Raw genomic sequence first — 55,581 nt, 5'->3', positions numbered from 1 at the left:
GAGCAGACGCTCACCGGCGTCTCCATCCAGCGCACCTGGCAGAACAAGCAGACCAAGGTGTTCTACGCGCTCGCCACCATCGACCCGCAGGCCTTCGCCTCCGCGCTCAAGGGCATGAAGGAGGCGAAGGGGCTCTCCGACGCCATGAAGCAGGAGATCGACCGCCGCGCCGAGGGCGTGGTGGCGGACTGGCAGGCGGCCAAGACCGCCAAGGCGCAGTAGCCCCCGAGCCCCGGAGCACGCCCGTGAACCGACTCCTCTGCGCCGCGGCCTGCCTGGCCGCGCTCGCCGGCTGCGCCAGCAGCGCCCCCGCGGTCCGCCGCATGGACGTGAACGAGGTCCGCGACCTCTCCGGCCGCTGGAACGACACCGACTCCCGGCTCGTGGCCGAGGAGATGATCGCCGACAGCCTGTCGCGCCCGTGGCTCCAGAAGGCCGCCGCCGGGGGCCGCCAGCCGGCGGTCATCGTCCAGACGGTCCGCAACCAGAGCATGGAGCACATCAACACCGACACCTTCGTCGAGGACCTCCAGCGGTCGCTCATCAACTCGGGCCGGGTGGCGTTCATCGCCAGCAAGGCCGAGCGGGCGGAGCTGCGCCAGGAGCGGTTCGACCAGGACGCCAACGCCTCCGAGGACACGCGCAAGGCGCACGGCCAGGAGACCGGCGCCGACTACGCGCTCAACGGCGTCATCAACGCCGTGGAGGACCGGGCCGAGGGCGAGGTGGTGGTGCTCTACCAGGTGAACCTCAAGCTCACCGACCTCAAGACCAACCAGATCGTCTGGAACGGGCAGAAGAAGATCAAGAAGAACGTCCAGCGGCCCAGCGCGACCTGGTAGCGAGCCGAGGCGACGATGGGCGGGCGCACGGCCACGAGGCTCCTCCCCGCGGCGCTGCTGCTCGCCGTCGCCGCCGGCTGCGCCGGCCCCTCCACCGCCTACAAGCGCGACCTGCACCAGCAGCTCGCCGCGGGGCGCTACGAGGAGGCGGCGGCGCGCATCGACGCCCTGGAGCACGAGTACGGCGAGCGGAACCAGGTCCTCTTCTGGCTCGACAAGGCGGCGGTGCTGCACGACGCCGGCAAGTACGCCGAGAGCGACGCGCTCCTCGACAGGGCCGAGCTGCGGCTCGACGCGCTCTACACCCAGAGCATCTCGAAGGCGGCCGCGACCTTCCTCTGGAACGACGGCGCCGACGACTACCGCGGCGAGCCGTTCGAGCGCGCGCTCCTCCACGTCCTGCGGGCGCTCAACTACGTCTACCTGCACCAGCAGGACGACGCGCTCGTCGAGGCCCGCAAGGTGTCGGCGTTCCTCACCGGCCTCAACGACAAGCTCGCCGGCAAGCAGGTCTACCGGGACGACGCCTTCGCGCAGTACCTCTCGGCGCTCCTCTACGAGGAGGCCGGGAGGCAGGACGACGCCCGCATCTCGCGCGACAGAGCCCTCAAGGCCTACGAGTGGTACGCGACCGACTACCGCACGCCCGCGCCGAGCTTCGCCGCCGAGCCGCTGGCGCCGGGGCAGGGGGAGCTGGTGCTGCTCCACTACAACGGCATCGCCCCGCGCAAGACGAGCCAGAGCGTGCAGGTGGCCTGGAACGACGCCGTCGCGGTGGTCGGCGCCGACGAGGAGGGGCGCACCAACCAGCAGGTGAACAACGCCCTGCGCGCCGGGATCATGGCCGACGCCATCACGGTCGCCTTCCCGGCCTACGTGCAGGATCCGTATCAGGTGCGCGGCTCGCGGGCCCGCGCCGGCAGGCTCGCGGTCGAGACGCAGCTCGTGGAGGACATCTCGGCCATCGCCCGCAAGGCGCTCGCCGACCGGATCGCCGCCATCCGCGTCCGCGCCATCGCCCGCGCCACCATCAAGTTCGTGCTCGCCAAGGTCGCCGAGAAGCAGGTCGAGGAGCGGGCCGGCAAGGGGTTCGGGATGCTGGCCGGCGTGCTCGCCCGCTCGGTCGCGGCCGGCAGCGAGGTGGCCGACACCCGCGCCTGGACCACCGCGCCGGCCGAGATCCGCATGGCGCGCCTGCCGCTGCCGGCCGGGCACCACCAGCTCGTGGTCGAGTACCTCTCGCAGGCGGGCGCGCCGCTCAAGGTGGAGACCCTCGAGGTCGACGTGGTCGAGGGGAAGCGCAGCTGGGTCCACGTCCGGAGCGCCTTCTAGAGTCCCGCGCGGCCCCCCCGCGCCGCCGTCAGGAGCCACACCATGCGCCGCGAAGCCCTCGTCCTCATGCTCGCCCTCTCGGGCTGCGCCGGCCCCGCCGGCGGGGCCGCGGCCGGCCCGCTCGCCTCGGCGCCCGGCTCCGCCGGCGCGCGCCCGGACTGGGTCGCGGGCGGGGTGGGGCTGTACCCCGCGAGCCGTTACGTGACCGGGGTGGGCGAGGGCGACGACCGGACCCCGGCCGAGGACCGCGCCCGCGCCAAGGTGGCGGCCGTCTTCCGCACCGAGATCGTGGCCCGCACGAGCTCGGTCCAGGAGGAGACCGCCGCCTCGCGGGGGGACGGGCCGGCGCAGGTGACCCGCGCGGAGGGGGCGCGCCAGGAGGTGGAGGCGACCGCGCGCAAGGCGCTCGTGGGCGTGGAGATCGCCGAGGTCTGGCAGGATCCCGACACCCGCCGGGTCTTCGCGCTCGCGGCCCTCGACCGGGCGCGGGCGCGGGAGGCGCTGCTCTCGCGCCTCGCCGCCGCCGACGCGGCCGCGGCGCCCTGGCTCTCCCGGCTCGCCGCGGCCGACGGCCGTCTCGCGCGGGCCTCCGCCGCCGGCCGCCTCGCCGCCCTGGCGCGCGGGCGCGAGCCGGTCCTCGAGGACCTGCGCGTGGTCGCGCCGTCGGAGCGGCCGGGCTCGACCGTGGACTGGCCCGCCGCGTCGGCCGCGGCCGAGCGGGCGCTCTCGGAGCTGGTGGTGACGGTCGCGCTGGCCGGTCCCGCCGGCGAGGCGGCGACCACCGGCGCCGTCAGCGGCCTCGCGGCCCTCCACCTCCAGGCCGCGCCGGCCGGCGCCGCCGACCCCGACCTGGCGGTCACCGGGGAGGCCAGCGTGGCCGAGGGCGAGCCGGACCGGCGGAACGGCCCCTGGAAGGAGGCGCGCGCCACCGCCACCGTCACCCTCGCCGACGCCCGCACCGGCAAGGCGCTGCGGCGGTTCGAGGTGACGGACCGGCAGCTCTCCGGGCAGCAGCCCGAGGCGGCGCGCCGCGCCCTCGCCGAGCTCGGCAAGAAGGTGGCGGCCGGCGTGAAGGCGGCGATCGAGGCGCAGCTCGCGGGGGAGTAGCGCGGCGCCGCTGGCCGCCCCTCCCCAGCCCTCCCCGCCCGAGCGGGGAGGGAGCGCAGCGAGGAGCTGCGGGACTCCCAGGACGAAGCCTGCGGTAGCGGCCCACCCCGCGCCCCTCTTTCCCCTCTCCCGCGGAGCGGGGGAGGGCGAGGGGGGGGGGTGGCGGTCCGCTAGAAGCCGGTCCCGAGCTGCTTCGCGTTCGGCCGCGCCCGGGGCGCCGCGCCGTCGGCCAGGCGGAACGACCCCACCATCGCGGCGAGCTCCTCGGACTGGCCGGAGAGCTCGCTCGCCGCCGAGGACGACTCCTCGGCGCTGGCGGCGTTCTGCTGGGTCACCTTGTCCATCTCGCCGATGGCCCGGTTCACCTGGTCGAGGCCGGCGGCCTGCTCGCGGGCCGCGGCGCTGATCTCGGCGACCACCTCGGTCACCTTGCCGACCGTCCCGAGGATCTCCCCGAGCTTCCCGGCCACCTGCCCGCTCGTCACCTCGCCCTCGCCGGCCTGCTTCACCGACTCGCGGATGAGGACCTCGGTCCGCTGGGCCGCCTCCTTGCTGCGCAGCGCGAGCGAGCGCACCTCCTCGGCGACCACGGCGAAGCCGCGCCCCGCCTCGCCGGCGCGAGCCGCCTCGACGGCGGCGTTGAGGGCGAGCAGGTTGGTCTGGAAGGCGATCTCGTTGATGTCGCGGATGATCTCGGAGGTGCCCTCGGCGGCGGAGCGGATCTTCCGCATCGCCCCCGACATCTCCTCCATGGCGGTCGCGCCCTGGGTGGCGGCCACCTTGGCGGTCTCGGCGAGCCCGGTCGCCTCCTGGGCGTGGCCGGCGCTCTGCTTCGCCATCGCCGCCACCGACTCCAGGCTGGAGGTGGTCTCCTCGAGCGTGGCCGCCTGCTCCGAGGCGCCGCTCGCCACCGCCTGGCTGGAGGCGGCGATCTGGGTGGCCGCCGACGAGACCTGCGAGACCGCGCCCGCCACCTGCGCGAGCGCCTCCTGCAGCGCCTCGGCGGTGCGGTTCAGGGCCTCCTTGGTCCGGGCGTGGCCGCCCAGGTACTGGCCCGTCATGCGGGCGGTGAGGTCGCGGGTGGAGAGCCGCGCCAGCACCTCCGCCGCCTCGCCGGCCGGCGCGCAGAGCGCGTCGAGGGTGGCGTTCATGCCCTCCACCACCTTGGCGAAGTCGCCGAGGTGCCGGGCCGCCTCGGCGCGCGCCTCGAGCCGCCCCTCCACGGACGCCTCGGCGAGCCCGCGGGCGTCCTCCACCAGCGCCTCGATGGCGACGATGCAGCGGTTCAGGTTCTGCTTCACCTTCTCGAACTCGCCCGGCCAGGCGGCCGCGATCGGCTCGGGGACGTCGCCGCGCGAGATCCGGTCGAGGTAGCCGCCGGCGGTGTCGAGCGGGGAGACCACCGCGTCGAGCGTGGCGTTCACGCCGCCCACGAGCCCGGCCCACTCGCCCCGGAACCTCGCCGCGTCGGCCCGGACGTGGAGCTTGCCCTCCACCGCCGCGCGGGCCAGCGCCTGCACCTCGCCCGCGACGCTGCGCAGGTTGCCGCGGATGACGTCGAGCCGCTCGTTCACCCGCGCCTGCTTCCCGGGGAGCTTCTCCAGCTCCGGCGCGAAGTCGCCCTCGGCGTACGCGGTCAGCACCTCGAGCATCTTGCGGACGATCTCCACGTGCGTCTGCACGCCCGCGTTCACGCCGGCCGCGAGCTCGCGGTAGACGCCCTGGAACCGGCCGGCCTCGATGGCCGCTTCCACGTCGCCGGCGAGCTGCGCCCGCGTCATCTCCTGCATCCGCTCCGCCAGCTCCCGCAGCGTGCCGACGGTGAGGTTCAGGCTCTGCTTGATGCCGTCGAGGTCGCCCGGCCACGCGCCCTCCACCGGCGGCGGCAGGTCGCCGTGGGCGATCCGGTTCAGGTACCCGGCGCTCGCCTCGAGCGGCTTCACCACCGCCTCGAGGAGCGCGTTCACCCCCGCGACCGCCTCCCGGAACTCCCCGCCGTGCCGCCCGGCGTCGGCGCGGACCGAGAGCCGCCCCTCCGCGCCCGCCCGCGCGAGCGTGCGCACGTCCGCGACCAGCGCCTCGATGGCGAGGATGCAGCGGTTGATCGACGCCTGGGTGGCGCCGAACTCGCCCTTCGCGTCCACCGCCACCGCCTCCGGCACGTCGCCCTTGGAGATGCGCTCGAGGTACCCGGCGATGCTCCGGAAGCGGCTCACGAACTCGTCGAGCGTGCCGTTGAGGCCGCGGATCACCGGCGCGAACTCCGGCGGGACCGACTCGGGATCGCCGCGGACGTCGAGCGTGCCCTGGGCCACCGCCTCGGCCAGCCGGTCGGTCTCGTGGACCAGCGAGCGCAGCGTCCGCGAGATGCTGCGGGCGAAGCAGCAGCCGAGCAGGGCGAGGAGCACCACGCCGGCCGCGTTCCCGCCCAGGTTGGCGAGGGTCACCCAGCGCTCGGTCTGCTCGGCCTTGGCGCGGCTCGCGGCGACCTCCTGCTCCACCGCCGAGATGAGCGCCTGGGTGATCCCGGTGACGCCCTGGTCGAGCGGCTCGAGCTTCATCCACGCCAGCCAGATCCGGTTCTCGAGCTCGCGGGTCTCCGGGCCGCCCGCCTCCACGCCGCCCGCCACCAGCCGATCGCGCTCGTCCACCAGCTTCAGGGTGTCGTTGGCCGCCTCGCGCCAGGTGTAGAGCGGCTCCTCGACCTTGTTCCAGAGCTCCCAGATGGCGGTGTCGTGGGTCGTCTTCTCGAACTGGCTCCGGCCGGCGTCGATCCGCTCGAACGCGCGGGCGATGAACTCCCGGTGGCGCTTGCGGAGCTCCGGGTCGGTCGCCCGGCGCATCACCAGCAGGTTGACCGAGCGGGTCACCGCGGTGTGCCCCTCGTCGTAGAGGTGGATGGCCCGGACGCTCGGGATGGAGTCGAGGACCAGCCCGTCCACCCGGGCGGTGAGGCTCCGGGTCCCGATGAAGGCCACCACCCCGATCACCAGGGCGATGAGGTTGGCGGCGAAAAAGGCCAGCTGGATCTTCGCGCCGGTCTTCAGGGGTCGGAGCATGGCAACCTCGGGTGCTGCGAGAGCGGTCTCAGAAATCGGACAGATCGTCGCCCTCGAGCGGGATCAGGTCCTCGGGCCGGAGCGCGATGCCGCCGTGCCCGTTGGTCTTGCCGTTCGCCGGCCCGCCGCGGGGCGGGCGCGCCGGCGCGGGGAGGGCGGGGCGGCTCGCCGGAGGCGCGACGGCGCGCGGGGGCGCCGCCCTCGGGGCGGGGGCGCGCGCGGCGGCCGGGCCGGTCCCCGAGAGCCGGAACTCGCCCACCATGGCGGCGAGCTCCTCGGACTGGCCGGAGAGCTCGCTCGCGGCCGAGGACGACTCCTCGGAGCTGGCCGCGTTCTGCTGCGTCACCTTGTCCATCTCGCCGATGGCCCGGTTCACCTGCTGCAGGCCGGCCGCCTGCTCGCGGGCCGCGGCGGTGATCTCGCCGACGATGCCGCTCACCTTGCCGACCGCGCCCACGATCTCGGAGAGGGTGGCGGTCATCTGCGCCGCGGTGGCCTCGCCCTCGCCGGCCTGCTTCACCGAGTCGCGGATGAGGACCTCGGTCTTCTGGGCCGCCTCCTTGCTGCGCAGCGCGAGCGAGCGCACCTCCTCGGCGACCACGGCGAAGCCGCGCCCCGCCTCGCCGGCGCGCGCCGCCTCGACGGCGGCGTTGAGGGCGAGCAGGTTGGTCTGGAAGGCGATCTCGTTGATGTCGCGGATGATCTCGGAGGTGCCCTCGGCGGCGGACCTGATCTTCCGCATCGCCCCGGTCATCTGCTCGACGGCGGCGGCGCCCTGGCCCGCGGCGGCGCTGGCGCCCTCGGCGAGCAGGTTCGCCTGGTGGGCGCTCTCGGCGCTCTGCTTCGCCATCCCGGCGACGGCCTCGAGGGAGGCGGAGGTCTCCTCGAGCGCGGCGGCCTGCTCGGAGGCGCCGCTCGCGACGGCCTGGCTCGACGAGGCGATCTGGGTGGAGGCCGAGGAGACCTGCGCCACGGCCTTGCTCACCTGGGAGAGGGCGGCGTCGAGCGCGCTCGCGGTCTGGTTGAGGGCGTCGCGGAGCCGGCCGTGATCGCCGAGGTAGCTGCCCTCCACCCGCGCGGTGAGGTCGCGCCGGGCGAGCCGCTCGAGCACCTGGGTGGCCTCGGCCACCGGCGCGCCGAGCGCGTCGAGGGTGGCGTTCACGCCCTCCATCACCTTGCGGAAGTCGCCCTGGTGGCGGCTCGCGTCGGCCCGGTCGGAGAGCTTGCCGGCGACGGCGTCGTCGGCGAGCAGGCGGGCGTCGGCCACGAGCGCGTTCACCGCCGCGATGCAGCGGTTGAGGTTCTGCTTCAGCGCCTCGAGCTCGCCCGGCCAGGGCTCGGCGACCGGCGCGGGGACGTCGCCGCGCGAGATCCGCTCCACCAGCCCGGCGGCCGCGTGGAGCGGGCCGACCACCGCGTCGAGGGTGGCGTTCACCCCCTCCACCAGCGCCCGCCAGTCGCCGCGGTAGGCGGCGGCGTCGGCGCGGACGGAGAGCTTCCCCGCCACGGCGGCGGCCGAGAGCGCCCGCACCTCGGCGCTGAAGCGGGTGAGGTTGTCCCGGAGCAGGTCGAGCCGCTCGTTCGCGACCGCCTGCTTCCCGGGCATCCGGCGCAGCACCGGCGCGAAGTCGCCCTCGGCGTACGAGGCCAGCACGCCGAGGATCTCGAGGACCGCGTCCACGTGCATGCGGACGCCGGCGTTCACCCCCTTCATCATCTCGCCGTAGACGCCGTGGAACCGCTCCGCGGCCACGTAGGCCTCGATGTTGCCCGAGAGCTGCTCGCGGGACATCTCGCCCATGGCCGAGACCATCTCCTGGAAGGCGCCGGCGCAGGCGTCGAGGGCGCGCGCCATCTCGCCGTAGCGGCCCTGGAACCCGCCGCCGATCCGCTCGGGGATCCGGCCCTCGGCCATGTCGTGGAGCGCGCGGCTCGTCACCGCGAGCGGCCGCTCCACGCCGTCGAGGAGCGCGTTCACCTGCTCCACGGCGGCGCGGAACTCGCCCTGCAGGCGCGAGGCGTCGGCCCGCGCCTCCAGCCGGCCCTGGACGCCGGCCTGCGCGAGCTGCTCCACCTCGTGCACCAGGGCGCCGACCGCGTCGATGGAGCGGTTCACCGCGTCCTTCGCCACGGCGAACTCGCCGCGGGCCTCCTCCTCGATGTGGGGCGGGAGGTCGCCGCGCGAGATGCGCTCCATCCGCTCGGCGACCACCCGGAACCGGCTCGCGAAGGCCTCCATGGTGGCGTTCATGCCGTGGACGGCCGGCTCGAAGTCGGGGCTCACCCGGGCGGCGTCGGCGCGAACCTGGAGCGTCCCGTCGGCCACCGCCTGCTCGAGCTTGCGGGCCTCCTCGTCCACGGCGCGCACGTCCCTGCCGATGCTGCGGACGAGCTGCCAGGCGAGGGCGATGACGAGGCCGATGCTGGCGAGCACCGCCGCGAGCTGCACGGCGATGGCGAAGCCGGCGATCTCCTCGCCCGCCTTCCGGGCGGCCGTCGCGTCGCCGGACATCTCCTCCTTGAGCCCCGCGATCGCCTTCTGCACCGGGTCGGCGCCGCGCCGCGCCACCTCCCAGGCGGCGAGGGCCCGGGCCTCGGCGGCGCGCACCTCGGGGGCGTCGGCCGGCTTGCCGGCGGCGATGCGGTCCCGCTCGCGCAGGCTGCTGGCGAGCTCCTGGAAGACGCGCTTGAAGTCCTCCCAGGGCGCGTCCATGGCCTGGAAGGCCTTCGTGGAGTCGGGGTCGTGCGGCAGCTTCTGGAAGGCCGCCCGCGCGTCCTCCACCTGCTTCAGCGCCTTGTCGAACCGCTCGTAGATCTTGCCGCGCCGGCTCGGATCGGCCGAGAAGATCATGAGCGCGTTGGCCGAGCGCTGGGCGAGGTCGATGCCGTCGATCATCTCGCCGGCCGCCAGGGAAGACGGGAGGACGTTCTCGGCGAGCTGCTGGATCTGGCCGCTCATGCGCCGCAGCCCCACCGACGCGAGCACGCCCATGACGATGGTGAGCGCCAGCGTCACCCCGTAAGAGAGGACTATCTTCCTGCTGATCCGGGTCTGCTTCTTCGCCATGGTCGCCTCGTGGGCCGGGGCTCTGGGTGGGGGGCAACCCGGTTCCCGCCTCGGCGCTGTGGCCTGAAGCAGTCTCCGTGCCGCGACCACCGGCCGGATCCCGGTGGGTTGGGCCCATCGGTCGCGGGGTGGCGCGCGACCCCGGGGTCCGGGGGGCGCTCGCGCCGGCTGCCGGGCCCGCCGAGCGACGGTCCGGCCGCCTGCCCCGATCCGCGGTACAGGTATGTCCATGACCCCCACCGTCCGACCCTGGTTCACCCCGCACTTCCCGGAGCCGTTGATGCGGGAAGGGCCCCGCGGGCTGCCCTGGTGGCAGTGGCTCGCCATCCCCGTGGTGCTCGTGCTCGCGGCCGCCGCCGGCCGCCTGCTCGGCTTCGCGCTGCGGAAGCTGCTCGAGCGGCTCTCCCGGCGCACCCACACGATCTGGGACGACGTCCTCCTCGAGCGGGTGGCGGGGCCGCTCTCGGCCCTCTGCGCCCTCGTCTCGGCCTACGTGCTCACGCGCGGCCTCGGCCTCGACGACGAGGCGACCGGCGCGATCGACCGGCTGCTCCACGCCGCCACCTTCCTCGTCCTCTTCTGGGGCGCGCTGCGCGCGGTCGAGGTGGGCTTCCAGTTCCTCGGCCAGACGCCCTGGAGCCGGAGCCGCCCGGTCACGAGCTCGCTCCTCCCCATCGGCCGGAAGGTGGCGAAGATCGCGGTGGTCTCGCTCGCGGTCATCAGCTTCCTCACCGAGCTCGGCTATCACGTGGAGAGCCTCATCGCCGGCCTCGGCATCGGCGGCATCGCGCTCGCCCTCGCCGCGCAGAAGACGGTCGAGAACCTCTTCGGCTCGGTCGCCATCAGCCTCGACCAGCCGTTCCGGGTCGGCGACTACGTGACCTTCGAGGGCGGGACGAGCGGGACCGTGGAGTCGGTGGGGCTCCGCTCCACCCGCGTCCGGACCCTCGAGCGCACGGTGGTCACGGTCCCGAACGGCAAGCTCGCCGACCTGCGGATCGAGAGCGTGGCGGCGCGCGACCGGGTGCGCTTCTACGTGAAGGTCCCGCTCGTGCTCGGCACGCGCGCGGCGCAGCTGCGCGAGGTGCTGGGCGGGGTGGAGGCCCTGCTCCGCCGCGAGGAGAAGCTCTGGCCGGAGGGGGTGATGGTCCGGCTCACCGGGCTCTCCTCGTCGTCGCTCGACGTCGAGGTGAACGCCTGGCTCTCGCTCTCCTGGGACGAGTTCCTCCCGGTCCGGGAGCGGCTCCTGGTGGGCATCCTCGAGGTGGTGGAGCGGGCGGGCACCGCGCTCGCCTACCCGACGCAGACCATCCGGCTCGGCGGCGCGGCCGCCGGGGACGGGCGAACCGAAGAGGAGCGGAGCGGCGAGGGCCGGAAATGAGAAGGGCCCGGTCGGAGTGACCGGGCCCTTCCGTTGTGGAGCTGATCGGGATCGAACCGACGACCTCTAGAGTGCGATTCTAGCGCTCTCCCAGCTGAGCTACAGCCCCGTGCAACACGAAACCTCTCGAGGTCGCGAGAGGGCGCTTAGTTAACGGTTTGACCCCCTTGGTGTCAAGCGCCTCCGGCACGAGCCGCGTGGATTCGGCTCCGGGCCGGCGGGGCGGTCACGGTCGCGCCAGCCCGTCCACGTAGTGGACCAGCGCCCAGAGGTCCTCCTCCGGCAGCGCGCCCTTCCAGCTCGGCATGCTGGTGCCCCCCACGCCGGCGGCGATCACCCGGTAGAGGTCCTCCCGCCGGCTCCCCCGGCGGATCGAGCGCAGCTCGTCCCGCCTCAGATCCGGGGCGCGCAGGTCGAGGCCGAAGTCCACCGACCGCTGCACCAGCCCCGTGGAGAGGTCCGGGCGGAGGTCGGAGGGGGCGGCGCCCAGCTCGGCGGCGTCGCGCACCAGCTCCTCCCGGCTCTCGTAGGCCGGGTGGCAGGCCGCGCAGCGGGCGAGGCCGTGGTAGACCTTGCGGCCGCGCTCCCGGGCCTCCGCCTCGCGCCCGGACCAGGGATCGGGCGAGGGGGCCACCGGCTCGCCGGGCTCCTCCTCCCGCCAGCGCGGCGCGTAGGTCTTCACGTACTGCACGAGGTCGGCGAGCTCCCGGTCGGAGACGCCGTACCACGCCAGCATGGCGGTGCCGCGCAGGCCGGAGCGGACGATGCGCGCCAGGTCCTGGTCGGTCGGGAGCGCGCCCGCCGGCACCGAGGCGAACTTCACGATCCCGAGCCGCAGGTCGCGCGGGGGCGGGGAGAGGTGCACGCCCATGGGGCCGCGGCCGTCGCCCTCGAGCCCGTGGCAGTTCCGGCAGTAGCGCAGGTAGGCGCGCTCGCCGGCCTCGAGCCGGCCGGGCGGGACGTTCACCCCGCCGAGCGTCACGGGCGCGCTGAAGCGGCGCGGCAGGTCCCGTTCACAGCCGGTCACGAGGACGGCAGCGAGGGCGGCGAGCGCGCGGCGGAGGTTCACTCGGTGGAGGGAGGGGATCGGCACGACTCGAAAGGGATTCTAGGGCGCCTTGCCGCCCGCGTCCCGGTCCCGTTAAGAGCGCGCCATGACCACCGCCGCCGCCCCGGCGCCTCCGTCCTCCTGGGAAGGGCGACGCGCCGTGAAGCTCACCTTCGCCGCCGTCTGGCTGGGCGTGATCGGGGCCGCGCTGGCCCCGTTCGCCTGGAACCTGCGCCACGAGCCGCCGCCGCGCGAGCTGCCGGTGCTGGCCCAGCTCCCGGCCTTCCAGCTCCTCGACCAGGACGGGAAGCCGTTCGGCACGCGCGAGCTCGACGGGAAGGTCTGGCTCGCGAGCTTCCTCTACACGCGCTGCGAGACCATCTGCCCGGCCATCACCGCCAAGATGCGGCGGGTGCAGGACGAGATCGAGCCGCTCGGCCCGCGGATGCGCCTCGTCTCCATCAGCGTGGATCCGGACTACGACACCCCCGCGCGGCTCGCCGTCTACGCGAAGGAGCACGGCGCCGCGCCCGGCCGGTGGAGCTTCCTCACCGGCCCCGAGCAGACGGTGAAGGACACCGTGGTGAACGGGCTCAAGGTGATGATGGAGAAGCAGCAGAAGGAGGACGGCCGCCTCGAAGGCATCTTCCACGGCAGCCACCTCGTCCTCGTGGACGGGCAGGGCCGGATCCGCGGCTACTACGACACCGACGACGAGTTCGTGGTCGAGCACGCCGTGCGCGACGCGCGGCTGCTGGTGAACCGGGGCTGAGCGTCCCGGGCCGCGCTGCGCCGCGCCCCCTCCCTGGCCCTCCCCCGCTGGCGCGGGAGAGGGGAAGAGCTCGCGGCCCGGTGGCTTCCCGCTGGGACGTGGAGCACGTGCTGACCCCCCGCCGCCCACTCCCTCCCCGCTGGGCGGGGAGGGCAGGGGAGGGGCGGCCAGCAGTGCGGTGCGCTCACCTTCTCACAGCCGGTACAGCATCACGTACACCACCACCCCGGTCACCGAGACGTAGATCCAGACCGGGAAGGCCCAGCGCGCCACCCGCCGGTGCTCCGCGAAGCGCTGGCCGAGCGAGAGGTAGAGGGTGCGGAGCGCGAGCGGCAGCGTCGCCGCCGCGAGCAGGGTGTGGGAGAGGAGCACGGCGAGGTAGACGGCCTTCGCCGCGCCGCTCCCCGGGTAGCGGTGGGTCCCGGTGAGCGCGATGCGGGTGAAGTAGCCGGCGAGGAAGAGCACCGAGCTGCCGCAGGCGGAGAGCATGAGCGCCCGGTGCAGGTCGCGCCGCCCGGCGCGGATGGCCCGCCAGCCGAGGAAGAGGAGCGCGGCGCTCGTGGCGTTGAGCGCGGCGTTCACGGTCGGGAGGAGCGCCCCGAGGGTCACCGCGCGCCCCCCTTCCGCCGGGCGGCCAGGGCGGCCAGGCCGAGCGCCGCGGCGGCGAAGAGGGCGAGCACGCCGAGGTCCACCGCCGCGCCGCCGGGCAGCGCGCCCGGCGCGTCCGGGCCGCCGAGGGCGCGCCGGGTGGCCGACACCGCGTAGGCCACCGGGTTGGCGCGCATCACCGCCGCGAAGACCGGGTGCTCCGGGGAGGCGGGGAACATGGCGCCGGACACCACCCAGAGCGGCACGAGCAGCGTCATCTGGATGGCGTGGTAGCCCTGCACGTTGTCCACCGCCCACGCCACCGCGAAGCCGAGCGCGGCGAGCCCCACCGCGGCGAGGGAGAGGGCGGCGAGGAGCAGCGGCCAGCGCACCGAGAGCGCCGAGAAGCCGGCCGACGGCAGCAGGAGCAGGAAGAGCGCCGCCTGCGAGAGCGCCACCGAGGCCGAGCCGAGCGACTTCCCGGCCACCAGCGCCCCGCGCGACCCCGGCCCGGCCAGCACCGCCTGCAGGAAGCCGGCGTGCCGGTCCTCGATGACGCTCACGGTGGTGAAGATGGCCGCGAAGAGCACCACCATGAGCACCACGCCCGGGTAGAAGAACTGGAGGTAGCCCTGGTCGGAGCCGGGCATCCGGAAGGTGGACGCCATGCCGGAGCCGATGATGAGCCAGAAGAGGACCGGCTGCCCGAGGGCGCCGGCGAGCCGCGAGGGCTGGCGGAAGAAGCGGGCGAGGTCGCGCCGCCAGAGCACGTCCACGGTGGCGAGGTCGTAGCGCAGCCCCGAGGTCACGGCGCCACCTCCGCGTCGAGCCCGCGGCCGGTGATCTCGAGGAAGGCGTCGGCGAGGGTGGGCCGGCGGACCGAGACCGAGCGGAAGCGGCCCGGCGGGAAGGCCTCCACGAGTCGCGGCACGAGCACGTGCCCCTGCTCGCGCTCGACCACGACCGCGCCGTCCACCGCCCGGGCCGGGACCTGGAAGCGGAGCGCGATCTCGCGGGCCAGGGGCTCCGGATCGGCCGCCTCGATCTGCAGCACGTCCCCCGCCACCCGCGACCGGAGCGCCTCGGGCGGCTCGCAGGCCACGATGCGTCCCTCGGCCATCACCGCCAGCCGGTCGCACTGCTCGGCCTCGTCGGGGCGGTGGGTGTTGAGGAGCACGGTCAGCCCCTCCTCGCGCCGGAGCGCCTGGATGGCCTCCCAGGTGGCGCGGAAGGCGGCGGCGTCGAGGCCGCTGGTCGGCTCGTCGAGGACCAGGATGGCGGGGCGGTGGATCACCGCCCGGGCGAGCTCGAGCCTGCGCCGCATGCCGCCGGAGAGGCGCGACACCGGCTCCCTGGCCCGCGCCGCGAGCCCGGCCCGCTCCAGGAGCGCCCGGGCCCGGGCGCGCCCCTCGGCGCGCGGCACCGCGAAGAGGGCCGCCCCGAGGACCAGGTTCTCCTCGCAGGTGAGCTTGGCGTCGAGGCTCGGCTCCTGGAACACCACGCCGAGCCGGGCCCGCAGCGCGCGGTCGCCGAACGGGACCGGCGCGCCGTCGAGGAGCAGCTCCCCCGCGTCGGGCGCGCGCAGGCCGGTGAGGATGGAGAAGAGCGTGCTCTTGCCGGCGCCGTTCGGGCCGAGCACGCCGAAGATCTCGCCCGCCCCCACCTCGAAGGAGAGGCCGCGCAGCACCTCCCGCTCGCGGTAGCGGAAGGCGAGCGCGCGGGCGGCGAGGCGCGGCGGCGCGGCCGGCGCCGGGGGACGGCGGGGGGCGGCGGCGGTCACGGGGCCCGCGAGAAGGCGAAGAGGGCGGCGAAGAGCGCGGTGAGGTACACGAGGGTCCCGAGGAAGAAGGTGCGCGCCCAGCGCGTCAGCGGCCGGGGCTGCGTGAGGCCGTGGAGCGCGTGGCCGGCGAGGAGCGCGCCGCCGACGAGCGCCACCGCCGCGTAACCGGCGCCGGCGAGCCCGAGCGGCAGGAGCCAGAGCGAGACCGGGACGAGCAGGAGCACCGAGGCGAGCGCCCAGCCCTGCGCGGCCCGCTCGCCGTGCACGAGCGAGAACACCCGGAGCCCGCCGCGGCGGTAGTCCTCCTCGAGGTAGATCGACACCGCGAGGAAGTGCGGCAGCTGCCAGCAGAAGAGCAGGGCGAAGAGGGCGAGCCCGCCGGTGTCGAGCCGGCCGGTGACGCTCGTCCAGCCCATGAGCGGGGGGATGGCGCCCGGCACCGCCCCCACGAAGAGCGCCAGCGGGCTCCGCCGCTTGAGGGGCGTGTAGAGGCAGACGTAGGTGAAGAGCGCCAGGGCGGCCAGGAACGCGGTGAGCGACCCGGCGAAGAGCGCCAGGGCCGGGATGGCCACCCCGGGGACGGCGAGCCCGAGCGCCACCGCCACCCAGGGGTCGAGCCGACCGGCCGGGAGCGGCCGGTCGCGGGTGCGGCGCATGAGCGCGTCGGTGTCGCGCTCGAGCCAGCTGTTGAGCGCGTTGGCAGCGCCGACCACGGCGGTGGTGCCGGCGAGGGTGGCGAGGGCGCGCGGCGCCTCGACGTGCCCGGGCGCGAGCCAGATGCCGCCGGCGGTGGTGCAGAGGACGAGGGACGAGAGGCGCGGCTTGGCGAGCAGCGCGAGGTCGCGGGCGAAGGCGAGCGGGGAGGGGCGGGCGGCGACGGTCGTTCCGGTGAGCACGTTCTATCCGTGGGCGGGGGCGAGGGAGCCGGAGCGGGAGGCCTCGCGGGCGCCGGCCGGGCGGCCGCCGAGGGCGAGGAAGAGCGCCACCTGGTCGGCGAGGAGCGCGGCGCCGGCGGCGAGGTGCAGCGTCACCACCGGGATGGCGACGTAGCTCGCCACGGTCCAGAGCCCGAGCGACACCTGGAGGAGGACGAGGACCGGGGCGGCGGCGGCGAGGAGGAGCCGGGCGCGGCCGCCGTCGCGGCCCGCCGCGCGGAGCGGCCGGAGCGACGCGGCGATCACGAGCAGCCCCACGAGCACGCCGGCGATGCGGTGGGCCATGTGGAGCTGCGCCGGCCCCCAGGCCGGCCAGAGCTGCCCGCCGGCGCAGAGCGGGATCTCGACGTTGCAGGCGAGGCCGGCCCCGGTGTGGCGCACGAACGCGCCGAGGACGATCTGCGCGTAGACCGCCAGCGCCGCGATCCCGACGAGCCCGCGGGGCGCGGCCTCGAGCGGCGGCGGGCGCGGGTCGAGCCGCCAGGCCAGGGAGATGACGAGCGAGAAGAAGGCCATCGAGGTGGCGAGGTGGCCCGAGGAGACGAGCAGCGGCAGCCGGAAGAGCACCGTGAGCGCGCCGAGCGAGGCCTGCACCAGCACGAGCGCCATCGCGAGCGCGGTGAGCCGGCGCAGCGCCGGATCGGGGCGGCGGCGCCAGACCGTCGCGGTCAGCGCCGCGGTGAGCGTGAGCACGCAGAGCGCCACGAGGCGGTGGCCGTGCTCGAAGAGGATGCCGCCCCGCATGGGCGGGAAGAACTGGCCGTAGCAGAGCGGCCAGTCCGGGCAGGCGAGGGAGGATCCGGTGGCGTGCACGAGCCCGCCCACCACCAGGAGGGCGAACGTCGCGAGCGCCGTGCCGACGGCGAGCCGGTGTTCACGCATGGCTGACCGTCTGTTTAAGAGTCGCCAGGAGGGGAGGCAGGCCCCGTTTCGGTCCCACGCCGGGCGAGCCCCGCCTGGGACGCTCGCTCGCTCGCCGCCCGGCGTAGAGAGGCGGCATGAACGGATGGAGAACCGCGCTCGCCGCGGCGGCCGCCCTCCTCGCCCTGCCCTCGGCGGGGAGGAGCGGCGAGCTGCGCGGCGTCGTCGAGTACGGCGGCCCGGTGCCGCGCCTCGCCCCGATCCCGGTCACGAAGGACCACGGCACCTGCGGCGAGTCGCAGCCGGACGAGTCGCTCGTCACCGCCGGCGGGCGGCTCGCGAACGTGGTGGTGCAGGTGAAGGGGGCGCCCGGCTCACCGGCCCGGCTGGTGCTCGGGCAGGACCGCTGCCGCTACCGGCCGCACGTGCTGGCGGCGCCGGTGGGGAGCACGCTCGCCTTCGCGAACGGCGATCCGGTGCTCCACAACGTGCACGGCTACCGGGTCAAGGCCACCGCCTTCAACCTGGCGATGCCGCAGCAGGGCCAGCAGAGCGCGCCCCGGAAGCTCGACCGCCCGGGCCCGGTCCGGGTCCGGTGCGACGTGCACGGCTGGATGGGGGCCTGGGTGGTCGCCACCGAGGGGCCGGCGGCGGTCTCGGCGTCAGACGGCACCTTCGCCATCGCGGGGCTGCCGCCCGGCAACTGGACGGTGACCGCCTGGCACGAGACGCTCGGCGAGCGGACCCTCGAGGTGAAGGTCCCGGCCGAGGGGACGGTGACGGCGAGCTTCCGGTTCGAGTGAGCGGCGCGCGAGGCAGCGCGCGGTCGCCTACTCGTCGTCGGACTCTTCGACCGGCTCCTCGTCGTCGAGGTCCTCGAGGTCGCCCTCCTCGACGAGCTCGTCGGTGGCGACGGGCTCCTCGACAGGCGGGCGCGCAGGGGCGCGCCGCCGCTCCGAGGCCGGCTTCGCGACCGGCTGCTCACGCTGGTCCGCGCCGCACTTCGGGCAGATGGGCTCTGGCTTCTTGAGGTCGTAAAACTTGGCGCCGCACTTGAAGCACGTGTGCTTGGTGCCGAGATCCTTGCCGGGCATGCACGCTCCTGGAACGTCCGGAGAGGCGCGTTTATCCCAGGACCGCCGAGCCGGTCAAAGGAAAATGGCCGGCCGGGCGCGAAGGCCCGCCGGGGTGGTATAGAGGGCGCCGAGGAACGGCACATGCTCCAGGAAATCACCAGGCTCGAGCGGCGCTTGCTCAAGGCCGCCTCCCAGGCCATCGCCGACCACCAGCTCGTCGAGAACGGCGACCGGATCCTGGTGGCGGTGTCGGGTGGGAAGGACAGCTACACGCTCCTCCACCTGCTCATGCGGCTGAAGGAGCGGGCGCCGGTCCACTTCGACCTCGTCGCCACCAACCTCGACCAGGGGCAGCCCGGGTTCCCCGCGGACGTGCTGCGGCGCCACTTCGAGTCGGTCGGCGTGCCGCACGTGATGCTCTCCGAGGACACCTACAGCATCGTGAAGCGGCTCGTGCCGGAGGAGAAGACCACCTGTCCCGTCTGCTCGCGGCTCCGGCGCGGCATCCTCTACAACAAGGCCGTCGAGCTCGGCTGCACCAAGATCGCGCTCGGCCACCACCGCGACGACCTCATCGAGACCCTGCTCCTCAGCGCGCTCTACTCGGGCCGGCTCAAGAGCATGCCGGCGAGGCTCCGCTCCGACGACGGCCGGAACGTCGTCATCCGGCCGCTCTGCTACGCCGCGGAGGAGGACATCGCCCGCTTCTCCGAGCTGATGCGCTTCCCGATCGTGCCGTGCGACCTGTGCGGCAGCCAGCCCAACCTGCGCCGCAAGAAGGTGAAGGAGCTCTTGCGCCAGCTCTCGGCGGAGAACCCCAACGTGAAGGGGAACCTCCTCAACGCGCTGCAGACGGTCGTGCCGTCGCACCTGCTCGACCGCGGCCTGCAGGCCCGGCTCGCCGAGGCGGGCGCCGAGGATCCCTGGCTCGACGAGGAGGACGAGGGCTGCGGCGACCTGCCGCCGGAGGCGCAGGCGCTGCTCACCATCGGCCGGCGCTGAAGGCCGGGTCGCCCGGCGCGGGCCGGGCGGGAGGGGGATACCGTGGAAGCGTTCGTGGACCGGATCGAGGGCGAGGTGGCGGTGCTCCTCATCGGCGAGCGGCAGTGGAGCCTGCCCGCCGCGCTCCTCCCGGCGGGCACGCGGGAGGGCGACTCCGTCGAGCTCTCCGCGAAGAAGCTGAAGCGCCGCCCGGCGCCGGCGCCGGACATCGACTGGAAGCGGAGCTGAGCCGCCGGGCTCAGCGCCCGCCCGCGCTCACCTCGACCCGTCGCCCGTCGGTCCGGACCACCACGTCGCCGTCGAGGTCGGTCCGGTACACCCGGGCGCCGGCGCGCTCGAGCCGCCGCAGCGCGGCCGGGTGCGGGTGGCCGTAGTCGTTGTCGCGCCCGCAGCTCACCACCGCCACCTCGGGGCGCACCGCCCGGAGCAGCGCCGCCTTCGAGCCGTAACGGCTCCCGTGGTGCGCCACCTTGAGCACCTGCGCCCGGAGCCTCCTCCGGTCGGCGCGGAGCAGCCGCTCCTCCGTCGCCGGCTCGGCGTCGCCCTCGAACAGGAACGAGACCTCGCCGTAGTCGAGCCGGAAGACGATCGAGTTGGCGTTCACGTCGGACCGGCTCCGCGTGATGAGCGGGTCGGAGGGAGCGAGGAACGTGAGCCGCACCCCGTCGCCGAGGTCGAGCGGGGCGGTCTCGCCGGCGCGGACCCGGTGGGCGGTCATCTCGCCGGCCCGGGTCCGGGCGGCGACGATCCGGTAGACGCGATCGAGGAGCGGGGAGGGGTGGTCGAGGACCGGGTCGTAGAAGTGGCGGGCGCCGAAGATCGAGAGCGCGGCCGGCATCCCGCCGATGTGGTCGGCGTGGGGGTGGGTCGCCACCACGGCGTCGATGGGCCCGCGCAGCCGCGCCCGGAGGTAGCCCTCGAGCCGGCGCGCCGACTCGGGCGGTCCGGCGTCCACGAGCACGGTCCGGCCGGAAGGGGTGACCACGAAAGCCGAGTCCCCCTGGCCTACCGAGAGGAAGGTGACCTCGAGCCGCCCGGCGGCCCTGGCGGGGGTGGCGAGGAGCGCGTACAGGGCCAGGGCCAGGAGGGCGAGCGGTCGGGCGGAGAGGGTCAAGACGGCGATCCTACTGCCTTCCGGGACCGGGCGCGACGCGGCGCTCCCACCTCGGCGCACAGTTGTCTTGCCACCCCGGATGGTTGCTGCGTAGGATCGCAGCCGTGAGATTTTCTTGCGAAAAGTGCGGGCGCGCCTACGTGGCCGACGCCAAGGTGGAGGGGCGCACTTTCAAGATGAGGTGCAAGCAGTGCGGGCACGTCATCCTGGTGCGTGGCAAGTCCTCGAAGGGAACGCCACAGCAGCAACCGGGCCAGCCGGACGGCGGGGACGCCGCCGCCTCGGCCGGGGCGGCCGCGGCCGGGCTCGAACCGGGGCTGGCGTCGGGCGGAGCTCCGGCCGATGGCGAGCCTTCCAGCGGTCCCGAGCCGACCGAGAGCTTCACCGATCTGACGGCCGACCTGGGCAGCGTGGCGGAGGTCCGCACCCCCACGCCGGCGCCGCTCCCGATCGCGGCCGCGCCCGAGCCGGCCGCGCCCGCGAGTGAGCCGGTCGTCCCCGTGAGCGAGCCGGCCGCGCCCGCGAGCGAGCCGCTCGCGCCGCCGCCCTCGGATCCCTTCGCGCCGGGGGCCAACGGCGTCGAGCCCGGGCGCCAGTCCTTCGACCCGTTCGCCGGGCGCGAGACGAGCGGCTACATCGACCTCAAGCTCGACGACGAGAACGAGAAGACGCCGTCGCTCGACCTGCCGCTGCCTCCGCCCTCGCCGAAGGTCCCGGCCACGGCGCCCGCGCAGGTGGCGCGGCCGGCCGAGCGGACCGCGCCGCCGCCCAGGAAGGGCGGCGCGGGCAAGCTCTTCGCCGCGGCCGCCGCCGTCGTGGTGGTCGGAGCGGGGGGCTACCTCGCCTTGAACCGCACCTCCTCTTCGTCCGCTCCCGCCCAGGTGGCCTCCGCGCCGGCGAACCCGGAGCCGGCCCCGGCGGCCGCTCCGCCCCGGGCGACGACGGCCGAGCCCCAGGCGGCCAGGCCCGCGCCCTCGCCCGAGCCGCGCGCCGCGGCGCCGGTCGCGCCGGCCGCCCCGGAGCGGGCGCTGCCGGCCGGCGAGCTCCCGCGCAAGCCGGAGCCGGAGCCCGCCCGGTCGGCCAAGGCAGAGCCGCGCCCGGCAAAGCCGGCGGTCGAGGCCCCCAGGGCGATCGCGCGCGCCGCGGCCACCCCGGCGCCGGCGCCACAGCCGACCGCCCCGAAGAAGCCGGCGGCCCCGCCCGCGAGCGAGGCTGCCGCCGTGGCGGCGCCCGTCCCGACCACCATCGGGCCGCGGCCCGATCAGGCGGCCGTCACGCGCGCGCTCGCCCGGAGCCAGCGCGCCATCGACGCCTGCGTCGCCTCGGGGCTCGCCAAGGACGCGTCGCTCGACGTCCCCGCCACCGCGGTGGTCATCGCCACCGTGAACCCGGCCGGCAAGATCCTGTACCCCACCTTCGAGGACGCGCCGCTCAACGCCTCCGAGCTCGGCGGCTGCCTCAAGGGCGTGGTGGCCCGCACGCCGGTGCAGCCCTTCGAGGGCGACGTGGTCCGGGTGCGGGTGCCGGTGCTGCTCCGCCGTTAGGTGCACCGCGTGACCGCTCCCGTTCCCGGGCTCGCCCGCCTCCCCGCCGGCGCCATCCGCGCGCCCCGGGACCTCGCGCCGCTCATCGACCACACGCTCCTGCGCGAGGACGCCACGCCGGAGGACGTGGCGCGCGCCTGCGCCGAGGCCCGCGCCCACGGCTTCGCCACGGTCTGCGTGCGCGGCGGCCACGTCGCCCGGGCGGCGGAGCTGCTCGAGGGGAGCCCGGTGCTCCCCATCGCCGTGGTGGACTTCCACCGCGGCGAGGCCGCCACCGCCGAGCGCGTCGCCGAGGCCCGCCGGGTGGTGGCCGCCGGCGCGCGCGAGGTGGACCTGGTGCTCGCCCTCGGGCTGCTCCGGGCCCGGGATCACCGGGCGGTCCTCCTCGATCTCGAAGCCGTGGTGAGGGCGGTGCCGGTCCCGGTGAAGGTGATCCTGGAGACCGCCGCGCTCACCCGCGAGGAGAAGGTGGCCGCCGCGGCGCTCTGCGCGGCGGCGGGGGCCGCCTTCGTGAAGACCTCCACCGGGTACGGCCCGGGCGGCGCCACGGCGGAGGACGTGGCGCTCCTGCGGGAGGTGGTGGGGGATCGCCTGGGCGTGAAGGCCTCGGGCGGGATCCGGACCGCCGCGCAGGCCCGGGCCATGGTCGAGGCCGGCGCGAGCCGCGTCGGCGCGAGCGCGTCGGTGGCCATCGTCACCGCCGCCGCGTTCTGAGCCGGAAGCGCGCTTCCGGCGCGCCTCGAGCGCCGGCCCGGCTTATGATCCGCTCATGGACCAGCGCCGCTTCGTCATCCTCGTGGCCGACAGCGCCGGGTGCGGCGCGCTCCCCGACGCCGCCCGCTACGGCGACGAGGGCTCGAACACCCTCGGGCACGTCGCCCGGGCCCTCGGCGGGATCTCGCTCCCGAACCTGGGACGGCTCGGGCTCGGGAACGTGCTCGAGGTGGCGGGCGTCCCGCCCGATCCGTCCCCGGCCGGCTTCCACGGGAAGATGGCGGAGCGATCGCCCGGCAAGGACACCACCACCGGCCACTGGGAGATGATGGGCGTGATCCTCGAGGAGCCGCTGGCGCTCTTCCCGAGGGGCTTCCCCGACGACCTCCTGCGCGCCTGGCTCGCCGAGACCGGCGCGCCCGGGGTGCTCGGCAACGAGGTGGCGAGCGGGACGGAGATCATCCAGCGGCTCGGGGAGGAGCACCAGCGGACCGGCAAGCCCATCGTCTACACCTCGGCCGACTCGGTCTTCCAGGTGGCGGCGCACACCGGCACGGTGCCGCTCGAGACGCTCTACCGCTGGTGCGAGATCGCCCGCCGGCAGCTCGATCCGCTGCGGGTGGCGCGCGTCATCGCCCGGCCGTTCGTGGGGACGCCCGGGAAGTACACCCGCACCTACGACCGCAAGGACTTCTCGCTCCCGGCGCCCGGCCGGACCGTGCTCCAGGACCTGCGCGACGCCGGGGTGCCGGTGGTGGGCGTGGGCAAGATCCCCGACATCTACGACCGGCAGGGGATCTCGGAGGAGGTCCACACGAGCGGCAACGCCGACGGGCTCGCGCGCACCGAGGCGCTCCTCGGGACCCTGGAGCGAGGGCTGCTCTTCGTGAACCTGGTGGACTTCGACATGCTCTACGGCCACCGCCGCGACGTGCGGGGCTACGCGCGGGCGCTCTCGGAGCTCGACGCGGCGCTGCCCCGGCTCCTCGCCCGGCTGCGGCCCGGCGACGTCCTCGCCCTCACCGCGGACCACGGCTGCGATCCCACCCACGCGGGAACCGACCACACCCGCGAGCACGTGCCGCTGCTGGTGCACGCCGGCGGGCGCGGCGGCTCGCTCGGCGTGCGCGCTTCGTTCAGCGATCTCGGCGCCACCTGCGCCGGGTTCTTCGGCGTCCCGGCGCAGGTGGGCACGAGCTTCCTTCCTCAGATCACCGCGGCGACCTGACGCTCCAGGCGAAGCGCTACTTGTGCTTCGCCTTCTCCCGGAGCTCCGCCGCCCCGGCCTTGATCTCGGCGAGGTCGCGCACCATCTCGCTCCACCCGTACCAGAGCGCGTAGTCGGGGTTGTTGTGGAACGACCCCTGGAACGTGCGCATGCGGTGCTCGAGGAACATCACGAAGAGCTTCTGCTCCACCACCGTCGGCGCGTCGTGGAAGGTGAGGAGGTCGGGGAAGGCGTAGGCGTAGTCCTTGGGCTTCGGGAGCACGCCGTCCTTGTAGAGCGCGGCCACCGTGCGGATGCCCTCCGCCATGAGGTGGTCGGCCTCCTTGATCATCTGGTCGCCCTTCTTGAGCTCGGAGTCGGCGAAGTTCCTCGAGTGGCACTGGTTGCAGGTGGCGAGCATCTTGGCGCGCTGGTCGTCGAAGCTCCTGGCGTCGAGCCGCGCCACCTGCGCCGCCTTCACCACCTCGAGCCGGGCGGTCGGCTTGCCCTCGGGGTCGAGCACGCCGAGCCCCTGGAGGATGGTGGCCCGGTCGGCGGCCCACTGCTTGTCCTCCGGCATCGGCAGGCGCACCGCGAGGAAGCCCCAGCCGGTGGTCACGCCGTGGTCGCCGTGCTGCATGTGGCAGGTCTGGCAGGTGGGCGCGCCGGCGTCCTTGGGGAGCACGCCGCGGCTCTTGAGATCCTGCCGCACGCCGTGCTTGGAGGCCGAGTACATCTCCCACTGCGGGTGGTCGAAGCCCATGTGGCAGGTCTGGCAGGCCTGGGGCTGCTGCGCCTCCTTCTTCGAGAAGGTGTGGCGGGTGTGGCAGGCGTCGCAGGAGGCGAGGCCGAAGGCGTTGGCGGCGCCGCCGGCCTTCTTCACGTCCTTCACCTCCTGATCGCTCTTGAGCCCGAGCTTGTGGCAGCCGCCGCAGCCCTTCTGCCCTTCCATGAGCGCCATCGGCTGGTAGTGGAAGGTCGGCATGGCCTTCATCGCCGCCCAGGCGAAGGCGTGCTTCGAGCCCTTGAACTGCTTCACCTGGGCCTCGTGGCACTGCGCGCAGGTGTCGGGGTTCGGGATCTTCACCTTGGCGACGTCGGCGGCGGAGGAGTGGCCGGTCCCGTGGCAGGTGTCGCAGCCGATGCCGAGCTCCGAGTGCCGCGAGAGCTTCCAGTCGGAGACGATGGTGGGGGTGTGCTTCTGGTGGCAATCGACGCAGCCCTTGGCGGCGTCGGCCGCGAGGGCCGGGCCAGCCGAGAGGACGGCGACGGCCGCGATCGCGGCGCGGAACATCGGACTCATGGAGCCTCCGTGTCGTGGTGCGTGGGTGGTGCGGGGGTGCTGCGGACAGCTTCTCGCGCCGGCCGGCGGGCGGCCGCGCTCGCTTGGGGTCGGGCCGGGCCCTCACTCAGGGCTCGGCGTCGCTCCCGACGTAGGTGGGGAACACGCCCAGGATCTCCTCGTCGCGCTCGAGGAGGGCGCGCCCGAGCGCCTCGACGGCCTCGGCGTCCTCGGCGGTGACCACGGCGGCGAGGCGGCGCGCGCCGTCGCCGCCCTGCAGCTCGAGGCCGGGGACCTGGAGGAGGCGGGCCGAGACGCGCGCCGCGGCCCCCTCCACGGTCTCGATGACGACGCCGGCGACGACCACGTCAGGCCTTCCGGGCGGAGACCTTCTCCACCTTGACCGCGCAGATCTTGAACTCCGGCTCCTTCGACACCGGGTCCACCGCGTCCACGGTGATCCGGTTGCAGAGCCGCTGGTCGTCGTGCATGTGCGCGAAGACCGAGCCGGGGCGCTGGCCCTCCACGACGGAGACCTGGAAGGTCTCGGCGCCGCGGCGCGAGGTCACCTTCACCTGATCGCCGGGGCCGACGCCGAGCCGCTTCGCGTCCTCCGGGTGCAGCTCGGCGACCGCCTCGGCCTGGGACTGCCGCAGCTCGGCGCAGTTCCGGGTCATGGTGCCGGTGTGCCAGTGCTCGAGGACGCGGCCGGTGTTGAACCAGAGGGGGTAGTCCGCGTCCACCACCTCGGCCGGCGGCTGGTAGGGGCGGAGCCAGACCACCGCCTTGCCGTCGGGGCGGCCGTAGAACTTGAGCCGCTGCGGGTGGTCGGCCGGGACGAACGGGTCGTCGCCCCTCACGTAGCGCCGCTTCGTGCCGGGGTGGCCGGGGGAGGGGAGGGGCCAGAGCAGGCCGTGCGACTCCTTCAGCGCGGCGCGGGTCATGCCGGTGAAGTCGTAGGGCGTGCCCTTGCAGAGGGTGAGGATCTCGTCCCAGGCCTCGGCAGGGGTCTTGAAGGGGACGAGCCCGGCGTGCCCGAGGCGGCGGGCGAGGTCGCAGAGGATCTGGAAGTCGGGGCGGGCCTCGCCGGCCGGCTTCACCGCCTGCTCGAGCAGGTGGTAGCGCCGCTCGGTGCAGCCGTAGACCCCCTCCTTCTCGGCCCAGAGCGCCGCCGGCAGCACCACGTCGGCGAGCTCGGAGGTGCGGGTCGGGTGGAAGGCCTCCGAGACCACGAGGAACGCGCCCTCCTTCCGCATCGCCTTCCGGTAGCGCTCGAGGCTCGGGAGCGACTGGCCCGGGTTGGTGCACATCACGTAGAGCGCCTTGAGCTTGCCCTCCTCCATGGCCCGGAACAGGTCCACGGTGGCGAGCCCCGGCTTGGGCTGGAGCGTGCCCGCCGGCACGTTCCAGAGCTTCTCCATCTGCGCCCGGTGCTGGTCGTTGGCGACGAGGCGGCCGTAGGGGAGCAGGTGCGAGAGGGCGCCGCCGTCGCGGACGCCGCCGCAGGCGTTCGGCTGGCCGGTGAGCGAGAGCGGCGTCGAGCCGGGCTCGCCGATCTTGCCGGTGACGAGGTGCAGGTTGTGGACGAGCTGGTTGGCCCAGGTGCCGCGGCTGCGCTGGTTCAGCCCCATGGTCCAGAGCGAGGTGGTCTTGCGCCCCCTGGCGCCGAACCACCGGGCCGCGGTGACGATGTCCTCGGCCTTGCAGCCGGCGAGGCGCGCCGCCTCGGCCGGCGTCCAGGACTGGAGGAACTTCTCGTAGTCGGCGAGGGCGCGGTTCACCTCGGTCCCCTCGCCGAAGGCGACGTGGTCCCGGATGAAGTCGCGGTCCACGAGCCCCTCGGCGAAGAGCACGTGCGCCATGGCGTTGAAGATGGCGAGGTCGGTGCCGGGCGTGCAGGAGAGGTGCAGGTCGGCGATGCGCGAGGTGGCGGTGCGGCGCGGGTCGAGGACGATCACCTTCACGTCCTGGCCGCGCTCCTTGCGCCGGACGATGCGGCGGAAGAGCACCGGGTGGCACTCGGCGGTGTTCGACCCGGTGATGAAGAAGACGTCGGCGTGGTCGAGGTCCTCGTAGCACCCCATCGGCTCGTCCTTGCCGTAGGTGCCGACGTAGCCGGCGGTCGCGCTCGCCATGCAGAGGCGCGGGTTGCCGTCCACGTTGTTGGTCCGGATCCCGGCCTTGAACAGCTTGTTGGCGACGTAGGTCTCCTCGGTGAGCCCCTGGCCCGAGCCGTAGAAGCCGACCGCGTCCGGGCCGAACTTCTGGATGGTCTCCTGGAAGCGCGAGGCGACGAGCCCCATCGCCTCCTCCCAGCTGGCGCGCACGAGCTTGTCGCCCCTGCGCACGAGCGGGTGGAGGTGCCGGTCCTTCGCGCCCATGATCTGGGGGAGGGCGGCGCCCTTCACGCAGAGGAAGCCGGCGTTGTGGTCCTGGGCGTCGCCGCGGACGGCGGTCACCTTGCCGCCCTCGACGCCGACGTACAGGCCGCAGCCGGTGCCGCAGTAGCGGCAGACGCTCTTCACCCAGGTGGTGCCCGCCGGGGAGGCGAGGGCGGTCCCCGGCTTGCCGAGGGCGGCCAGCGCGGAGGCGGCGGCGGTGGTCTTGAGGAAGTCTCGCCGGGAGATGGTCACGGGACGCTCCTTCGCTACTTCTTCACGTGAGGGCTCTTGCCCTTGGCGGGCAGGAGCGCGTGCGAGGGGTGGCAGGCGAAGCAGTCGCGGGTCGCCCCGGCCTGCGTCACCGAGTCCACCTCGCGGGCGTGGCAGGCCTGGCAGCGCGCCGGCTCGGGGTGGCGGCGGAAGTCGGCGCCGGTCGAGCCGTGGCAGGCGAAGCACTTCACCTGGTCGAGGCCGTGCCGGCTCTCCCGCCAGGCCCTGGCCGCCGCGGGGGTGACCTCGGCGTGGCAGGAGGCGCAGGTCTCGGCGCCGCCCACCGCCACCTCGGGGTGGCGGGCGGGCGGGGCGGCGGCGGCGGACGCGCCCGGGAGGGCGGGCCCGACGAGGGCGGCTGCGAGCAGGACTGCGAACGCGGAGCGGGTGCGCATCGTCGGGCCCTCCTTCACGCTAGTGGGCGGCCGGGGCGGGGGCGGAGGCCGGGACCACCGCGGGCGCGCCCGGGGCCGGGGCCGGCGGCGTCGCCGGGATGTCCACCACGGCGACCGTCGGCTTGAAGCTCGGATCGCGGAGCGCGATCTGGCCCTGGCGCGAGTAGTTGATCGACTCGCCGAGCACGCGGACCTGCTCGTCCGGCGCGTGGAAGCCGGCCGAGTTCTCGGCCTCGACGAAGTCCAGGTAGAACTGGGCCCGGCGCTGCAGGTAGCGGGCGGTGGCGAGCTCGGCGTCCGACTTGCCGGCCTCCTTGGCCGCCTTCAGGTCGCCGATGAGGGCCACGAGCGAGTCCATCGCCTGGTCGCGCAGCTTCTTGAAGCGGAGCTGGATGGTCTCGACCCGGTCCTTGAGCTCGGCGTCCGACCACTTGTGGCACTGCTGGCAGGCGCGGTTCACGTTGAGCAGCGGGCTGCGGACGTGGTGGTCGGCCATCTTGGTGCCGCCGACGCGCATGTACGGCATGTGGCAGTCGACGCAGGTCACGCCGGAGCGGGCGTGGATGCCCTGGTTCCAGGTCTCGAACTCGGGGTGCTGGGCCTTGAGGACCTGGGCGCCGGTCTCCTTGTGCGTCCAGTCCTTGAACTTGATCTCGTCGTAGTAGCTCATGATGTCGTCGATCTTGAGCCCCTTCGCCCAGGGGTAGACGAGCCGCTTCTCGGGCCCCTTGAAGTAGTACTCGACGTGGCACTGGCCGCAGACGAACGCCCGCATCTCCTGCCGCGTGGCCATGGTGTTCGGGTCGTAGTTGGGCACGCCCTGCGAGGCCTTGAGCGCCTTGATGCCCTCGAGGAAGCCGGGCTTCGTCACGCGCAGCGCCATGGTCTTCGGCTCGTGGCAGTCGATGCAGGCCACCGGGTGCTTGAGGAGGTTCTTCGCCTCGGAGTAGGGCATCTGGTTCATCTTCTCGAAGCCCTTGATGAGGTCGCCGTCGCCGAGCTTGCGGTAGGCGACCCAGGTCGAGGCGTGGCACTGGGCACAGGTGCCGGGCTGCTTCACCACCTGCTGCCGCTTCGTGTAGAGCTGGTCCTCGAGGACGTACATGTGGCCGCGCCGCTCGCGGAAGTCGGCGGCGAAGGCGTAGCCGGCCCACATGGTCTTGAGGCGCGGGTCGGCGTCGATCTTGGAGCGCGACACCTTCTCGCGCGGATCGTCGGAGGTCGGGACGCGCGGGACCGCCTCGCTGCCGCCGAAGCGGGTGGGCGTCATCTCGGCGGTCTTCTTGTACTGGTCGTACTCCTGGGGGAAGTTCTTGCCCCAGAGCGCCGGGTCGTCGGTCTCCTCGGTGAGCTCCACCACGCGGACGGTGGGGACCTTCGCCTCCCGCTTGTGCTCGGCGACGTTGGCGACCAGCGCCACCACCAGCACCGCGATGACGGCGAAGGCTGCGGCGAGCGCGACGAGCAGGGCCGGGCGCGCGGAGGACTTCTTCGGGGTCTCGATCATCTTCGTTCTCCTTCGGGCTACCGGAGGTGGCCCACGGAAGCGTGGCAGCGGACGCAGTCGACGGCCTCGTCCTTGCCGAAGTCGGTCATGTCGTGCGTGATCTCGGCGTGGCAGTGCTGGCACTGCCCGTTCACCACCTCGCGGCTGGAGGGGCGCGCCTTGATCTGGTCGGGGAAGTTCCCGACCGTGAAGGCCAGCGAGTGGTGGAAGCCGTTCTCGGCCTTCACCACGTACTTCGCGACCTTCCCGGCGGGGGTGTGGCAGTCGTTGCAGCCCGCGGCGGCGTGGTGCGGGGACTGCCGCCAGGTGTCGTAGTAGCCCTGCATCACGTGGCAGTTGGCGCAGGCGGCGGGGTCGTTGGTCAGGTACGAGTAGCCCTTCGCGTAGACGAAGGCGTACCCGCCCACGCCCGCCGCGAGGCCGAGCGCCGCGGTGGCGAGCAGGGCGGGGGCGGAGATGGCGGTGAGGCCGGCCGGCATGGTTGAGCTCCTCGAGCGGGGCGCGGTGCGTCGCGCCAGGCAGGCAGGCGAAGAGCAAGAGCGGGGCCAGCGCCGGGCCGGGCGCAAGTGCGCGGAAGTCGGGGCGTGACCCCGGGGAGGTGGGGCGCCTTCGGATGGACGCATCCGGCCGGTTCGGATGCGCGGGTCCGAACCCGGAGGAGGTGGAGCGCCGGTCGGGCTCGCCCGTGCGGAGTGCCTACCGGTAGTCCTCCCGGCTCATCCCGTACTGCTTCATCTTCTCGTACAGGTTGCGCTCGGCGATGCCGGCCGCGCGCGCCACCTCGCCCACCTTCCCGTGGTGCCGCTCGAGCAGCCGCGACAGGTACTCGCGCTCGAACCGCTCGACCAGCCGCTGCCGCGCCTCGAGGAGCGGCAGCCCGAAGTCCACCAGCGCCGCGGCGGAGGGCGGGGGCGGCCGCGCGACGGGGCCGAGCATGGGGGCGACGGCGCTCCAGCCCATCACCACGGCCCGCTCGCAGAGGTTGCGCAGCTCGCGGACGTTGCCGGGCCAGGTGTGCTCCCGCGCCGCGGCGAGCACCTCGGGCGGCGCCGGGGTCGGCTCGCGCCCGTAGCGCCGGGCGAAGTCGCCGAGGAAGTGGGCCATGAGCGCGGGCAGGTCCCCCGGCCGCTCGCGGAGCGCCGGGAGACGGATGGGGATCACGTTGAGCCGGTAGTAGAGGTCCTCGCGGAAGCTCCCCTCGCGCACCATCGCCTCGAGGTCGCGGTTGGTGGCGGCGACGATGCGGACGTCCACCCGCACCGGCGCGGTCGAGCCGACGCGGTGGAGCTCGCGCTCCTGGAGCACGCGCAGGAGCTTGGCCTGCACCGCGAGGTCGAGCTCGCCCACCTCGTCGAGGAAGAGGGTCGAGCCGTCGGCCTGCTCGAAGCGCCCCACCCGCCGGGCCTCGGCGCCGGTGAAGGCCCCCTTCTCGTGCCCGAAGAGCTCGCTCTCCATGAGCGCCTGGGGCACCGCGGAGCAGTTGAGCGCCACGAAGGGCCGGTCGCGCCGGGGGGAGCGGCGGTGGAGGGCGCGGGCCACGAGCTCCTTGCCGGTGCCGGTCTCGCCGCGGAGGAGCACGGTGGCCGAGGCCGGCGCCACCTGCTCGACGAGCGCGAGCACCTGCTGCATCTCCGCCGAGGCGCCGACCATCTCGTCGAAGCCGGCGGCCCGCTCGAGCTCGCCGCGCAGCCGGAGCACGTCGCGCCGCGTCCGCTCCGTGGCCACGGCGTGGCGCAGCACCAGGGCGAGCTCGTCGTAGCGGATCGGCTTCGTGAGGTAGTGGAGCGCGCCCCGCCGCATCGCCTGCACCGCGGTCTCCACGGTGGCGTGGGCGGTGACGAGCACCACCGGCAGCCCGGGCCGGAGCGCGTGGACCCGGTCCATGAGCGCGATGCCGTCCATGTCGGGCATCTTGAGGTCGGAGACCATCGCCAGCGGGTCGGACTCCGCCAGCCGCGAGAGGGCCTCGGCGCCGCAGGAGGCGGGGAGCACCTCGAACCCCTCGAGGGAGAGGTTGGCGCGCGCCACCTTGCGCGTGCCCGGGTCGTCGTCGGCGAGGAGGACCAAGTCGCCCACCTAGGCCACCTCCGCCGCCGCGGCGGCGCGCTCGCGGGCCGTGCGCACCGGGAAGCGGATCCGGGCCACCGTGCCGCCGCCCTCGCGCGCCGCGAGCGCGAAGTGGGCCCGGTGCTGCTCGACGGCGCGGCCGACGATGACGAGCCCGAGGCCGGTGCCGCGGGCCTTGGTGGTGACGAAGGGGCGCGTGACCTCGTCGAGCTGCTCGGGCGGGATGCCGCCGCCGCGATCGAGCACCTCGAGCACCACCTCGCCCTCGCCGCCCGACGCCTCGAAGCGGGTGACGAGCTCCGGCGGCGAGGCGCCGCCGGCCTCGAAGGCGTTCTGGAGCAGGTTCACGATCGCCTCCTGCACCATGGCGCTGTCGAGGTCGAGCGGGGGGAGCCCGCGGGCGAGGTCGAGCCGGACCGCGTCGGCCTCGAGCCCTCGCGCCAGCGCCGCGCTCCGCGCCGCCTCGGTGGCCACCCGGTTGAGCGCCGCCGGGCCGAAGCTCGGGTTGGCCGGGCGGGCCACGTGCAGCAGGTCGCCCACGAACCGGTTCACCCGCTGGACCTCCTCGGCGATGAGCGCGCCGTACTCCTCCACCTCGGGCGAGCCGGCGAGCACGCGCCGGAGGTACTGCGCGGCGCCGTCGATGGCGTTGAGCGGGTTGCGCAGCTCGTGCGCCACCTGGGCCGACATCTGCCCCACCGCCCCGAGCCGCTCGGCGTCGAGCAGCCGCCGCTCGAGGCTGCGCCGGTCGGCGATGTCGCGGATGACCATGACGATGCCGAGGTACTCGCCGTCGGGCGCCCGCACCGGGGCGTAGGTGGTCTCGTACCGCCCCTCCTTCTCCTTGATGATCGAGTGGGCCGGTCCGGTGTCGGTGCCCTCCCGGAACCAGGTGAGGACCCGGTCGAGCATCCCGTAGGTGGCCTGGGGGTGGCAGTCCTTCACCGAGCGCCCCGGGCCGTCCTTCAGGTTCCGCAGGACGCGCCCGGCCTCGTTCACGAGCGCCACCCGGTCCTGGGCGTCCACGAAGATCACGCCGTCGGCCATGGAGTCGATGATGGCCTGCAGGCGGGTGGCGGCGGCGCCGCGATCGGCCTCGGCCGCCTGCGCCCGCTCCAGGGCGGCCGCCACCCGCCGGAGCAGCAGGAGGAGCGCCGCCGCGCAAGCGGCGAAGCCGAGGGCGATGAGGAGGGCGCCGCGGGCGATGAGGTCGTGCGAGTGGAGGAGCCAGAGCCCGGAGACGATGGCGCCCAGCGCGGCGATCAGGATCACCAGCACGGCGTTGCGCAGGGCGGTGCCGGGGGCGCTCGACATGCGCGGAGCCTACCCGGGGCCCGTCCGGCGCGGAAGGGCCGGCGGGCGGGCGGCCGGCCGGGACGGGGCGTCCATCCTTTAAGACGGAAAATAGTCTTGTAAAACGGACGAGGCGGATCCAAGCTCCCCAAAACCGCTGCACGGCAGTGGCCGACGCCACTCCGTCATGACGGATTGCCCGGCTGGCCGGGGGCCGTTAAGGACCCCGGGCCGCCATCGGGCCCCGCCTCCCGCCGGCATCGTGCCGGCGCGCACGACGGGGTCCAACACGGAGCCTGCAGATGCGGATCGCCGACGACGTCACGAAGCTCATCGGAAACACGCCGCTGGTGCGGCTGCCGCGGCTCGGCAAGGGACTGCCGGGCACGGTGGTCGCCAAGCTCGAGTCGTTCAACCCCTGCTCGAGCGTGAAGGACCGCATCGGCGTGGCGATGATCGAGGCGGCGGAGCGCGACGGGAAGATCAAGCCCGACACCATCCTGCTCGAGCCGACCAGCGGCAACACCGGCATCGGCATCGCCTTCGCCGCCGCCTCGCGCGGCTACCCGTTCGTCGTCACCATGCCCGACACCATGAGCATGGAGCGGCGCAAGCTCCTCACCGCGCTCGGCGCCAGGCTCGTGCTCACGCCCGGCGCCGAGGGGATGAAGGGCGCCATCGCCAGGGCCAACCAGATGGCGGCCGAGGACCCGCGCTACCTCGTCCTCCAGCAGTTCGACAACCCGGCCAACCCCGACATCCACCGCCGGACCACCGCCGAGGAGATCTGGCGCGACACCGACGGCAAGATCGACGTCTTCGTCGGCGGCACCGGCACCGGCGGCACCATCACCGGCGTGGCCGAGGTGATCAAGGCGCGCAAGCCGTCGGTGAAGATCATCGCCGCCGAGCCGGCCGACTCCCCCGTCATCTCCGGCGGCAAGCCCGGGCCGCACAAGATCCAGGGCTGGGGCCCGGGGTTCATCCCCAAGGTCCTCCGCACCGACCTCATCGACGAGACCATCGTCGTGAAGAACGAGGACGCCGGCGCGCTGGCCCGCCGCCTCTGCAAGGAGGAGGGGATCCTCTCCGGCATCAGCTGCGGCGGCGCCCTCTGGGCGGCGCTCGAGGTGGCGAAGCGGCCGGAGAGCCAGGGCAAGCTCATCGTGGTGGTGCTGCCCGACACCGGCGAGCGCTACCTCTCGACCTGGCTCTTCGAGGAGGCGCCGGCGGCGCAGCCGACCCAGAAGTAGGCGAGGACGCGGAGCCCGGCGGCGCTCGCGCCCCGGGCTCCGCCCGCTCCCCCGCGACCTCCCCGGGCGAGCGCGGCCGCGGCCGCGATCAGAGCGCGCTCGCGGTGAGGCTGTCCGGGGGCTCCGTGAACAGCCGCAGCCGCCGCGGCGCGGCGTAGACCCGATCGCCCGGCTCGAGCGCCAGCGCCTCGGCGCGCCGCGCGTCCAGCTCCGCCTCGAGCGGGCCCTCCACGGCCGTCGCCGAGAGCTCGACCCGGACCGTGCCGCCGAGCGGCGTCACCCGCAGCACCTCGGCCGGGAAGCTCTCCGGGCCGGGGGTCCGGTACACCTCGAGCTCGTGGGGGCGCACGAAGAGCTGGGCCGGGTGCCGCTCCGGCCAGCCGCCCTCGCGCGGCGGCGCCTCGAACTCGAGCCCGCCCACCCGCGCCCGGCCGCCCACCACCCGTGCCTGGAAGGCGTTCACCGAGCCCAGGAACTGCATCACGAACGGGCTCGCCGGCTCCTCGAAGACCTGGCGCGGCGTGCCCACCTGCTCCACCCGCCCGCGGTTCATCAGCACCACCCGGTCCGAGACCTCGAACGCCTCCTCCTGGTCGTGGGTGACGAAGAGGGTGGTCACGTGGATCTCGTCGTGCAGCCGGCGGAGCCAGCGGCGCAGCTCCTGGCGCACCCGGGCGTCGAGGGCGCCGAAGGGCTCGTCGAGGAGCAGCACCTTGGGCCGCGTCGCGAGCGCCCGCGCCAGCGCCACCCGCTGCCGCTGGCCGCCGGAGAGCTGCGCCGGGCGCCGGTCCTCGAGCCCCGAGAGCTGCACCAGCTCCACGAGCTCCCGCACCCGCGCCTCCACCTCGGCGCGCGGCCGCTTGCGCACCCGGAGCGCGAAGGCGACGTTCTCGAAGACGGTGAGGTGGCGGAAGAGGGCGTAGTGCTGGAAGACCAGCCCCACGTTGCGCTCGCGGGGGCTCGCGTCCTGCACCGGCTCGCCGTGGTGGCGCACCTCGCCCTCGTCGGGCGTCTCGAGCCCGGCCACGATGCGCAAGAGCGTGGTCTTGCCGCAGCCGGAGGGGCCGAGCAGGGCGGTCAGCTCGCCGCTCGCGACGGTGAGGTCCACCCCGCGCAGCGCCTGGAAGGCGCCGAAGGACTTGCTCAGGCCCCGGATCTCGATGCTCACGACCTGCTCCCGTGCCCCGCGCCGCGCAGGCCGGCCTTCCACTCCAGGAGCTGCTTCGCCGCGAGCGTCACCAGGGCGAGCAGGAGGAGCAGCGAGGCGACGGCGAAGGCGGCGGCGAAGTTGTACTCGTCGTAGAGGATCTCGACCTGCAGCGGCACGGTGTTGGTCACCCCGCGGACGTGGCCGGAGACCACCGACACCGCGCCGAACTCGCCCATCGCCCGCGCGTTGCAGAGCACGAGGCCGTAGAGCAGGCTCCACTTCACGTTGGGCAGGGTGACGCGGGTGAGGATCTGCCAGCCGCTCGCCCCCAGCGTCAGCGCGGCCTCCTCCTCCTCGGTGCCCTGCGCCTCCATGAAGGGGATGAGCTCGCGGGCCACGAAGGGGAAGGTGACGAACACCGTCGCGAGCACGATGCCGGGGACGGCGAAGATCACCTGGAGGTCGTGCGCCACGAGCCAGGGGCCGAGGAGGCCGTGCGAGCCGAAGAGCAGCACCATGACCATCCCGGCGATGACCGGCGAGACGCCGAAGGGCAGGTCGATGAGCGAGAGGAGCAGGTCCTTGCCGCGGTACCGGAAGCGGGTGACCGACCAGGCCGCGGCGAGCCCGAAGAGCGCGTTGAGCGGCACGGCGATGGCGGCGGCGAGGAGGGTCAGCTTCACGGCCGCGACCGCGTCGGCGTCGCGCAGCGCCGCGAGGTAGAGCCCCGCGCCCTTGGAGAGGGCCTCCGAGAGCACCGCGGCCACCGGCAGCCCGATGAAGAGGGCCAGGAACGCGAGCGCCAGCGCGGTGAGCCCGTGGCGGACCCAGGCCGGGTCGGTGGTGGGGGTCATCCGCTAGACCATCCCGGCGCGGGCCCGCGTGAGCCGCTGCAGCCGGTTCACCGCGAAGAGGAGGAGGAGCGAGGCGCCGAGCATCACCGACGCCAGGGCGGTCGCGCCGGCGTAGTCGAACTGCTCGAGCCGGGTCATGATGAGGAGCGGCGTGATCTCGGTCCTCATGGGCATGTTGCCGGAGATGAAGACCACCGAGCCGTACTCGCCGAGCGCCCGCGCGAAGGCGAGGGCGAAGCCGGTGAGCGTGGCCGGGAGCGCCGCCGGCAGGAGCACGCGGAGGAACACCTGGCCCCGGCTCGCGCCGAGCAGCGCCGCCGCCTCCTCCACGTCGCGCTCCAGGTCGGCCAGCACCGGCTCCACGGTCCGGATCACGAACGGCAGCCCGATGAAGGTGAGCGCCACCAGCACCCCCAGCCGCGAGAAGGCCACCTTCACCCCCAGGGGCTCGAGGAGCCGCCCCATCCAGCCGTTGCTCGAGTAGACCGCGGTGAGGGCGATGCCGCTCACCGCCGTCGGCAGGGCGAAGGGGAGGTCCACCAGCGCGTCCACGAGCGCCTTGCCCGGGAACCGGTAGCGGACGAGCACCCAGGCCACCAGGAACCCGAAGACCGCGTTGACGGCGGCGGCGCCGAGCGAGGCGAGGAGGGAGAGCCGGTACGACGCGAGCGCGCGCGGGCTCGTGACCACCGCCCAGAGCTGGGCCGGGCCGAGGCGGGCGGTCTCGAGCCCGAGGGTGGAGAGCGGCAGGAGCACCACCAGGCCGAGCCAGAAGAGGGTCACGCCGGTGGAGAGCCCGAACCCGGGCAGGATGCCGCGCCGCGCGTCGCCCACCGGCTAGCTCCCGGGGGCGTAGATCTGGTCGAAGATCCCGCCGTCGTTGAAGTGGGCGGCCTGCGCCTTCTGCCAGCCGCCGAAGGCCTGGTCGATGGTGAAGAGGGTCACCTTGGGGAAGGGGTGGCGCCTCGCCGCCTCGGCGCTGCGGGGCCGGTAATGGTTCCGGGCCGCGATCTCCTGCCCCTCCTCCGTGTAGAGGAACTCGAGGTAGGCCTGGGCCGCGGCGCGCGTGCCGCGCCGGTCCACCACCTTGTCCACCACCGACACCGGCGGCTCGGCCAGGATCGACGCGGACGGCACCACCACCTCGAGCTTGCCCGGCCCGAGCTTCTCGACGGCGAGCAGCGCCTCGTTCTCCCAGGCGATGAGCACGTCGCCGATCCCGCGCTCCACGAAGGTGGTGGTGGCGCCGCGGGCGCCGGAGTCGAGCACCGGCACGTTCTTGTAGAGCCGCTTCACGTAGTCACGGGCGGCGGCGTCGCCCCCGCGCTGCGCGGCCCAGCCCCAGGCGGCGAGGTAGTTCCAGCGGGCGCCGCCCGAGGTCTTGGGCGAGGGGGTGATGACCGAGACGCCCGGCTTCACGAGGTCGGGCCAGTCCTTGATCGCCTTGGGGTTCCCCTGGCGCACCAGGAAGACGATGGTCGAGGTGTAGGGCGCGGCGTTGTGCGGGAGCCGCCGCTGCCAGTCGGCCGGCGCGAGGCCGGCCCTGGCGATGGCGTCCACGTCGTAGGCGAGCGCCAGCGTCACCACGTCGGCCTGCAGCCCGTCGAGCACGGCGCGGGCCTGCTTGCCGGAGCCGCCGTGGGACTGCTTGATCGTGACCTCCTGGCCGGTGCGCTGCTTCCAGCTCCTCGCGAAGGCCGCGTTCACCTGCTCGTAGAGCTCGCGGGTCGGGTCGTAGGAGACGTTGAGGAGCTGCACGGGCGCGGCGGCCGCGTCGGCGCGGCGCGGGAGGGCCCCGCTCCCGACCGCCCCGAGCGCCAGCAGCGCCGACAGGATGAGCAGCTCGCGCGGCCGGGGCCAGCTCCCGGTCCGCCTCTCTCCTCCGAAGATCGTCCTCATCACGTGGTCTCCTCCCCAGGCCGGAACGGCCGGTCGTCTCCCGGATCGACGTAGTCCTCGGGCCGGGCGCTCGCGGCGTCGATCGCTTCCAGGTCCCGCAGCAGCGCCTTCACCCGCGCCACCTCCACCCGCGCCAGGAAGGCGGGCGCGCTCTCCCCGGCCTCGCGCTCGGCCTGGTAGAGCCCGATGAGCCGCTCCACGGCGGCCGGCACCCGGCGCGCAGGGATCTTGGCGGCGAGCCGGCCGAAGCGCGCCTCGCCGCCCACCACCCCGCCGCCCACGAGGAGGAAGTACTGCGGCACCGCCCCGCCCTCGAGCTTGCGCGCGCTCCCCTGCAGGCCGATGCCGGCGACGTGGTGCTGGCTGCAGCCGTTCGGGCAGCCGCTCACGTTCACCTCGAGCCCGGGCGCGGCGGCGGCGAGCGCCGGGCGGGCGCGCAGGTGGTCCTCCACGAGCCGCGCCACGCCGCGCGACTGCGTCACCGCGAGCCGGCAGGTCTCGGCGCCGGGGCAGGCCACCACGTCGGCCGCGGTGCCCGCGCCCGCGAGGCCGAGGCCGGCGGCGGCGAGCCGGAGGTAGAGCCCCACCAGCGCCTCCTCCGGCACCCAGCGCAGCACCGCGTCCTGCGTGCGGGTGAAGCGGACCGTCCCGTCGCCGTAGGCCTCGGCGAGCAGCGCCAGGGCGCGGAGCTGGCCCGAGGTCGCGTCGCCGAGCGGCAGGAGCGCGGTCACCGCCGCGAGCCCCGGCTGCCGCTGCGGCCGGACGTTGCTGGCGCGCCAGGCCTCGAAGGCTGCGGCGCCCGGATCGAGCGTGGGGCTCACGCGCGGGTGCAGGCCCGGGCCGGTGAGCGAGCCGGCGGTCGCGAGCGCGGCCACCTCGGCGGGCGACGGCGCCGGGGCGCGCCCCTCCGGCGCGCGCTCCTCGGGCGCGGCCTCGGCGTCGAAGGGGAGGCGGGCGCCGCCCTCGGCGCGCACCCGCTCCCGCTCGGCCGCGACCTCGGCCTGGAACCGCTCCCAGCCGAGCTGCCGCACGAGGAACTTCATCCGGTTCTTCTTCCGGTTCTGCCGGTCGCCGAGCCGGTGGAAGACGCGCAGCACCGCCTCCACCAGGTCGAGTACCTCGCCCGCCGGCAGGAACGGCGTGAGCGGCTGCCCCGCCGCGCAGAGGGTGGCGGTGCCGCCGGCGGCGGTCACCGCGAACCCGCGCCGGCCGCCCTCCACCCGTGCACGGAAGCCGAGGTCGTGGATGGGGGTGAGCACGTGGTCCTCGCTGCACCCCTCGAAGGCGATCTTGAACTTGCGGGGCAGGGTGGAGCTGAGCGGGTGGCGCAGGAAGTGGCGCGACACCGCCTCGGCGTACGGGGTGGGGTCGAACGGCTCGTCCGCGGCCACGCCGGCGAAGGGGCAGCCGACCACGTTGCGCACCGCGTTCCCGCAGGCCTCGACGGTGGTGAGCCCGGCCTCGGCCAGGCGCGTGAGCGCGGCCGGCAGCTCGGCCGACTGCACGAAGTGGAACTGCACGTTCTCCCGGGTGGTGACGTGGGCGAAGGCGCGCGAGTGGCGCTCGGCCACCTCGGCGAGCGCGCGCAGCTGGCCGGCCGTGGCGATGCCCTGCGGCAGCTTCACCCGCAGCATGTTCTCCTCGCCGCCCTGGCGCTGCGGGTAGTTCCCGCGGAGCAGCCGGAAGGCGCGCCAGGCGTCGGCGCCGATCTCGCCCCGCTCGAACCTCCCGAGCATCTCCAGGAAGGAGGCGAGGTCGGAGGGGTGGGAGAACCCGGGGCGGGGGTGCGAGGCGCTCATGCGACCTTCCCGGCCGCGGCGGCGGCCTGCGATGGGGAGAGCCCGGTGGCGGCGGCGAGCGAGACCACCTCCCCCACCACCAGGGTGGCCGGCGCGCCGTCCGACGCGTCGGCGGGCGCGGACGCCAGCCCGGCCAGGGTGCCGGTCCAGGCGCGGGCGCGGGGGGTGCTGGCCGCGAACAGCAGGGCGGCCGGCGTGCTCGGGCTCCAGCCGCGGCCGAGCAGGGCCGCGGCCAGCTCGGCGCGGGCGCCGAGCCCCATCAGCACCACCAGGCTGAGCGTCCCCGGGGCCAGGCCGTCGAGGATGGGGCGCCAGGCCTCGGGGCCGTGGCCGGAGAGGACCGCGAACCCGGAGGCCAGCCCGCGCTGGGTGAGGGGGATGCCGGCCAGCGCCGGGGCCGCCAGCGCGGAGCTCACGCCGGGCACCACCTCGTGCGGCACGCCGGCCTCCGCGAGGGCGATCGCCTCCTCGCCGCCGCGGCCGAGCACGAAGGGATCGCCGCACTTGAGCCGCACCACCCGCTTCCCGGCCCGGGCCGCGTCCACCATCATCCGGTGGATCGCCTCCTGGCGCACGCCGAGCGCGCCGGCGCGCTTGCCGACGAAGAAGCAGTGCGCGCGCGCCGCGTGCCGCAGCACCTCGCCGCTCACCAGCGCGTCGTAGAGCACGAGGTCGGCCTCGGCGAGGCGGCGGGCCGCCTTGAGGGTCAGGAGCTCGGGGTCGCCGGGGCCGGCGCCCACCAGGGAGACGAAGCCGTTCACGGGTGCACCTCGGGGGCTGCGGGGGGAGCCGCCTCGTCGCGGCGGGGAGCGTAGAGCCGGTTCAGGGCCTCGAGCAGGAGCGGCCGGCGCTCGGCCAGCGGCGGCGCGCCGGGGCGGCGCCACAGGTCGCGCAGCCGGCCCGCCTCGGCGGTCCAGCGGGAGAGATCGGAAGGCAGCAGCGCCTCGAGCGCCTCGCGCAGGAGCCCGGCCAGGGCCGGGGCGCGGCCGCCGGTGGAGACGGCCACGGTCACGCCGTCGCGCCGCACCACGCCGCCCAGGTAGACGCTGGCGTTGGACGGATCGTCCACCGCGTTCACGAACACGCGGCGGGCCTCGGCGCAGCGGGACACCTCGCGGTTCACCTCGGGGGTGGCCGCGGCCACCGCCAGCCAGGCGCCGTCGAGGTCGCGCGGCTCGAAGGGGCGGCGGAGCCGCTCGACGCCGTCGCGCTCGAGCTCGGGCCGGAGCTCCGGGGCGACGAGCCGCACCCGGGCGCCGGCCGCGAGGAGCGCGTCCACCTTGCCGGCGGCGACCTTGCCGCCACCGACCACCAGCACCTCGCGGCCGGCGAGCTTCAGGAAGGCGGGGAAGGGCTCCGGGGCCGGCGCCCCGGCGTCGGTGCGGGCCGCGGCGCTCACGAGGCCCGCGCCTCCGGCCGCGGGCCGAGCAGGCCGCGGGCCCGCAGGTGCGCCAGCACCGCCTCGGCCGACCGCGCCACCTCGTCGGCGTCGGACGAGACCGCCACCTCCGGCGTGAGGGGCGGCTCGTAGGGATCGGACACCCCGGTGAAGTGCGGGAGCTCGCCCGCGAGCGCCCGGGCGTAGAGCCCCTTCACGTCCCGCGCGACCAGCGTCTCCAGCCGGGCCTGCACGTGCACCTCCACGAAGGGGATGCCCTCGGCCTCGCAGGCCTGGCGCACCTCGTCCCGGGTCTCGCGGTAGGGCGAGATGGCGGCGGTGACCGCGGCGGCGCCGGCGCGCGCCAGCAGCCGGGCGACGAAGCCGATGCGCCGCACGTTCACGTCGCGGTCCTCGCGCGAGAAGCCGAGCCCGCGCGAGAGGTGGGTGCGCACCTCGTCGCCGTCGAGGATCTCGACGTGACGGTCGGCGCCGAGCGCGGGCGCGACGGCGCGCGAGAGGGTGCTCTTGCCGGCCCCGGAGAGGCCGGTGAACCAGAGCACGAAGCCGCCGCGGGCGGCGCGGGAGGAAGGAGGGCTCATGGCGTCCTCAGGCGTTCGGGCCGGCGGGGCGGCCACCGGTGAAGCGGCCGTGCAGCCCGCACTCGGTCTTCTCGCGGCCGCGCCAGCGGCCGGCGCGGGGGTCCTCGTCCGGCGCGACCGGGGTGGTGCAGGGGGCGCAGCCGATGGAGGGGTAGCCCTGGGCGTGGAGCGGGTTCACCGGCACGCCGTGGCGCGCCACGTGCGCCCAGACGTCGGCGCTCGTCCAGCGCACGAGGGGGTTCACCTTCACCAGGCCGAACTTCGGATCCGGCTCGGCCACCGCGGCGCTCGCGCGCTCCGGCGTCTGGTCGCGGCGGATGGCGGTCACCCAGGCGTCGAGCCCGGCGAGCGCGCCGCGGAGCGGCAGCACCTTGCGGGCCTGGCAGCAGCGGTCCGGCTCGCGCTCCCAGAGCTGGGCGTACACCGTCCGCGCCTCCTCGAGCGAGAAGGCCGGCCGGACCGCCCGGATGCCGAGGCCGTAGCGCCGCTCCAGGGCGCGCCAGAGCTCGTAGGTCTCGGGGAAGAGCACCCCGGTGTCGAGGGTGAAGATGTCGATCGGCAGCCGGTGGCGGGCGATCACGTCCACCAGCACGCAGCCCTCGGGGCCGAACCCGGTGGCGAAGGCGAGGCGCGGCCAGCGGCGCGCGGCCTCGGCGAGGATCTCCTCGGGGGGCGCGCCTTCGAGAGCGGAGAGGTCGGAGGTCATGGCGGGGCAGATCTCGTAACGGACGAACATCCAATATAACGGACGACGCCTCGGCCGGCAAGCGCCGGGGCGCGAAGGGTCGCTTCAGTCGATCATCCCGGCGCCGACGGTGTCGTTGGTGGCCTCGTCCACCACCACGAAGGCGCCGGTGGCCCGATTGTCGGCGTAGCGGTCGGGGCAGAGCGGGCGGGCGAGCCGCAGCGTGATCCGGCCGATGTCGTTCATGGAGAGCCGCTCGGCCGGGTGCCGGTCCAGGGTGTTGACGTCGAGCCGGTGGTCGATCGCCCCGAGCACCGCCGGGACCTCGCGGGTGGCGTGGCGGATCACGTAGCGGCGCCCGGGGGCGAGCGGCGCCTCCCCCAGCCAGCAGACGGTGGCGGCGAGCTCGCGCACCGGCGCCGGCGCGTCCTCGGCGAGGGCGATGAGGTCGCCGCGCCCCACGTCCACGTCGTCGGCGAGGAGCAGCGTCACCGACTGCCCGCTCACCGCCTCGGGGATGGCCTGGCCGTGCAGCTCGACGCGCGCCACCCGGGTCCGCGAGCCCGACGGGAGGACCACCACCTCGTCGCCGGGGCGGACCCGCCCGGACTCCACCCGCCCCATGTAGCCGCGGTAGTCGTGGTGCTCGGCCGTGTGCGGCCGGCAGACCCACTGCACGGGGAAGCGGAGGCGCTCCGCCGGGGCGGCGCCGGAGGCGGGGGCCTCCTCGAGCAGCTCGAGCAGCGTCGGCCCGTCGTACCAGGGGAGCCGCTCGCCCCGCTCCACCACCATGTCGCCGTCGAGCGCCGACATGGGCACGAAGCGGGTGCGGCCCGCGCCCAGGCGCCCGGCGAAGTCGCGGTACTCGGCGCAGAGCCGGTCGAACACCTCGCGCGAGAAGCCGACCAGGTCCATCTTGTTGATCGCGACCACCACCTCCGGGATCCCGACGAGGTGCGCCACCGTGGCGTGGCGGCGGGTCTGGGTGAGCAGCCCCTTGCGCGCGTCCACCAGGATGATGGCGAGGTCGGCGGTGGAGGCCGCCGTCACCATGTTGCGGGTGTACTGCTCGTGGCCCGGGGCGTCGGCGATGATGTACTTGCGCCGGCCGGTGGAGAAGTAGCGGTAGGCGACGTCGATGGTGATCCCCTGCTCGCGCTCGGCCTGCAGGCCGTCGGTGAGGAGCGAGAGATCGATCCGCTCGAGCCCGCGCCGCCGCGAGGTGCGCTCGATGGCGGAGAGGGCGTCGGCGAGGATGGAGCGGGTGTCGAGCAGGAGCCGCCCGATGAGGGTGCTCTTGCCGTCGTCCACGCTGCCGCAGGTCAGGAACCGCAGGAGGCCGGCGTCCTCCGGGGCGGGGTCGGGGCGCCGTTCGGCGGCGAGCATCTAGAAGTACCCTTCCTTCTTGCGCTGCTCCATGGAGGCGTCGGAGGTCTGGTCGTCGAGGCGGGTGGCGCCGCGCTCGGTCACGGTGGTGGCGGCGGTCTCGGCCACGATCTCCTCCACCGTGCGGGCGGTGGACTCGACCGGCGCGGTGCAGGTGATGTCGCCGACGGTGCGGAAGCGGACCGAGCGCCGCTCGACCCGGTCCCCCGGCCTGGGCGGCGTGAGCGGGGTCACCGGGACCAGCGCCGCGCCGCGCCGCACCACCTCGCGCTGGTGCGCGAAGTAGATCGAGGGCAGCTCCAGCCGCTCGCGGGCGATGTACTGCCAGACGTCGAGCTCGGTCCAGTTGGAGATGGGGAAGGCGCGGATGTGCTCGCCCCGGCGGATGCGCGCGTTGTACAGGCTCCAGAGCTCCGGCCGCTGGCGCTTCGGGTCCCACTGGCCGAACTCGTCGCGGAAGGAGAAGACCCGCTCCTTGGCCCGCGCCTTCTCCTCGTCGCGGCGGGCGCCCCCGATGCAGGCGTCGAGCTCCAGCTCGGCGACGGCGTCGAGCAGGGTCACCGACTGGTGCTTGTTGCGCGACTCGCCCTCGTGGGCGAGCACCACCCGGCCCGCGGCGATCGAGGCCTCCACCGAGCGGACCAGGAGCCGCTCGCCCAGCTCCGCGGCGCGCCGGTCGCGGAAGGCGATCACCTCCGGGTAGTTGTGGCCGGTGTCGATGTGGAGCAGCGGGAAGGGGAAGCGGCCCGGTCGGAACGCCTTCTCCGCCAGCCGGAGCAGGCAGACCGAGTCCTTGCCGCCGGAGAAGAGGAGCGCCGGGCTCTGGCACTGGCCGGCCACCTCGCGCAGCACGTGGATGGCCTCGGCCTCGAGCCAGTCGAGGTGGGAGAGGGCGCGGGCGGCGGTGGAGGCGGACATGGGAGAGGCTCGCTCGGGCAGACGGCGTCCGTCCGCGGCGCCGGTCGGGCCGCGGGGCTGGTGGGGAACGGGGGAGGGCGAGCGCGCCGGACCGGCCGCGCCCGCCGGGCGAGCTACCTCGCGGCCGCGAAGGCCTCGGCGAAGTCCTCGAGGATGTCGTCGATGTGCTCGAGGCCCACCGAGACGCGGATCTGGTCGGGGGTGACGCCGGCCGACTTCTGCTCCTCGGCGCTGAGCTGCTGGTGCGTCGTGGAGGGCGGGTGGATGACCAGGGTCTTCGCGTCGCCCACGTTGGCGAGGTGCGAGGCGAGCTTCACGTTGTCGATGAACTTCCTGCCCGCCTCGTAGCCGCCCTGGATGCCGAAGCAGAGCACGCCGCCGAAGCCGTTCCGCAGGTACTTGCGGGCGCGCTGGTGGTAGGGGTGGCTCTCCAGGCCCGGGTAGCTCACCCAGGAGACCTGCGGGTGGCGCTCCAGCCACTTCGCCAGCGCGAGGGTGTTGTCCACGTGGCGCTGCACGCGCAGGGACAGCGTCTCGAGCCCCTGCAGCAGCAGGAAGGCGTTGAAGGGGGAGAGCGCCGGGCCGAGGTCGCGCAGCCCCTCCACCCGGGCGCGGATGATGAACTGGATGTTGCCGAAGGGGCCCTTGGGCCCGAAGACGTCGTTGAACACCAGCCCGTGGTAGCCGGGCGACGGCTCGGTGAAGACCGGGAACCTGCCGGACGCGGCCCAGTCGAACCGGCCCGAGTCCACGATCACGCCGCCGATGGAGGTGCCGTGGCCGCCGATCCACTTGGTCGCCGACTCGACCACGATGTCCGCGCCGTGCGCGATGGGCTGCACGAGGTAGCCGCCGGCGCCGAAGGTGTTGTCCACGATGAGCGGGAGGCCGTGCTCGTGCGCGAGCGCCGCCAGCCCCTCGAAGTCGGGGATGTTGAAGGACGGGTTGCCGAGGCTCTCGACGTAGATGGCCTTGGTCCGGGCGTCGATGGCCTTGCGGAAGTCGCCGAGGTTGTCGCCGTCCACGAACCTCACGCCGATGCCGAGGCGGGGCAGCGTCACCTTGAACTGGTTGTAGGTGCCGCCGTAGAGGGTGCTGCCCGAGACCACGTTGTCCCCGGCGGCGGCGAGGTTGGCGATGGCGAGGAACTGCGCCGCCTGCCCCGACGCGGTCGCGAGCGCCGCCACGCCGCCCTCGAGCGCGGCGACCCGCTTCTCGAAGACGTCGGTGGTGGGGTTCATGATCCGCGTGTAGATGTTGCCGAACTCCTTGAGCGCGAAGAGGTTCGCGCCGTGCTCCGCCGAGTCGAAGGTGTACGAGGTGGTCTGGTAGATCGGCACCGCCCGGGAGTTCGTGCCGGGCGCGGGCTCCTGGCCGGCGTGGACCTGCAGCGTCTCGAAGCGGGGCTTGCGGTTCGGGGGGAGGGCCATGTCGCGGTCTGCCTTTCGTCTCGGGCGGGGTCGAGAGCGAATCCTAGATGGCGGACATTTGTCCTGTCAAGCGGACGAGCCCTGAAAGACCGATAGAACGGCCCTTCCAGGGGCCCGGAGGCGGGGCATCGCGGGGGCCGGCGGAGCGCAAATGCCGCTATAGCGGACGGGTCGGCCCGTCGCCGCGCCCCGCCGAAAGGCGCTCCGTCGCGCGCCGCCTGAACTAATCTGCGCGCGCCAAGGAGATCCGCCCGCCGTGACCCGCACCGCCCGCTCGCTCTGCCAGCTGTTCCTCGACCGGATCGTCGCCACGCCGGCCGCCGAGGCCTTCCGCGTACCTCACGGCGAGGGCTGGCGCGCCCTGTCCTGGGGCGAGGTGGGCGAGCGCGTCGCCGAGGTGAGCCAGGGGCTCCTCGGCCTCGGCCTGCACCCCGAGGAGCGCTGCGCCGTCTTCTCCGGCACCCGGCTCGAGTGGCTGCTCGCCGACTGGGGCGTGCTCTGCGCCGGCGGCGCCACCACCACCATCTACCCCTCCAGCACCCCCGAGGAGACGGAGTTCATCCTCCGCGACGCCGGCGTGCGGTTCGCCTTCGCCGAGAACCAGGAGCTGGCCGAGCGGATCCTCTCCCGCCGCGACGGGCTGCCCGCGCTGGAGAAGGTCTTCCTCTTCGAGGGGCACGGGAGCGCCGACGGCTTCGTCACCCCGCTGGCGGCGCTCTGCGAGGCCGGGCGGGCCCGCCGCGCCGCGGATCCGGGCGAGTTCGAGCGCGCGGCCCGCGCCGTCCGGCACGAGCAGCTCGCGACGCTCATCTACACGAGCGGCACCACCGGCCGCCCCAAGGGCGTCGAGCTCACGCACGCCGCCTGGGCCTACGAGGCGGAGGCGGTGCTCGAGGTGGCGGAGTCGGCCCGGCTCGACGGCGAGCTCCTGCAGTACTTCTGGCTCCCGCTCGCGCACGCCTTCGGCAAGGCCATCGGCGGCGTGCAGCTCGTGCTCGGCTTTCCCACCGCGCTCGACGGGCGGGTGGACCGGGTGGTGGAGAACCTGGGCGCGGTCCGGCCCACCTTCATGTGCGCCGTGCCGCGCGTCTTCGAGAAGGTGCACAACCGGATCCTGGCCCGGGCGCGCGAGGGCGGCCGGGCGCGGCTCGCCGTGCTCCGGTGGGCGGTGGGGGTGGGCCGCGCCGCCTCGCGGCTCCGCCGCGCCGGGCGCGAGGTGGGCCCCTTGCTGCGGGCCGAGCTCGCCCTGGCCGACCGGCTCGCGCTCCGGAAGATCCGCGCCGCCTTCGGCGGGCGGCTCCAGTTCTTCGTCTCCGGCTCGGCCCCGCTGGCGGTCGAGATCGCCGAGTTCTTCGACGCCTGCGGGATCACCATCCTCGAGGGCTGGGGGCTGACCGAGGCCGCGGCCATCGTGACCGTCAACGTCCCGTGGAAGGTGAAGCTCGGCACGGTGGGCGCGGCGCTGCCCGGGACCGAGCTGCGCATCGCCGAGGACGGCGAGGTGCTGGTGCGCGGCCCCGGGCTGATGCGCGGCTACCACGGCCTCCCCGAGGCGACCGCCGAGGCGCTGCGGGACGGCTGGCTGCACACCGGCGACGTGGGGACCCTCGACGCGGACGGCTACCTCACCATCACCGACCGCAAGAAGGACCTCATCAAGACCTCGGGCGGCAAGTACGTGGCCCCGCAGGAGCTCGAGACGCGGCTCAAGGCGCTCTCGCCCTTCGTGAGCCAGGTGCTGGTCCACGGCGATCGGCGCAAGTACGTGACCGCGCTCCTCACCGCCGAGCCGGTCGCGCTGCGCGCCTGGGCGGAGCGGCACGGCCTCGCGGGCGCCGGGGTCGAGGAGCTGGTCCGGCGGCCCGAGGTGCTCGCCCTCTTCCAGGCCGGCGTGGACCGGCTCAACGCCACGCTCCCGCGCTACGCCACGGTGAAGCGCTTCGCGGTGCTGGCGCACGACTTCAGCGAGGCGGAGGGCGAGGTCACCGCCACCCAGAAGCTGCGGCGCAAGGTGATCGAGGAGCGCCACCGGGCGCTGCTCGACGGGCTCTACGGGGAGGAGTAGCGGCTCACCCCTCGCCGCCGACCGCGGCCCGCATCCGGTCGAGCGCCTGGCGCGTGCGCTCCACCCACTCGTTCTCCACCCCGGTGCGGCGCGCCGCGGCGAGCGTCTGCTCGTAGATCCGGATGGCCTTCGTGACCAGGACCCGGACCTTGCGCGCGAGCTCGGCGCGGTAGGCCCGCGCCTGCTCGGCGTCGAGCCCCGGCGGCAGCGGCGCGCCGGTGAGATCGGCGTGCAGGGCGTCGTAGAGCTCGCCGATGCGCGCCCCGGCGGCCACCGACCACTGCGGGTTGCCGACCTGGATGGCGCGCAGGTAGTGGCCCTGCGCCGTGAGCAGCATCTGCGCCTTCGACTCGAGGTCGCGCCCGAGCCGCGCCTCGTCGCCCGCCTCGGGCCGCAGCCGCACCGCGCGGAAGTGATCGCGGTACACCTCGCCCAGGTAGAACTGCGCCTGGGCCGGGTAGTAGTCGTCGAGCTGCTCGCGGTCCTTCTCCTGCTGCCACGCCGCCGTCGCCTGCTGCAGCGACCGCTCCGCCGCCTCGTGATCGCCCGCCTCGAGCTCCACCACGCCGCGCTGCACGAGGGCGCGCAGCCGCTCCGGCCCCCCGAGGTCGGCGCGGTGGGCGAGCCGGTCGAGGACGGCGCGCGCCTCGCCGAGCTCGCGCAGGTGGTAGAGGCACTCCGCCTCGTGGAAGGCCGCCTCCACGGCGTCCGGGCCGGTGAAGCCGGCCGCGAGGACGCGGAACCGCTCGCGCGCGAGCCGCCACTCCGAGACGCGCTCGTAGGCGAGCCCCGCGTCGAAGAGGGCCGTCGGCGCGTGCCGGGAGGCGGGGTAGAGGTCGGCCAGCCGCGCGAAGGCGGCCGCGGCCCGGCGGTGGTCGCCGGCGGCGTAGGCCGCGGTGCCGATCGCGAAGAGCTCCTCGTCGTTCTTCCCGGCGAGCGCGAGGTCGTCCCGGCCGGCCTCGACCACGAACGGCTCGTCGATGCGAAGCTCGCGCGGGCTCTCGCCCGGGCCGCCCACCGGCTGCCCGGGGGACGCAGCGGTGGCGCCGGGACGCGGGAGCTCTCCGCCCTCTCCCGCGCCAGCGGGGGAGGGCCGGGGAGGGGGCGCGCTGGCGCAGGCCAGCGCCACGCAGGCCACCGCCAGGAGCGCGAGGAGGCCCCCCGCCCTCACTCGGCCGCCCTCAGGAACTGCAGGAAGAGCTTCCGCGGCCGGGGCCCGTCGAACTCGCAGAGGTAGACGGCCTGCCAGGTGCCGAGCACCAGCTTGCCGTTCTCCACCGGCACGAGCTGCGAGCTCCCCACGAGCGCCGTCTTCACGTGCGCGTCGGAGTTGCCCTCGGCGTGGCGGTACTCGCCGCGGGCGGCGGTCTCGGGCACGGCGTTGTCGAGCGCGAGCTGCAGGTCGTGCTGCACGTCGGGGTCGGCGTTCTCCTGCAGCGTCACCCCGGCGGTGGTGTGGGGCGAGAAGACCAGCACCGCGCCCTCGGCGAGCCCCGCGGCGCGCACCGCCTGGGCGACGCGCAGGGTCACGTCCACGAGCTCGCGCCGGCGGTGGGTCGGGATGTCGAGGCGGACGATGGGCATGGAGCGGTCCCGGTGGGTGACGCTACAGGCAGGCCGCGAGCCGCGCCAGCCCGGTGAGGTCGTGCACGTCGCTCTCGAGCCGCGGCACCGCCGCGTGGGGGAGGGCGGCGGCGCCGAACAGGCGGGCCGCCTCGGCGGCGTCGGCGCGGGCGGCCCGCTGGTGCTCGGCGAGGGTGCGGGCGAGCCGCTCGGGGAGCCCGGCGGTCCCGCGCCCGCCCAGGGCCGCTCCCAGCTCGCCGGCGGAGGGGAGGGGCGTCCCCGCCGGCCAGAGGTCCGGGGTGACGCGGTTCATGACCAGACCCGCCACCGGCATCGCCTCGGCGTGGAGCCGCTCGTGGAAGAAGAGCGCCTCGTCCACCGAGAGCGGGTTGGGCGCGGCGACCAGCACGAACCCGACCTGCGGCTCCGAGAGCAGCTGCCGCACCGAGGCGGCCCGCTCCTTGAACCCCTCGTACATGCCCTGGAAGGTGGACATGAACTCGGCGAGGTCCTGCAGCACCTCGGCGCCGGTGAAGCGGCCGAGCGTCTTCGCGACGTAGGACCCGCCGAGCTGGAACAGCTTCAGGCCCACCTTGCCGGCGTGCAGCGCCGGGGAGAGGAGCCGCCGCGCCGTCTCGTTGCCGAGGAAGTCCACGATCCGGTCCGGCGCCTCGAGGAAGTCGAGGGCGTGGGCGGTCGGCGGCGTGTCGAGGACGATGAGGTCGTAGTCGCGCTCGGTGGAGAGCTCGTAGAGCTTCTCCATCGCCATGTACTCCTGGGAGCCGGCGAGCGCGCCCGAGAGCTGCTGGTAGATGCGGTTGCGCAGGATCCGCTCGAGCCGCTGCCGGTCGGGCGCGTGGCGCGCCACGAGGTCGTCCCAGGTGCGCTTCACGTCGAGCATCATGGCGTGGAGCTCGCCCTTCGCCTCGAGGCCCGCCTCCGCGAGCTTGTGGGTCGGGACCCGCGCCTCCACGTTGCCGAGCGCCGCGAGGCCGAGGGCGTTGGCGAGCCGCCGCGCCGGGTCGATGGTGCAGACCAGCACCTTCTCGCCGGCGAGCGCGCGGGAGAGGCCGATGGCGGCCGCGACGGTGGTCTTGCCCACGCCGCCCGAGCCGACGCAGACGGCGATGCGCCGCCCGGCGAGCCCCGAGAGCACCGCGCCCACTAGATCTCCTCCCCGAGCAGGGCCGCGACGTCCTCCACGGCGGCCGGCCCCCACTCCTCGGCGGGGAGCAGCGGCACCACGTGGGTGGGGAGGTCGAGGGCGGCGCGGGCGCGCCCGAGGTAGCGCTCCGCCTGCTCGGCGCGGCGCGACTGGAGCACGGCGGCCCAGGCGGCGGGGCCGAGCGGCGCCGGCTCGCCCTGCAGGCCGAGGAGGAGCTCGCGCTCGGCCGGCTCGAAGCGGCGCTCGGGCATGGCGTTCACGAAGAGGGCGCCGCGGGCGATCCCGAGCACGCCCCGCACCTGGGTGTCGAGCTCGATGGCCTCGTTCACCGGCATCTCCTCGGGCAGGGTGACGATGGAGAGCGCGGTGGCCCGAGGGTCCACGAGGAGCCCCTGCATCCACTGCGCGTCGGCGCGGAGCGGCCCGGCCGGCACCGTGTCGAGGAGGGCGGCCGGGACGCGCAGGAGCTGCACCGCGTGGCCGGTGGCGGGGGCGTCGAGGATCACGAGGTCCCAGCGCGGCCGCCCGGCGTCGCGCGCCCGGACCTCGTGCAGGATCTTGCCGAGCATCACCAGCTCGGCGAGCGACGGGATCACCTTGAGGAAGTAGCGGACGACCCGGTTCTCGAACACCGCCTCGTAGATGGTGCGGAACTTGAGGACCATGAGCCCGTACTCGCGCATGCTGTCGTGCGGGTTCACGACCACGGTCGAGATCCCGGGGCGCGCCTCGCGGATCACGCTCCCCGTCGGGGGCGCTCCGAGGAGCGGGGCGATCCGCTCCTGGGCGTTCACCTCGCAGACGAGCACCCGCTTTCCCCGCCGGGCGGCGAGGAGGGCGAGGGCCGCGGAGATGGTGGACTTTCCGACTCCGCCCTTGCCGGTGACGATGAGGAGCCGCCTGTCGAGCAGCGAAGGGCCGGGCACGGCGCTTGACAAGCTAGCGGTGAGGGGTGAAGAAGTCCAACCATTATGCTCGACGAGATGATGCGGCACCCGGCCGTGAAGAAGGCCCTGGAGCGGGGCGAGGAGCGGGTGGGGAAGCTCGTCACCCAGCTCCTCTCGAACGAGAAGTTCGTCTCGGGGCTGCAGTCGGTCGTCGCGTCGGCGCTCAGCGCCAAGACCGCGGTGGACCGGGGCGTGAAGCGCACCCTCCAGGCGGTCAACCTGCCGTCCACCGAGGACGTCGAGGAGCTGCGCCGCAAGCTCTCGGACCTCGAGAGCATGCTCGACCAGCTGGCCGATCGGGTCGAGCAGAAGGGCGCCGCGGCGCCCTCCGGCGACAAGGGCGCGACGTAGCGCCCATGCGCCGCATCGCCTTCATCAACGAGAAGGGCGGCACCTGCAAGACGACGCTCTGCGTGAACGTGGCGGCGTGGCTCGCCGGCGCCGGCCGGCGGGTGCTCCTCGCCGACCTCGACACGCAGGGGCACGCCGGGAAGTCGCTCGGGGTGGACGTCCGCGGGCTCGCGCCCACGGTCCACGACCTGCTCCTCGGCCGCGCGCGGCTCGAGGAGGTGGTGCGGCCCACGCCGGTCGCGAACCTCTCGCTCCTCCCGGCCAACAAGGCGCTCGCGGGCTTCCCCATGGAGGTCGCCCACGCCGCGGACCGGGCCGACCGGCTGCGCGAGGCGCTCCAGGGCGTGCCGGCGGACGGGTACGACTACCTGCTCGTGGACGCGCCCCCGTCGGTCTCGCTGGTCACCGAGAACGTGCTCCGCGCCGCCGACGAGCTGGTCATCCCGGTGGCGCTCACCTACCTCGCCCTCGACGGCTGCGCCGAGATCGTGGAGAGCCTGGAGCGGCTGCGCGCCGAGCGCGGGCAGGCGCCGCGCATCAGCCTCGTGGTGCCGGCGCTCTACCGCAAGACGCAGCTCGCCGACGAGATCCTGGCGAAGCTGCGCGAGCGCTTCCCCGCCGAGGTGTCGCGCGCCGTCCTCGGCTGGTCCGTGAAGGTGGACGAGGCCCAGAGCCACGGCATGACCATCTTCGAGTACGCCCCCGCCTCCAGCGGGGCCGGGCAGCTCGCGTCGATCGCCGCCGAGCTGGAGGCGCGCGGCGCGGGCGCGCCGGGGGCCCCTCAGGCGTCGTAGCGGATGTCGCCGGCGCCGGCGGTGTCGTAGCCCGGCACGGCCCCCGCCTCGGCCCGGAAGGCCTTGCCCTGCGCCACCTCGCAGAGCCGCACGATCCGGGGATCGCCCAGGTCGCGCGCCCGCAGGATGAGTCCGTAGGCCTCGGTCGCGAGCGGTGAGAAGGCGAGCCCGGCGCGCTCGCCCCAGGCGCGCGAGGCGAGCCCCACCTCGGCCCGGCCGGCCGCCACCGCCAGCACCACCTCCAGGTGCGAGTCGAGGACCAGCGCCCGCTGCTGCATCCTCTCCGGGTCGAGCCCCGCGCGCCGGAGCGCCTCGTCGAGGTAGGCGCGGACGCCGGCGGTCGTGGGGCGGGTCGCGAGCCGCTTCTTCGCCAGCTCCTTCGCGGAGAAGGGCGCTGCCGTCCTCGGGCGGACGAAGCCGATCTCGCGCTCCACGAGGTGGAGCCGCGCCACCCGGTCGTCGCCGATGTGGCTCGGGAACCCGCCGGCGTGCGCCCCGGCGGCGAGCACCGCCCGCCGGCGAAGCAGCTCGGCCGCCTGTCCCTTGTCGGCCTGGACGAGCCCCAGGAGCGGCGGGCCGAGCGCGGTCGCCATCCGGAGCAGCACCTGGACCGCGATGTCCCCGTTGGCCGCCAGCAGCGAGGGCGGCGCGTCGGCGTCGCTCGCCGCCTCGGGCGCCGGCTCCGTCATCGCCGGGGTCGCCTTGCCGCCCGACCAGGCGAGCACCTCGTCGCGCGAGAACCGCCACTCCGAGCCGACGCGCCGCGCCGGCAGTCCCTTCTTGAGCAGCCGGTACACGTGCTTGGGGTGCACGCGGAGGACCGCGGCGATCTCGTCGGTGGTGAGCAGGTGCTCGGACATGGGGTGCGCCGAGTATACCCGGCGCACTCCACGCCCGGTGCCCTGCCGCGGAGGGATTGCGCGACGGGGAGGGGCCCCACCGCAGGTGGGGAGGGGCAGCGCCCCTCCCCGCCGGATAGCGTGCACGCGACGAGCGGAGCGAGGCGCGCAGCGCGCTCGGCTCCGGCGCAGCAGGGGAGGGGCCCCGACGAGCTTTGCTCGGCGGGGAGGGGACGCAGTCCCCTTGCGAGGATCAGAAATCGAGCTTGGAGGCGAGCGCCACCTGGATCGCCTCGGCCCGGGTGGCGACGCCCTTGGCGTCCTGCGACCAGGAGACGGTCTTGTAGGACTCGACGCCGATCTTCCAGGCCTTGTGGGCGTTCACGATCACGCCGCCGCCGTAAGTGGTGTTCTTGGTGCGGGCGGCGACGCCGGACAGGTCGGCGACCTTCGGCTGCTCGATGCCGTAGCCGGCGAGGAGATCGACGAGCGGGATGGGCCTCACCACCGCCTGCCCCCAGAAGCCCTGGGTGAGGACCGCGCCGTTGCCGTGCGCCGTGTTCACGCCCGGGGCGATCCCGAGGTAGCCGTCGTCGGCGCCCTGGCCGGTGAAGGCCTCGCCCTGCAGGGTGAGGTAGGCGAGGTTGAGCTGGGCGTCGGCGGCGAAGACCGACTCGGTCACGTCGTCGTCGGTGTTGCTCGCGGTGACGTAGCGCCGCTTGTTGACGTGGGCGGCGAGGCCGAGCTCGCCGAGCTTCTTGCCGCCGACGATCGCGGAGAGGCCCACGCGCCCCTCGAGATCCGGCACCCGCGCGCGGTCGCCGTAGCCGGCGTCCACCGGCGTGCCGTTGTCGCTCGGCGAGATGACCGCCACCGCCGCGTTGAGGCCGAAGGCGTCGAAGGCGCCCTCGTAGGTGGCCTTGAGCTGGGGCGCCCGCCGGTTGAGGTTGCCGGAGTTGGTGAAGAGCTGGTCGGCGGCGTAGGCGAGGGTGGCCGGCGCGAGCGGGGCGATGAGGGTCCAGTCCTGGCCGGCCACCACCGAGAGCTCGCCGGCGTCGGTCTTCCAGGCCGCCTTGAGGTTGGCGTGCCGGACGCGGAAGAGGGCGTTGTACCAGCTCGAGGAGGGGGCGCTGGCGGTGGTCTTGCTGGTGCTGGTGCTCGTGACCTTGGTGCCGCTCACGGTGCTGGTGGTCGTGGTGGTGGTGTCGAACACGGTCGGAACGTAGCCGCCCTTGAAGTCGGCCTCGATGACGCCGGTGACGCGCGCGCCGAGCACCGGCTCGGGCAGCGCCAGCCTGAAGCCGAGGCGGGAGGCGCGGGCGGAGAAGAGCACCGAGCCGCCGTCGCCCGTCGAGAGCGCCTGGCCCACGTAGTCGCGGGCGCCGAACGGGCCGAGGTTGTCGTAGGCGGCGATGTGCACGAAGCCGTAGGGCGTGACGGTGACGAGCGGTGCCGGCTTCGGCGCCGGCTCGGCCGCGGGGGCGGTGGCCTGGGCGCGCGCGGCAGGCGCGGCGAGGAGCGCGAGGAGGGCTGGGAGGGCTGGGAGGGCGAAGCGGCGGGGCATGTCGTTTTCTCCTGGTGTAGTGGATGGATGTCCGTTAAAACGGACACTGTTGCTCCGCAGGCTACGGATGTGAGACTAATGAGTCAAGATGTTACTCAAAAGTTCTCATCGAAGGTTATTGATGTTTCGAACTCTCGCCCTGGCCGCGCTCCTCGTCTCGACTCCGGCGCTCGCCGCGGGCCCGCGGAAGACCGTGGCGGTCGCCGCCGCCGCCAACCTCAACGACGTCGCGAGGGAGCTGAAGCAGGCCTTCGCGGCGGAGCAGCCCGGCGTCGAGGTCGCGCTCACCTTCGGGGCCTCGGGCAACTTCTTCGC

53 protein-coding genes and 1 tRNA gene (2 of these 54 only partly in view) are annotated in these 55,581 nt (G+C 74.5%); 17 read left to right on the top strand and 37 right to left on the bottom strand.

All coding sequences use genetic code 11. From position 1 onward, the window contains the following. The 4 genes in view from AMPC_RS08190 to AMPC_RS08175 are tightly spaced (at most 42 nt apart) and all read left to right on the top strand, a layout consistent with a single transcriptional unit that may run on beyond the window. On the top strand, nt 1-222 hold the end of the coding sequence (locus AMPC_RS08190) for an LPP20 family lipoprotein (RefSeq protein ID WP_248345655.1). 372 nt of this gene lie to the left of the window's left edge; the window shows 222 of its 594 coding nt (coding positions 373-594); the start codon falls outside the window, past its left edge; it ends in the stop codon at nt 220-222. 23 nt (nt 223-245) lie between these two features. Next, nucleotides 246-842, top strand: a complete 597-nt coding sequence (locus AMPC_RS08185) for a penicillin-binding protein activator LpoB (protein ID WP_248345654.1) — start codon at nt 246-248, stop codon at nt 840-842. Nucleotides 843-857: 15 nt separating this feature from the next. Beyond that, the gene (locus AMPC_RS08180) at nt 858-2,174 is read left to right on the top strand and encodes a COG3014 family protein (protein ID WP_248345653.1); all 1,317 of its coding nucleotides are present in this window, start codon (nt 858-860) and stop codon (nt 2,172-2,174) included. A 42-nt stretch (nt 2,175-2,216) separates the two neighbouring features. Further along, a complete protein-coding gene (locus AMPC_RS08175) occupies nt 2,217-3,281 on the top strand; it encodes an LPP20 family lipoprotein (RefSeq protein WP_248345652.1) in 1,065 nt (354 codons plus the stop codon). Between the two features lie 170 nt (nt 3,282-3,451). On the opposite strand, the gene AMPC_RS08170 is transcribed toward AMPC_RS08175, so the two are convergent. Together AMPC_RS08170 and AMPC_RS08165 are read right to left on the bottom strand one after the other, a co-directional pair. Further along, the gene (locus AMPC_RS08170) at nt 3,452-6,340 is read right to left on the bottom strand and encodes a methyl-accepting chemotaxis protein (RefSeq protein WP_248345651.1); all 2,889 of its coding nucleotides are present in this window, start codon (nt 6,338-6,340) and stop codon (nt 3,452-3,454) included. Between the two features lie 28 nt (nt 6,341-6,368). Next, on the bottom strand, nt 6,369-9,407 hold the full coding sequence (locus tag AMPC_RS08165) for a methyl-accepting chemotaxis protein (protein ID WP_248345650.1): 3,039 nt from the start codon (nt 9,405-9,407) through the stop codon (nt 6,369-6,371). A gap of 229 nt (nt 9,408-9,636) precedes the next feature. Here AMPC_RS08165 and AMPC_RS08160 point away from each other — a divergent pair, with 229 nt between their 5' ends. Next, the gene (locus AMPC_RS08160; RefSeq protein WP_248345649.1) at nt 9,637-10,788 is read left to right on the top strand and encodes a mechanosensitive ion channel family protein; all 1,152 of its coding nucleotides are present in this window, start codon (nt 9,637-9,639) and stop codon (nt 10,786-10,788) included. A gap of 36 nt (nt 10,789-10,824) precedes the next feature. Here AMPC_RS08160 and AMPC_RS08155 read toward each other — a convergent pair. Beyond that, nucleotides 10,825-10,897: transfer RNA gene (locus AMPC_RS08155), tRNA-Ala, on the bottom strand. A gap of 117 nt (nt 10,898-11,014) precedes the next feature. Then, nucleotides 11,015-11,881: a c-type cytochrome gene (locus AMPC_RS08150; protein ID WP_248345648.1), complete on the bottom strand. Its 867-nt coding sequence runs from the start codon at nt 11,879-11,881 to the stop codon at nt 11,015-11,017. A 61-nt stretch (nt 11,882-11,942) separates the two neighbouring features. On the opposite strand from AMPC_RS08150, the gene AMPC_RS08145 reads away from it, so the two are divergent. Further along, nucleotides 11,943-12,608: an SCO family protein gene (locus tag AMPC_RS08145; protein WP_248345647.1), complete on the top strand. Its 666-nt coding sequence runs from the start codon at nt 11,943-11,945 to the stop codon at nt 12,606-12,608. Nucleotides 12,609-12,800: 192 nt separating this feature from the next. Here AMPC_RS08145 and AMPC_RS08140 read toward each other — a convergent pair whose 3' ends face one another. The 5 genes from AMPC_RS08140 to AMPC_RS08115 are packed head-to-tail and all read right to left on the bottom strand — an operon-like array spanning nt 12,801 to nt 16,793. Then, complete coding sequence (locus AMPC_RS08140; RefSeq protein ID WP_248345646.1) at nt 12,801-13,217, bottom strand: DUF420 domain-containing protein; 417 nt, start codon at nt 13,215-13,217, stop codon at nt 12,801-12,803. After that, entirely contained in the window at nt 13,214-14,005 is a 792-nt protein-coding gene (locus AMPC_RS08135; RefSeq protein WP_248345645.1) for an ABC transporter permease, read from the bottom strand. Before AMPC_RS08135 ends, AMPC_RS08140 begins: the two co-directional genes overlap by 4 nt. Then, complete coding sequence (locus AMPC_RS08130; protein WP_248345644.1) at nt 14,002-14,976, bottom strand: ABC transporter ATP-binding protein; 975 nt, start codon at nt 14,974-14,976, stop codon at nt 14,002-14,004. The genes AMPC_RS08135 and AMPC_RS08130 overlap by 4 nt, the downstream gene beginning before the upstream one ends. Further along, nucleotides 14,973-15,872, bottom strand: coding sequence for a heme o synthase (gene cyoE / locus AMPC_RS08125; protein WP_256466135.1), 900 nt, complete (start codon nt 15,870-15,872; stop codon nt 14,973-14,975). Before cyoE ends, AMPC_RS08130 begins: the two co-directional genes overlap by 4 nt. 3 nt (nt 15,873-15,875) lie before the next feature. Then, on the bottom strand, nt 15,876-16,793 hold the full coding sequence (locus AMPC_RS08115) for a COX15/CtaA family protein (RefSeq protein WP_248345643.1): 918 nt from the start codon (nt 16,791-16,793) through the stop codon (nt 15,876-15,878). Nucleotides 16,794-16,909: 116 nt separating this feature from the next. On the opposite strand from AMPC_RS08115, the gene AMPC_RS20490 reads away from it, so the two are divergent. Next, entirely contained in the window at nt 16,910-17,575 is a 666-nt protein-coding gene (locus AMPC_RS20490) for a carboxypeptidase regulatory-like domain-containing protein (protein ID WP_263009639.1), read from the top strand. A gap of 27 nt (nt 17,576-17,602) precedes the next feature. Here AMPC_RS20490 and AMPC_RS08105 read toward each other — a convergent pair whose 3' ends face one another. Next, the gene (locus AMPC_RS08105; protein WP_248345642.1) at nt 17,603-17,866 is read right to left on the bottom strand and encodes an FYDLN acid domain-containing protein; all 264 of its coding nucleotides are present in this window, start codon (nt 17,864-17,866) and stop codon (nt 17,603-17,605) included. 123 nt (nt 17,867-17,989) lie between these two features. On the opposite strand from AMPC_RS08105, the gene ttcA reads away from it, so the two are divergent. Then, nucleotides 17,990-18,850, top strand: coding sequence for a tRNA 2-thiocytidine(32) synthetase TtcA (ttcA, locus tag AMPC_RS08100; protein ID WP_248345641.1), 861 nt, complete (start codon nt 17,990-17,992; stop codon nt 18,848-18,850). A 42-nt stretch (nt 18,851-18,892) separates the two neighbouring features. After that, nucleotides 18,893-19,078, top strand: coding sequence for a DUF3006 domain-containing protein (locus tag AMPC_RS08095; RefSeq protein WP_248345640.1), 186 nt, complete (start codon nt 18,893-18,895; stop codon nt 19,076-19,078). 10 nt (nt 19,079-19,088) lie between these two features. On the opposite strand, the gene AMPC_RS08090 is transcribed toward AMPC_RS08095, so the two are convergent. Continuing rightward, nucleotides 19,089-19,964 carry a ComEC/Rec2 family competence protein gene (locus tag AMPC_RS08090; RefSeq protein WP_248345639.1) on the bottom strand — a complete coding sequence of 292 codons (876 nt, stop codon included), beginning with the start codon at nt 19,962-19,964 and terminating at the stop codon, nt 19,089-19,091. 104 nt (nt 19,965-20,068) lie between these two features. On the opposite strand from AMPC_RS08090, the gene AMPC_RS08085 reads away from it, so the two are divergent. Genes AMPC_RS08085 through AMPC_RS08075 form a run of 3 tightly spaced genes read left to right on the top strand, consistent with a single transcriptional unit; the run spans nt 20,069 to nt 23,450 of the window. Then, the gene (locus AMPC_RS08085) at nt 20,069-21,508 is read left to right on the top strand and encodes a zinc-ribbon domain-containing protein (protein ID WP_248345638.1); all 1,440 of its coding nucleotides are present in this window, start codon (nt 20,069-20,071) and stop codon (nt 21,506-21,508) included. A gap of 9 nt (nt 21,509-21,517) precedes the next feature. After that, the gene (deoC, locus tag AMPC_RS08080; RefSeq protein ID WP_248345637.1) at nt 21,518-22,222 is read left to right on the top strand and encodes a deoxyribose-phosphate aldolase; all 705 of its coding nucleotides are present in this window, start codon (nt 21,518-21,520) and stop codon (nt 22,220-22,222) included. Nucleotides 22,223-22,277: 55 nt separating this feature from the next. Beyond that, nucleotides 22,278-23,450 (top strand): phosphopentomutase, encoded by a 1,173-nt coding sequence (locus AMPC_RS08075; RefSeq protein WP_248345636.1) that lies wholly within the window; start codon nt 22,278-22,280, stop codon nt 23,448-23,450. A gap of 16 nt (nt 23,451-23,466) precedes the next feature. On the opposite strand, the gene AMPC_RS08070 is transcribed toward AMPC_RS08075, so the two are convergent. The 8 genes from AMPC_RS08070 to AMPC_RS08035 form a co-directional block, all read right to left on the bottom strand. Then, complete coding sequence (locus tag AMPC_RS08070) at nt 23,467-24,732, bottom strand: multiheme c-type cytochrome (RefSeq protein WP_248345635.1); 1,266 nt, start codon at nt 24,730-24,732, stop codon at nt 23,467-23,469. Nucleotides 24,733-24,838: 106 nt separating this feature from the next. Next, nucleotides 24,839-25,078, bottom strand: coding sequence for a hypothetical protein (locus AMPC_RS08065; protein ID WP_248345634.1), 240 nt, complete (start codon nt 25,076-25,078; stop codon nt 24,839-24,841). A gap of 1 nt (nt 25,079) precedes the next feature. Continuing rightward, nucleotides 25,080-27,344: a molybdopterin oxidoreductase family protein gene (locus AMPC_RS08060; protein ID WP_248345633.1), complete on the bottom strand. Its 2,265-nt coding sequence runs from the start codon at nt 27,342-27,344 to the stop codon at nt 25,080-25,082. Between the two features lie 14 nt (nt 27,345-27,358). Next, nucleotides 27,359-27,757: a cytochrome c3 family protein gene (locus tag AMPC_RS08055; RefSeq protein ID WP_248345632.1), complete on the bottom strand. Its 399-nt coding sequence runs from the start codon at nt 27,755-27,757 to the stop codon at nt 27,359-27,361. Nucleotides 27,758-27,776: 19 nt separating this feature from the next. Further along, complete coding sequence (locus tag AMPC_RS08050) at nt 27,777-29,264, bottom strand: ammonia-forming cytochrome c nitrite reductase subunit c552 (protein WP_248345631.1); 1,488 nt, start codon at nt 29,262-29,264, stop codon at nt 27,777-27,779. A 17-nt stretch (nt 29,265-29,281) separates the two neighbouring features. After that, on the bottom strand, nt 29,282-29,743 hold the full coding sequence (gene nrfH, locus AMPC_RS08045; RefSeq protein ID WP_248345630.1) for a cytochrome c nitrite reductase small subunit: 462 nt from the start codon (nt 29,741-29,743) through the stop codon (nt 29,282-29,284). A gap of 217 nt (nt 29,744-29,960) precedes the next feature. After that, the gene (locus tag AMPC_RS08040) at nt 29,961-31,340 is read right to left on the bottom strand and encodes a sigma-54-dependent transcriptional regulator (RefSeq protein ID WP_248345629.1); all 1,380 of its coding nucleotides are present in this window, start codon (nt 31,338-31,340) and stop codon (nt 29,961-29,963) included. Further along, a complete protein-coding gene (locus AMPC_RS08035; protein ID WP_248345628.1) occupies nt 31,341-32,645 on the bottom strand; it encodes a two-component system sensor histidine kinase NtrB in 1,305 nt (434 codons plus the stop codon). A 281-nt stretch (nt 32,646-32,926) separates the two neighbouring features. On the opposite strand from AMPC_RS08035, the gene cysK reads away from it, so the two are divergent. Beyond that, nucleotides 32,927-33,877 (top strand): cysteine synthase A, encoded by a 951-nt coding sequence (gene cysK, locus AMPC_RS08030; protein ID WP_248345627.1) that lies wholly within the window; start codon nt 32,927-32,929, stop codon nt 33,875-33,877. 88 nt (nt 33,878-33,965) lie between these two features. On the opposite strand, the gene AMPC_RS08025 is transcribed toward cysK, so the two are convergent. The 12 genes from AMPC_RS08025 to AMPC_RS07970 all read right to left on the bottom strand — a co-directional run bounded on the left by AMPC_RS08025 (nt 33,966) and on the right by AMPC_RS07970 (nt 45,978). Beyond that, nucleotides 33,966-35,045 (bottom strand): sulfate/molybdate ABC transporter ATP-binding protein, encoded by a 1,080-nt coding sequence (locus AMPC_RS08025; RefSeq protein WP_248345626.1) that lies wholly within the window; start codon nt 35,043-35,045, stop codon nt 33,966-33,968. Beyond that, nucleotides 35,042-35,881, bottom strand: a complete 840-nt coding sequence (cysW, locus tag AMPC_RS08020) for a sulfate ABC transporter permease subunit CysW (protein ID WP_248345625.1) — start codon at nt 35,879-35,881, stop codon at nt 35,042-35,044. The genes AMPC_RS08025 and cysW overlap by 4 nt, the downstream gene beginning before the upstream one ends. Nucleotides 35,882-35,884: 3 nt before the next feature. Then, nucleotides 35,885-36,715: a sulfate ABC transporter permease subunit CysT gene (cysT, locus tag AMPC_RS08015; protein WP_248345624.1), complete on the bottom strand. Its 831-nt coding sequence runs from the start codon at nt 36,713-36,715 to the stop codon at nt 35,885-35,887. Between the two features lie 3 nt (nt 36,716-36,718). Continuing rightward, entirely contained in the window at nt 36,719-37,780 is a 1,062-nt protein-coding gene (locus tag AMPC_RS08010; protein WP_318654320.1) for a sulfate ABC transporter substrate-binding protein, read from the bottom strand. Beyond that, the gene (locus tag AMPC_RS08005) at nt 37,780-39,579 is read right to left on the bottom strand and encodes a nitrite/sulfite reductase (protein WP_248345623.1); all 1,800 of its coding nucleotides are present in this window, start codon (nt 39,577-39,579) and stop codon (nt 37,780-37,782) included. The genes AMPC_RS08010 and AMPC_RS08005 overlap by 1 nt, the downstream gene beginning before the upstream one ends. Continuing rightward, nucleotides 39,576-40,340, bottom strand: coding sequence for a uroporphyrinogen-III C-methyltransferase (gene cobA, locus AMPC_RS08000; RefSeq protein WP_248345622.1), 765 nt, complete (start codon nt 40,338-40,340; stop codon nt 39,576-39,578). Before cobA ends, AMPC_RS08005 begins: the two co-directional genes overlap by 4 nt. Beyond that, on the bottom strand, nt 40,337-40,978 hold the full coding sequence (locus tag AMPC_RS07995) for a precorrin-2 dehydrogenase/sirohydrochlorin ferrochelatase family protein (RefSeq protein ID WP_248345621.1): 642 nt from the start codon (nt 40,976-40,978) through the stop codon (nt 40,337-40,339). Before AMPC_RS07995 ends, cobA begins: the two co-directional genes overlap by 4 nt. Then, nucleotides 40,975-41,559 carry an adenylyl-sulfate kinase gene (cysC, locus tag AMPC_RS07990; RefSeq protein WP_248345620.1) on the bottom strand — a complete coding sequence of 195 codons (585 nt, stop codon included), beginning with the start codon at nt 41,557-41,559 and terminating at the stop codon, nt 40,975-40,977. The genes AMPC_RS07995 and cysC overlap by 4 nt, the downstream gene beginning before the upstream one ends. 7 nt (nt 41,560-41,566) lie before the next feature. Then, the gene (locus AMPC_RS07985) at nt 41,567-42,295 is read right to left on the bottom strand and encodes a phosphoadenylyl-sulfate reductase (RefSeq protein ID WP_248345619.1); all 729 of its coding nucleotides are present in this window, start codon (nt 42,293-42,295) and stop codon (nt 41,567-41,569) included. Nucleotides 42,296-42,349: 54 nt separating this feature from the next. Further along, nucleotides 42,350-43,630 (bottom strand): sulfate adenylyltransferase subunit 1, encoded by a 1,281-nt coding sequence (locus AMPC_RS07980; RefSeq protein ID WP_248345618.1) that lies wholly within the window; start codon nt 43,628-43,630, stop codon nt 42,350-42,352. Continuing rightward, entirely contained in the window at nt 43,631-44,548 is a 918-nt protein-coding gene (gene cysD, locus AMPC_RS07975) for a sulfate adenylyltransferase subunit CysD (RefSeq protein WP_248345617.1), read from the bottom strand. A 113-nt stretch (nt 44,549-44,661) separates the two neighbouring features. Beyond that, entirely contained in the window at nt 44,662-45,978 is a 1,317-nt protein-coding gene (locus AMPC_RS07970) for an O-acetylhomoserine aminocarboxypropyltransferase/cysteine synthase family protein (protein WP_248345616.1), read from the bottom strand. Nucleotides 45,979-46,234: 256 nt separating this feature from the next. Here AMPC_RS07970 and AMPC_RS07965 point away from each other — a divergent pair, with 256 nt between their 5' ends. Beyond that, the gene (locus tag AMPC_RS07965) at nt 46,235-48,043 is read left to right on the top strand and encodes an AMP-dependent synthetase/ligase (protein ID WP_248345615.1); all 1,809 of its coding nucleotides are present in this window, start codon (nt 46,235-46,237) and stop codon (nt 48,041-48,043) included. Between the two features lie 4 nt (nt 48,044-48,047). Here the strand turns inward: AMPC_RS07965 and AMPC_RS07960 are convergent, their stop codons facing one another. From AMPC_RS07960 to AMPC_RS07945, 4 genes are read right to left on the bottom strand one after another with little or no spacing between them, the layout of a single operon-like run. Continuing rightward, nucleotides 48,048-49,214 carry a tetratricopeptide repeat protein gene (locus AMPC_RS07960; RefSeq protein ID WP_248345614.1) on the bottom strand — a complete coding sequence of 389 codons (1,167 nt, stop codon included), beginning with the start codon at nt 49,212-49,214 and terminating at the stop codon, nt 48,048-48,050. Next, complete coding sequence (locus AMPC_RS07955) at nt 49,211-49,627, bottom strand: secondary thiamine-phosphate synthase enzyme YjbQ (protein ID WP_248345613.1); 417 nt, start codon at nt 49,625-49,627, stop codon at nt 49,211-49,213. The genes AMPC_RS07960 and AMPC_RS07955 overlap by 4 nt, the downstream gene beginning before the upstream one ends. A gap of 22 nt (nt 49,628-49,649) precedes the next feature. Then, the gene (locus AMPC_RS07950; protein ID WP_248345612.1) at nt 49,650-50,771 is read right to left on the bottom strand and encodes an ArsA family ATPase; all 1,122 of its coding nucleotides are present in this window, start codon (nt 50,769-50,771) and stop codon (nt 49,650-49,652) included. Next, the gene (locus AMPC_RS07945) at nt 50,771-51,697 is read right to left on the bottom strand and encodes an ArsA family ATPase (RefSeq protein ID WP_248345611.1); all 927 of its coding nucleotides are present in this window, start codon (nt 51,695-51,697) and stop codon (nt 50,771-50,773) included. The genes AMPC_RS07950 and AMPC_RS07945 overlap by 1 nt, the downstream gene beginning before the upstream one ends. 45 nt (nt 51,698-51,742) lie before the next feature. On the opposite strand from AMPC_RS07945, the gene AMPC_RS07940 reads away from it, so the two are divergent. Both AMPC_RS07940 and AMPC_RS07935 read left to right on the top strand, forming a co-directional pair. After that, nucleotides 51,743-52,069: a hypothetical protein gene (locus tag AMPC_RS07940; protein WP_248345610.1), complete on the top strand. Its 327-nt coding sequence runs from the start codon at nt 51,743-51,745 to the stop codon at nt 52,067-52,069. Nucleotides 52,070-52,074: 5 nt separating this feature from the next. Further along, nucleotides 52,075-52,863, top strand: a complete 789-nt coding sequence (locus tag AMPC_RS07935) for a ParA family protein (protein WP_248345609.1) — start codon at nt 52,075-52,077, stop codon at nt 52,861-52,863. On the opposite strand, the gene AMPC_RS07930 is transcribed toward AMPC_RS07935, so the two are convergent. Further along, the gene (locus tag AMPC_RS07930) at nt 52,851-53,723 is read right to left on the bottom strand and encodes a helix-turn-helix transcriptional regulator (protein ID WP_248345608.1); all 873 of its coding nucleotides are present in this window, start codon (nt 53,721-53,723) and stop codon (nt 52,851-52,853) included. The genes AMPC_RS07935 and AMPC_RS07930 overlap by 13 nt on opposite strands. A gap of 232 nt (nt 53,724-53,955) precedes the next feature. Next, the gene (locus AMPC_RS07925) at nt 53,956-55,266 is read right to left on the bottom strand and encodes a hypothetical protein (protein WP_248345607.1); all 1,311 of its coding nucleotides are present in this window, start codon (nt 55,264-55,266) and stop codon (nt 53,956-53,958) included. Nucleotides 55,267-55,387: 121 nt separating this feature from the next. Here AMPC_RS07925 and modA point away from each other — a divergent pair, with 121 nt between their 5' ends. Next, on the top strand, nt 55,388-55,581 hold the beginning of the coding sequence (modA, locus tag AMPC_RS07920) for a molybdate ABC transporter substrate-binding protein (protein WP_248345606.1). It continues 571 nt past the right edge of the window; 194 of the gene's 765 nt are visible here — the first part of the coding sequence; it begins with the start codon at nt 55,388-55,390; the stop codon falls past the right edge of the window.

It is taken from the genome of Anaeromyxobacter paludicola, from assembly GCF_023169965.1.
GTDB classification, from domain to species: Bacteria; Myxococcota; Myxococcia; order Myxococcales; family Anaeromyxobacteraceae; genus Anaeromyxobacter_B; species Anaeromyxobacter_B paludicola.
The sequence above is the reverse complement of the archived record's forward strand: the minus strand, read 5'-3'. Positions and strand labels throughout refer to the sequence as shown.

Coding starts and splice junctions, on each gene's coding strand:
- AMPC_RS08180 (WP_248345653.1), top strand. CDS start 858: ATGGGCGGGCGCACGGCCACGAGGCTCCTCCCCGCGGCGCTGCTGCTC.
- AMPC_RS08175 (WP_248345652.1), top strand. CDS start 2,217: ATGCGCCGCGAAGCCCTCGTCCTCATGCTCGCCCTCTCGGGCTGCGCC.
- AMPC_RS08170 (WP_248345651.1), bottom strand. CDS start 6,340: ATGCTCCGACCCCTGAAGACCGGCGCGAAGATCCAGCTGGCCTTTTTC.
- AMPC_RS08165 (WP_248345650.1), bottom strand. CDS start 9,407: ATGGCGAAGAAGCAGACCCGGATCAGCAGGAAGATAGTCCTCTCTTAC.
- AMPC_RS08160 (WP_248345649.1), top strand. CDS start 9,637: ATGACCCCCACCGTCCGACCCTGGTTCACCCCGCACTTCCCGGAGCCG.
- AMPC_RS08145 (WP_248345647.1), top strand. CDS start 11,943: ATGACCACCGCCGCCGCCCCGGCGCCTCCGTCCTCCTGGGAAGGGCGA.
- AMPC_RS08115 (WP_248345643.1), bottom strand. CDS start 16,793: ATGCGTGAACACCGGCTCGCCGTCGGCACGGCGCTCGCGACGTTCGCC.
- AMPC_RS20490 (WP_263009639.1), top strand. CDS start 16,910: ATGAACGGATGGAGAACCGCGCTCGCCGCGGCGGCCGCCCTCCTCGCC.
- AMPC_RS08105 (WP_248345642.1), bottom strand. CDS start 17,866: ATGCCCGGCAAGGATCTCGGCACCAAGCACACGTGCTTCAAGTGCGGC.
- ttcA (WP_248345641.1), top strand. CDS start 17,990: ATGCTCCAGGAAATCACCAGGCTCGAGCGGCGCTTGCTCAAGGCCGCC.
- AMPC_RS08075 (WP_248345636.1), top strand. CDS start 22,278: ATGGACCAGCGCCGCTTCGTCATCCTCGTGGCCGACAGCGCCGGGTGC.
- AMPC_RS08070 (WP_248345635.1), bottom strand. CDS start 24,732: ATGAGTCCGATGTTCCGCGCCGCGATCGCGGCCGTCGCCGTCCTCTCG.
- AMPC_RS08055 (WP_248345632.1), bottom strand. CDS start 27,757: ATGCGCACCCGCTCCGCGTTCGCAGTCCTGCTCGCAGCCGCCCTCGTC.
- AMPC_RS08050 (WP_248345631.1), bottom strand. CDS start 29,264: ATGATCGAGACCCCGAAGAAGTCCTCCGCGCGCCCGGCCCTGCTCGTC.
- nrfH (WP_248345630.1), bottom strand. CDS start 29,743: ATGCCGGCCGGCCTCACCGCCATCTCCGCCCCCGCCCTGCTCGCCACC.
- AMPC_RS08035 (WP_248345628.1), bottom strand. CDS start 32,645: ATGTCGAGCGCCCCCGGCACCGCCCTGCGCAACGCCGTGCTGGTGATC.
- cysK (WP_248345627.1), top strand. CDS start 32,927: ATGCGGATCGCCGACGACGTCACGAAGCTCATCGGAAACACGCCGCTG.
- cysW (WP_248345625.1), bottom strand. CDS start 35,881: ATGACCCCCACCACCGACCCGGCCTGGGTCCGCCACGGGCTCACCGCG.
- AMPC_RS08010 (WP_318654320.1), bottom strand. CDS start 37,780: ATGAGGACGATCTTCGGAGGAGAGAGGCGGACCGGGAGCTGGCCCCGG.
- AMPC_RS08005 (WP_248345623.1), bottom strand. CDS start 39,579: ATGAGCGCCTCGCACCCCCGCCCCGGGTTCTCCCACCCCTCCGACCTC.
- cysC (WP_248345620.1), bottom strand. CDS start 41,559: ATGAGCCCTCCTTCCTCCCGCGCCGCCCGCGGCGGCTTCGTGCTCTGG.
- AMPC_RS07985 (WP_248345619.1), bottom strand. CDS start 42,295: ATGTTCGTCCGTTACGAGATCTGCCCCGCCATGACCTCCGACCTCTCC.
- AMPC_RS07980 (WP_248345618.1), bottom strand. CDS start 43,630: ATGCTCGCCGCCGAACGGCGCCCCGACCCCGCCCCGGAGGACGCCGGC.
- cysD (WP_248345617.1), bottom strand. CDS start 44,548: ATGTCCGCCTCCACCGCCGCCCGCGCCCTCTCCCACCTCGACTGGCTC.
- AMPC_RS07970 (WP_248345616.1), bottom strand. CDS start 45,978: ATGGCCCTCCCCCCGAACCGCAAGCCCCGCTTCGAGACGCTGCAGGTC.
- AMPC_RS07955 (WP_248345613.1), bottom strand. CDS start 49,627: ATGCCCATCGTCCGCCTCGACATCCCGACCCACCGCCGGCGCGAGCTC.
- AMPC_RS07940 (WP_248345610.1), top strand. CDS start 51,743: ATGCTCGACGAGATGATGCGGCACCCGGCCGTGAAGAAGGCCCTGGAG.
- AMPC_RS07935 (WP_248345609.1), top strand. CDS start 52,075: ATGCGCCGCATCGCCTTCATCAACGAGAAGGGCGGCACCTGCAAGACG.
- AMPC_RS07930 (WP_248345608.1), bottom strand. CDS start 53,723: ATGTCCGAGCACCTGCTCACCACCGACGAGATCGCCGCGGTCCTCCGC.
- AMPC_RS07925 (WP_248345607.1), bottom strand. CDS start 55,266: ATGCCCCGCCGCTTCGCCCTCCCAGCCCTCCCAGCCCTCCTCGCGCTC.